The sequence below is a fragment of the Nocardia pseudobrasiliensis NBRC 108224 genome, from assembly GCF_001613105.1.
GTDB classification, from domain to species: Bacteria; Actinomycetota; Actinomycetes; order Mycobacteriales; family Mycobacteriaceae; genus Nocardia; species Nocardia pseudobrasiliensis.
On the sequence record NZ_BDBS01000037.1, the window covers coordinates 1 to 57671 of the forward strand.

Annotated in this window: 29 protein-coding genes and 1 pseudogene (1 of these 30 running past the window's edge); 5 read left to right on the plus strand and 25 right to left on the minus strand. The window is 67.9% G+C overall.

Annotated elements, in window-relative coordinates; genetic code table 11:
- The 5 genes from NP4_RS27025 to NP4_RS27045 all read right to left on the minus strand — a co-directional run.
- Positions 1-18863, minus strand: an 18863-nt coding sequence (locus NP4_RS27025) for a toxin glutamine deamidase domain-containing protein (RefSeq protein WP_156524946.1), incomplete at its 3' end; no start/stop codon positions are given.
- Between the two features lie 17 nt (positions 18864-18880).
- Positions 18881-19399, minus strand: a complete 519-nt coding sequence (locus tag NP4_RS27030; protein WP_068003611.1) for a YbaB/EbfC family nucleoid-associated protein — start codon at positions 19397-19399, stop codon at positions 18881-18883.
- A 6-nt stretch (positions 19400-19405) separates the two neighbouring features.
- On the minus strand, positions 19406-19750 hold the full coding sequence (locus NP4_RS27035; protein ID WP_068003613.1) for a hypothetical protein: 345 nt from the start codon (positions 19748-19750) through the stop codon (positions 19406-19408).
- 155 nt (positions 19751-19905) lie between these two features.
- Entirely contained in the window at positions 19906-21171 is a 1266-nt protein-coding gene (locus tag NP4_RS27040; protein WP_068003621.1) for a hypothetical protein, read from the minus strand.
- A gap of 497 nt (positions 21172-21668) precedes the next feature.
- On the minus strand, positions 21669-22451 hold the full coding sequence (locus NP4_RS27045) for a MerR family transcriptional regulator (protein ID WP_068003622.1): 783 nt from the start codon (positions 22449-22451) through the stop codon (positions 21669-21671).
- A 161-nt stretch (positions 22452-22612) separates the two neighbouring features.
- Here NP4_RS27045 and NP4_RS27050 point away from each other — a divergent pair, with 161 nt between their 5' ends.
- Positions 22613-24166 carry an amino acid permease gene (locus NP4_RS27050; protein WP_068003625.1) on the plus strand — a complete coding sequence of 518 codons (1554 nt, stop codon included), beginning with the start codon at positions 22613-22615 and terminating at the stop codon, positions 24164-24166.
- A gap of 126 nt (positions 24167-24292) precedes the next feature.
- Positions 24293-26602: a serine/threonine-protein kinase gene (locus NP4_RS27055; RefSeq protein WP_068003818.1), complete on the plus strand. Its 2310-nt coding sequence runs from the start codon at positions 24293-24295 to the stop codon at positions 26600-26602.
- 4 nt (positions 26603-26606) lie between these two features.
- On the opposite strand, the gene NP4_RS27060 is transcribed toward NP4_RS27055, so the two are convergent.
- The 4 genes from NP4_RS27060 to NP4_RS27075 form a co-directional block, all read right to left on the minus strand.
- Positions 26607-40562 carry a WXG100-like domain-containing protein gene (locus tag NP4_RS27060; RefSeq protein WP_068003629.1) on the minus strand — a complete coding sequence of 4652 codons (13956 nt, stop codon included), beginning with the start codon at positions 40560-40562 and terminating at the stop codon, positions 26607-26609.
- 15 nt (positions 40563-40577) lie between these two features.
- A complete protein-coding gene (locus NP4_RS27065) occupies positions 40578-41069 on the minus strand; it encodes a YbaB/EbfC family nucleoid-associated protein (RefSeq protein ID WP_068003633.1) in 492 nt (163 codons plus the stop codon).
- Between the two features lie 4 nt (positions 41070-41073).
- Positions 41074-41397, minus strand: coding sequence for a hypothetical protein (locus NP4_RS27070; RefSeq protein WP_147288017.1), 324 nt, complete (start codon positions 41395-41397; stop codon positions 41074-41076).
- Positions 41398-41534: 137 nt separating this feature from the next.
- Positions 41535-41984, minus strand: a complete 450-nt coding sequence (locus NP4_RS27075) for a hypothetical protein (protein WP_068003637.1) — start codon at positions 41982-41984, stop codon at positions 41535-41537.
- Between the two features lie 164 nt (positions 41985-42148).
- Between NP4_RS27075 and dtd the strand changes: the two genes are divergently transcribed.
- Complete coding sequence (dtd, locus tag NP4_RS27080; RefSeq protein ID WP_068003639.1) at positions 42149-42592, plus strand: D-aminoacyl-tRNA deacylase; 444 nt, start codon at positions 42149-42151, stop codon at positions 42590-42592.
- A 368-nt stretch (positions 42593-42960) separates the two neighbouring features.
- On the opposite strand, the gene NP4_RS43115 is transcribed toward dtd, so the two are convergent.
- The 12 genes from NP4_RS43115 to rpsH form a co-directional block, all read right to left on the minus strand.
- Positions 42961-46557: a WXG100-like domain-containing protein gene (locus NP4_RS43115; RefSeq protein WP_147288018.1), complete on the minus strand. Its 3597-nt coding sequence runs from the start codon at positions 46555-46557 to the stop codon at positions 42961-42963.
- Positions 46558-46570: 13 nt separating this feature from the next.
- On the minus strand, positions 46571-46876 hold the full coding sequence (locus tag NP4_RS27105; protein ID WP_147288019.1) for a WXG100 family type VII secretion target: 306 nt from the start codon (positions 46874-46876) through the stop codon (positions 46571-46573).
- 155 nt (positions 46877-47031) lie between these two features.
- Positions 47032-47796, minus strand: coding sequence for a DUF6585 family protein (locus NP4_RS27110; RefSeq protein WP_068003656.1), 765 nt, complete (start codon positions 47794-47796; stop codon positions 47032-47034).
- Positions 47797-47896: 100 nt separating this feature from the next.
- Positions 47897-48697, minus strand: a complete 801-nt coding sequence (gene map, locus NP4_RS27115) for a type I methionyl aminopeptidase (RefSeq protein WP_068003658.1) — start codon at positions 48695-48697, stop codon at positions 47897-47899.
- Between the two features lie 5 nt (positions 48698-48702).
- On the minus strand, positions 48703-49248 hold the full coding sequence (locus NP4_RS27120; RefSeq protein ID WP_062506937.1) for an adenylate kinase: 546 nt from the start codon (positions 49246-49248) through the stop codon (positions 48703-48705).
- On the minus strand, positions 49245-50567 hold the full coding sequence (secY, locus tag NP4_RS27125) for a preprotein translocase subunit SecY (protein WP_062506938.1): 1323 nt from the start codon (positions 50565-50567) through the stop codon (positions 49245-49247). Before secY ends, NP4_RS27120 begins: the two co-directional genes overlap by 4 nt.
- Before the next feature lie 109 nt (positions 50568-50676).
- Positions 50677-51120: a 50S ribosomal protein L15 gene (rplO, locus tag NP4_RS27130; RefSeq protein ID WP_068003661.1), complete on the minus strand. Its 444-nt coding sequence runs from the start codon at positions 51118-51120 to the stop codon at positions 50677-50679.
- Positions 51117-51302, minus strand: coding sequence for a 50S ribosomal protein L30 (gene rpmD, locus NP4_RS27135; protein WP_068003663.1), 186 nt, complete (start codon positions 51300-51302; stop codon positions 51117-51119). Before rpmD ends, rplO begins: the two co-directional genes overlap by 4 nt.
- 1 nt (position 51303) lies before the next feature.
- Entirely contained in the window at positions 51304-51939 is a 636-nt protein-coding gene (gene rpsE, locus NP4_RS27140; RefSeq protein ID WP_062506943.1) for a 30S ribosomal protein S5, read from the minus strand.
- 34 nt (positions 51940-51973) lie between these two features.
- Positions 51974-52381: a 50S ribosomal protein L18 gene (gene rplR / locus NP4_RS27145; protein WP_068003664.1), complete on the minus strand. Its 408-nt coding sequence runs from the start codon at positions 52379-52381 to the stop codon at positions 51974-51976.
- A 3-nt stretch (positions 52382-52384) separates the two neighbouring features.
- Complete coding sequence (rplF, locus tag NP4_RS27150; protein WP_068003667.1) at positions 52385-52924, minus strand: 50S ribosomal protein L6; 540 nt, start codon at positions 52922-52924, stop codon at positions 52385-52387.
- 14 nt (positions 52925-52938) lie between these two features.
- Positions 52939-53337, minus strand: coding sequence for a 30S ribosomal protein S8 (gene rpsH / locus NP4_RS27155; RefSeq protein WP_062506949.1), 399 nt, complete (start codon positions 53335-53337; stop codon positions 52939-52941).
- A gap of 287 nt (positions 53338-53624) precedes the next feature.
- Here rpsH and NP4_RS27160 point away from each other — a divergent pair, with 287 nt between their 5' ends.
- Both NP4_RS27160 and NP4_RS27165 read left to right on the plus strand, forming a co-directional pair.
- Positions 53625-54026, plus strand: a complete 402-nt coding sequence (locus NP4_RS27160) for a hypothetical protein (protein ID WP_068003669.1) — start codon at positions 53625-53627, stop codon at positions 54024-54026.
- Between the two features lie 20 nt (positions 54027-54046).
- Positions 54047-54700, plus strand: a complete 654-nt coding sequence (locus tag NP4_RS27165) for a Uma2 family endonuclease (RefSeq protein ID WP_068003671.1) — start codon at positions 54047-54049, stop codon at positions 54698-54700.
- 421 nt (positions 54701-55121) lie between these two features.
- Here the strand turns inward: NP4_RS27165 and NP4_RS41210 are convergent.
- The 4 genes and pseudogenes from NP4_RS41210 to NP4_RS27185 form a co-directional block, all read right to left on the minus strand.
- Positions 55122-55531 (minus strand): annotated as a pseudogene (locus NP4_RS41210) (transposase); the annotation flags it as partial.
- Positions 55532-55700: 169 nt separating this feature from the next.
- Positions 55701-55997, minus strand: coding sequence for a hypothetical protein (locus NP4_RS27175; RefSeq protein WP_068003673.1), 297 nt, complete (start codon positions 55995-55997; stop codon positions 55701-55703).
- 8 nt (positions 55998-56005) lie between these two features.
- On the minus strand, positions 56006-57382 hold the full coding sequence (locus NP4_RS27180; protein WP_068003676.1) for a hypothetical protein: 1377 nt from the start codon (positions 57380-57382) through the stop codon (positions 56006-56008).
- A protein-coding gene (locus tag NP4_RS27185) for a WXG100 family type VII secretion target (protein WP_068003678.1) crosses the window boundary here: on the minus strand, positions 57379-57671 show its 3' portion. The gene runs 13 nt beyond the window's last position; only the last 293 of its 306 coding nucleotides appear in the window; its start codon lies off the right edge, out of view — the gene reads right to left on this strand; it ends in the stop codon at positions 57379-57381. Before NP4_RS27185 ends, NP4_RS27180 begins: the two co-directional genes overlap by 4 nt.

A 57671-nucleotide genomic window follows, 5' to 3' on the forward strand; every position in this document is an offset into this window, starting at 1 on the left:
CGCGCCAACTGCTCTCGGGCGGCCTGACGTGCGGCCGTATCGGAAGGGTCGCCGGTGCGCGGCTGCGGCGCGGGTTCGGCGGCGGGTCGCGGCTGCTCCCCCGGGACGCCGACGCGATCGCGCAGCCAGGCGGCCATCTCGTCACGCTGACGCGCCACCCACTCCTCGTGTTCGGCCAGTTGCCGGGTGAACCAGTCGTCGACCTCGGATTCGGCCCGGCGGCGCAACTGCTCGGCGCGTTCGCGCGCCTCGCCCGCCTCGCGAACCACCCGATCGAATTGCCTTCGGATGTATTCGGATTCATCACCGGGGCGGGTGTGATCGCGCAGCCATTCCAGCAGTTCGACACGCTCGCGGACGGTCTGCTCGGCCTGTTCGGCCCGCCACCGCTTCAGCGAGTCGTCCGGATCGGCATCCGCCTCGTCGCGCAGCTGTTCGGCGCGCTCGCGAGCCTCGCGCACCGCACGCTCGAGATCCTCCTCGCGGCTCTGACCGACCGTGTCCTCGCCCTTGCGCGCCAACACCTCTCGCGCCTGGTCGGCAAGCCGCTGCCGGGTCGCCTCGTCCACCGGTTCGTGCGGGCGGCCGTTCGGCTCGAACAGGACGGCCTCGGTACTGCGCACATCGTGCGGCAGGCGGGACGGATCGTCGTGCACCACACCGGTCGAGGCGTCGCGGATCACGAACCGGCCGTCACCCTCGTGCACGATCACATACGCGTGCCCGCCCACGCCGTGGCGATCGGCGGGACCGTGGTACATGTCGACCACCAGGGCCGCGGCCCCCGGACCCAGCTGTTCCAGCCGAGCCAGCAATGCCGCGCGGTCGGCGAATTCGGTGAGCCGCCCGCCCGCCCCGGCGACCAGTTCGCCGCGGGTCATGCCGTCGAGCCCGATCACGCGCTCGGGCAATCGAATTCCGGATTCGTCCCCGAACAGCCGCAGCAGTTCCCGCAGCGACAGTTCGCCGCAGCGACCCCGGTTCAGCTCCTCGAGCAGCGCGCGGGCCTCGGGTGAGATCAGTCGCTCGAGCAGTTGCTCGCCTTCGCCGCGCCCGGACCATTCCGGATCGGCCGCGCGGAACTTCGGCCCGTGCCCGGGCTCGAGGTCGCGGCCGGACCCGAGTGACGACTCGTCCTGCCGCGCATGCGCCTCGTCCCACGCCCGCCGGTAGAACTCCTCGTTCGAAATCCCGTGCAGCTCATGCTCGCGCACAATCGGTCGCAGCGCCGCCGCAGCGGCCTCACTCGCGACGCGATCCAGCTCCGCGGCATCCCCCGGCCCGGCCGCGCGGCGCGCCGCCTCGAGGGCCTCGGTGTAGGCCCGGGTCCCGGCAGGCTCGGGCACATCATGGCCAGCGGCTCGAAGCTGCTGCACAGCAAGGATTTCCATGGCGTGCGCCCGGGTCTCCTCGTCGAGCATCCGCTCGACGTAGGGTTCGCGATCCAGGCGCAACAGTTCTTCGGCGCTGCCACGGGACGAGCGCGTCCGCGCGATTTCCGCGTGCACCGCGTGGTGTACCAGCGCCGCCATCTGCTCGGCGTCGGACAGACCGATATCGATCACCAGCCGGTCCCGCAGCGGCTGATAACCGTGCTCGGCGGGATCGCTGGTGTGCACGATCTCGGTGCCGCGCAGGATGCCGGTGGCCCATTCGCCGATCTCGGTGCGCGCCAGGGCCTCGGTGATCTCCCGTAGCTTCGCCGCGGAGGCGGTACGGGCGAGTTCCATGGGGAACATGCTCTCCGCGCGCACCAGTGGTTCGCCCGGCTCGTCGACGGTCTCCAGATGGATGCGGCCGATCCCGTCCACGTCGACATTGACGAATTCGACGCGCTCGAGCCCGAGATATGCCACCTCGTCGGCGATTTCGGGCCGCCGCAGCAGAGCGTGATGGTCGCCGCGCAGCGCCGGGATCACGAGTCGTTCCTGCGGACCCGGGCCTTCGATCAGCACCGCGCGCCCGCCTATCAGCTCGGTATGCGGGAAGTCGCGCTGCAGGGATGCGAGGACATCGCGAACGGCGATACTGTGCACCGCGTCCACGAGGGCGTAGAGCCGGGACCGACGCTGATCGAAATCGACACGCTGGTCGATCAATTCACGCAATTCGTGCTGTTCGCGACGGATCTCGGCGGCTCGCTCCGGCGGCGTGGCCGGATCACGCAGTTCGGTGTCGAGTTCCCCGATCCGCTCCATGACATCGCGGCGCATCGACAGGTGATCCTGTCCGGCCTCGATATCGTGATCCGCTGCACGGGTGTCGATTTCGGTGACCAGCTGTTGCAGACGCAGGTGCTCGGCGTGCCGGTACACCGCCTCCATCCGCAGCCGCTCGGCGACGCTGGGATCCTCCGGCCGGTAGCCGCTGTCCGAACCCTCGCTGCGGACCTGTTGCCACATCTCCCGCGCGATATCGACGTAGGTCTTGCCCGCGGCGTCTCGGTACCGCTCGATCACCGCACGGGCGGCCTTCGCCGCGATCGCGTCGGCCTGGGCGTGCGCCTGTTCCGGGGTGAGGAACGGATCGTCGCGGTAGTACTCGAGCATCTGGTCGTAGCGCTCGGCGTAGGCGTGTTCGACCTCCGGCGGCGAGGTCTGCATCTCGAAGCCCAGGGCACGCAGTTCCCGCGCGAGCTGCAATCCACGGACGAAGCAGTCGGTCTCCTCGTCCAGCACCGCGCGCACGAACTCCTCGCGGCCCAGTTCGAAGATCCGGTCCTCGAGATACGCCGTCTTGCCCTGGACGAAGTACTCCGCGTGCACCGCCTCGTGTGCGAGCGCGAGTGCCTGTTCAGGATGTGTCAGGCCCTCGGTGTACACCGTGGCGGTCAGGTCGGCGGCCTCGAACTGGCCGTACAGCTCCGCATTCCCCGTGGTTTCCAGCCGCTCCCGGATCAGACCGCTGTCGAGCACCTTCAAGATCTCGACACCGGTTTCGGTGCGCCCCAACAGATCCCGCAGCTGCGCGGGCACCGGATCCAGCGATCGGCCGATCCGCGGACCCTCGCCCGGATCGTAGGAATCCTCGGCGCGGGCATGCGCGGCGATCTCGTCGAAGCGCCGCATCATCAGGTCGTGCCAGTCCTCGCGGCCACGGGCGGCGAATTCGGGCCGCAGACCGGCGAGTTCGTTGCGGAACAGCGACAGCGTCGCCGGATCCAGTTCGTGTTCGCGGAATTCGACGCTGCCGTCCTCGCCGACGCGCAAAAAGTGTTCGGCGTACGCACTGACCGTATCGCGGGTCCAGGCGGCGGAATCGAAAGCGCGCGTGCTCAACTGGCCGATGATGCGGCCGTCCAGCGGATCGAAGATCCACCGATCCGCTTCGCGTGCGGTGACACCGGCGAGCGCGTCGTGCATGCCGATACTGCGCGCGCTCCACTCGTCCTCGTGCAGTTCCACGACGGTGGCCGGAGGCAGCCGATCGAGATACACCACATTGCCGTGGGCGTAGGCCTCGGAGATATCGCGCCCGAACACCTGCCCGACCATCGCGGCCAGCACCACGGCATCGGCGGTGGCCGCATCGCGCGTGGTGACCTCGATCAGGCTGGTCTGGTTGGTGTAGTCGACCAGTTCGATCTTCGCGATACCGGGCGGCAGGTCACGTCCCTCGGACAGGTCGACGGCGTCGCGCACCCGGGTCATCCGCGCGACATCGACCTTGTCGCTGAAATTCTGGACCGCATGCGCCCGATCCCAGGCCGCGCCGTAGCTCTCTGCATAGGTCTCACCGTGCGGGGCATACCGTTCGATCTCGGGCCGCAGCGCCGCGACACCGGCCTCGACCCCGATGCGGGGCCATTCGGCCTCGGCGACACCGCGATCGCGCGCCTCGGCGACCGCGTTCGCGTACGCGTCCCGGAATGCCCTTTCCCCCACCAGGTCCGGAATGTCGAGTCCGGTCCCGCGCAGCTGCGACACCGAGATGATCTCCATGGCATGCGCCCGGGTCTCCTCGGCGAGCATGAGCTCCACATAGTCCCAGCGCCGCATCGTCGACCGCTCGAGGCCCGCGCCCGGCGTCTCCCGCGCGCCCGCGACCTCGATGTGAATGGCGTGGTGGACCAGTGCGGCCGCCTGTTCGGCGTCGGTGGCGCCCGCGTCGAGCACCACCCGCCGCTGCGACGGCTGGTAGCCCGCAGCGCTCGGATCCGCGGTATGCGTGATCTCGACGCCGTGCTCCGACAGCACGCGCGCGACCCAGTCCCCGACCGGCGTGGCGGCGAACTGTTCCATGATGCGGGCCGCGCGTTCCCGGCTCGCGGTGTCCGCCAGATGCCGTTGGGCGACATCCTCGGCCGGATGTTGTTGCAGCGGTGCGGACTCCGACTCGGTGGCGCGGCGCACCGAGACATTGCCCTCGGCGTCGACGGTGACGGTCAGGTATTCGACGTTATCCCCGCCCACCCGGGCGATCTGCTCGGCGATCTCCGGGCGCGACAGGAGGGCGTCGTGTCCGTACGGTTCGGCCGCGACGATCAGTTTCGGCGGCGATCCGGGCAGCAGCACCGCGCGGTCACCCACCGGCGTCGCATCCGGATGGTCGCGCAGGGTCGCGGCCAGCACATCGTCGATCCCCAGCGCGTGCATCGCCGCCAGGTGCTGGTCGAGTCGATAGTCGTAATGTTCGCGACGATCCAGCACATCCGACAGCTCGCGCAGGGCGTGCTGCTCACGACGCAGACCCACGGCGGCGTCCGGATCGAGGGACGGATCCGCCAATCGCGTTCCGAGATCGGCGAGCCGATCGGCGATCTGTTCGCGTGCCCGTGGTGAGTACGCCTCGAGACCCACCTGCTCGGCAAGCCGGGCGAATTCGGAGTAGGAGCTCAGCGAACGGCGCACGTCCAGGCCCCAGTGCAGGCCACCGACCCGCAGTCGCTCCGCGACCTCGGCGCTGGTGGGCCGATGATCCGAATCCGAATGCCACTGTGTACCAGAGGGATTCGCCTCGTTCCAGCCCTTGCCGTAGTAGTCGTGGTAGGTGGTGCCGTCGGCCCAGCGACCGAATTCCACCTCTTTTCGCCCGGCAAGCCGCGCCTGCTCGTCGGCGAGCTCACGCACCCGTTCGGGCGACAGCTGGGGATCCAGGCTCAGCCGCTGGATCTCGGCCAGATAGCGCTCGTTGTAGGCGTGCTCGTAGCGGGTCTCGGGTACCTCGTACCCGTCGTCCAGTGCACGCAGCTCCCGCGAGAAGATCATCTCGGTGTGGAAGCAGGAGACCTCTTCGTCGACCCGGTCCCGGATGTAGTCCTCGCGGCTCATGGTGCGCGCGTCACCGGCCCGACCGTCCACGAAATGCGATGCGTGCACGAGTTCGTGCACCATCGTCATCGCTTGCGACACATGGGAATTACCGGCGGTGAAGACGAAGGTGGTCTGCTCGACGCCGCTGAATTTGCCCGCGACGAGATGTTCGCGGTCGACCGGTTCGAACGATTCCTCGATGGGCAGCCGCTCCCGCAGTTCGAGCATCGCACGCCCGGTCGGCGTGCGCCGCACCAACTCCCGCACCTGATCGGGATAGCTGTCCAGCGACCGGCCGACGCCCACCCAGTCCCCGCTGCCCAGTCGCTGCGCCGCCTCCCGCGCCAGGCGATCGCGGGTGAGGTCGTCGATGCGATCGACGGCCACGCCCCTGTCGTCGAAAACGATCGCCTCGACCTCGCGCACATCACGCGAGAGCCGGGACAGATCCGCATGTTCCACCCGAGTCCCCGGATCGCGCACCACGATTCGGCCGTGCTCGTTGACCAGCAGATAGGCGTGGCCGCCCACGCCGTGCGCGTCGGCCGGGCCGCGATAGTGGTCGACCACCAGCGCCGAGGCATTGTGGCCCAGTCGCCGCAGCCGATCCGCGACGGCGGCGTGGTCGCCGAACGACTCGAGACGCCCACCGGTGGCGGCCATCAGCTCCTCGCGGGCCATACCCTCGAGGCCGATAAGTCGCTCCGGCAGCCGAATTCCGCTGTCCGGGCCGTACATTCGCAGCAGTTCGTGCAGGGTCAGCTCACCGCAGCGACCGCGCGTGTCGACGACCGCGTCCCGTCGCGGCGATTCCGCGGCCCGATCCACCTGCGGCACATCGGTTTCCACCGGCCGCAGCTGCGACTGCCGGGACCCGTCGACGGTCTGGTCGTGCCCCACCCGCCCGATGCCGTCGGACTGCCCGCGCGCCACGTCCCAGTCCCGGCTGCGCTGCAACCGCATCGGCTCGTCCGCACGGGGTCCGCCCTCGTGCTGCTGCCCCGACCCGTCGCCCTGCGGAATATGCCCGTCGCGCCGGGTGCGCAGCGTCGGCGGATCCTCCGGCTCCTCGGTGAAATCCGCACGCCGGGTAGGCGCTTCGCTCCCCGGTTGATCGGTGCGCCGCCGCGTCGGCCGCGTCGGCGGATCCTCCGGCACGTCACTGCTCTGCTCGTCCGTGCGTCGCCGGGTGGGCGCGGTCGAGGGATCGTCGGGTTCGTCCGTGCGTCGCCTGGTCGGCGTCGTCGAGGGATCGTCGGGTTCGTCCGTGCGTCGCCTGGTCGGCGTCGTCGAGGGATCGTCCGGCTCGGTCGTACGCCGCCGGGTCGGCCCGGTCGGAGTGTCCTCGAGCCCGTCGTCGGCACGACGACGCAGATCGAGCACATCGTCGCGCATGGCGTCCGGGCGGGCGTGGGCCACGAGGTCGTCCAGCCGGGCCATTGCCTCGTCGTGCCAGCGCCCGCGGCCCATCGCCTCGAAATCCGGTCGCGTCGAACGCACCCGATCACGGAGACGCTCCAGCGCCGAGCGGTCGATATCGTGAGCGACGACGTCGACCCGGCCGTCGGGTCGCACCCGGAGGAAGCGTTCCGCGAAGTGCGTGATGTGGGCGCGGTCCAGAATCGACGATTCGAAGGCCCGATGGTGCAGCACCCACGCATGCTGTCCGCTCGCATCGTGCACCACCCGGACCTCACCGGGCGGCAGTCCGGTCAGCACATCGTGCAGCGCGGTGGCCGCGTCGCGACCGTTCGGCCCGAACAGCGCGGAAATCCTTTCCGCGGGGACCTTTTCGACGTATGCGTCGTTTCCGATGGCCTTCATCGGCGGCACCGCCATGCCCGCGGCCCGCGCCAGCAACGACGAGGCCTCCTGGGCCTGCGCGGCCCGCGGGTCCGGCAGCGTCATGCGGTAGTACTCGCGCCCGTTGTTGAACGTGACCAGTTCGACCTTGTAGCCGACCCGGCCGAGATCGAACGTGGTGGCCGAATGCTCGCCCAGATCGACCGCATTGCGCAGGCCGCTGGCACGCGCGGCCAGCACCTGCTCGCCGAAGCTCTGCACCCCGTGCGCGGCATCCCAGGCCCGGCCGTAGAAATCGCGATAGGAGACGTGGTCGTGCAGATGCGCTTCGACCTCGGGCCGCAGGGCGACGAGCCCCGCCTCGCTGGCCAGCCGATCCAGCGTCGACGTCAACTCGTGCGGCTCCGGCCGCCCGGCCACGCCCATACTCTCGGCCAGCCGTGCCCGAGCCTGTTCGTAGGTGTCGACATAGGCGCGGGTGCCGACCGGGTCGGGCACATCGATCCCGGCCGCCCGAAGTTCCAGCGCCCCGAGGATTTCCATCGCGTGTGCGCGGGTCTCCTCGCCGATCATCTGATTGATGTAGGCCTCGCGGGGCAGCGCGAGTTGCTGACGCAGGACCTCGACCGGATCGCGGGCGGCGGCCAGCTCGGCGTGGATGGCCTGATGCACCAGCTCGCCCAGATGCTGTTCGTCGGTCAGCCCGACATCGATCACCAGACGACGCAGTGACGGCTTGAAGCCGTGTTCGGAGGGATCGGCGGTGTGCACGATCTCCACATCGCGCAGCACGCCGTCGGCCCACTCCCCGATCTCGGTGCCGCGCAACTGCTCCAGAATCGGTTCCAGGCGCCGCCGGGTCGCTTCCTCGGCCAACCGCTGCGGGGTCGGCACGGCGTGCGTCTCGGGTTCGATCAGCCGCGGCGGCGACCAGACGTGCAGCTCACCGGTGTCCTGCTGTTTGACCGCCCGGAATTCGACCTCCGCGCCGGCGCGAACGGCGACCACCCGCGGATCGGCCAGCACGGCGTGATGTTCGCCCGGCGCGGCCGCGACCACCATACGCCGCGGCGGTCCGGGCAGCAGCGCGACGTGGTCGGAGATCCGTTGTGCCCCAGGGTTGTCCCACACCACGCGGTCGATGACATCGGCGGCGATGACATCGTGCAGCTGCGCGGTCCGATCCCAGATCATCGCGTGTTCGAGCGCGTCGCGCCGATCGGCCAGATCCGACAGTTCGCGCAGCCGATGCTGCTCTCGCAGCAGATCCGGACGCCGCTCGGCGGAAGCGGTATTCAGTTCGGCGTCGAGCGCGGCGAGCTTGCGGTTGATCTGATCGCGCATCAGCCCGGTGTCGGCATTGGTGACACCGGACGTCCGAGCCCCCTTCGTCAGCTCGTGGTCCATCTCCCGCAACTGGACTGCGTCGTGATTGCGATGCAGATTCACCTCGCGCACCCGCCGGATGCCCTCGGGGGTCAGGCTGTACGCGCGCGGATGCGGCGGCGGGACGGGACCGGCGTGCTGTTGCGGGACCGGACCGGAGTTCGTCGTGGCATTGGCCCGATCCCAGATCTCGGCGGCGTGTTTGCCGTAACTGCTGCCGTCCGCCCACCGGAAGTCGCGGGTCGTGACGTAGGCGGCCTCCCGGGCCACCTGATGGGCGAGCTCACCGGCCCAGTCCGAGGGCAAGCCCGGCCGCTCCGCGGCCAGTCGCGTGAGTTCCGCCTGATATGCCGACTTGTAGGTGCTTTCGGTGATCGACTCGCGCACCGAGAAGCCTTGTGCGCGTAGTTCTTCCGACAGCTGACCCTGTCGCAGGAAGGCTTCGGTCTCCTCGTCGACGCGCAGCCGGATGAACTCCTCGCGCGGTATCGCGGCCGGATTGTTCGGGATCTGCCGACCCCGCAGGAAGTACTCGGCGTGCACCATCTCGTGCAGCAGAGTGATGGCCTGATCCACATGCGGGCTGCCGGAAGTGTAGATGTTCGCACTGTGCGCGTGATCGTGCCACTCGCCGGAGGCGGTTCCCGATCGAGGCAGCGGCGTGAACACCTCGTGCGCCGCCACGGTGTCCAGCCATTCGAGCATCCGCCGCCCGGTCTCGGTGTTGCGCAACAACTCCCGCACCTGATCCGGCGCGGCGTCGAGCGAACGGCCGATACCGACCCATTCCGGTTCGCCCAGCCGTTCCAGCGCTTCGCGCGTGAGCAGCTCCCGAGTGAGATCGTCGATCCGATCGACCGGATGCTTACTGCCGCCCTCGAATACGATCGCCTCGACGCTGCGCACATCGCGGCCCAGCCGGGACAGATCGGTATGCTCCGCGCCGAGCGCCGGATCGCGCACCACGATGCGCCCGTTCTCGTTCACCAGCAGATACGCGTGCCCGCCGACGCCATTGGCATCCCGCGGGCCGTGATACATGTCCACCACCAGCGCACGGGATCCATCACCCAACTGCCGCAACCGATCCGCGAGCGCCGCATGGTCGGCGAATTCGTGCAGGCGTCCACCCGCGGCGGCCATCAGCTCCGCCCGTGACATCCCCTCGGGCCCGATCAGGCGCTCCGGCAATCGGATTCCGGATTCGGGTCCCAGTTCGCGCAACAGCTCCCACAGCGTCAGCTCACCGCAGCGGCCCTCGCTAGCCGCGCGCGGGACGGCGTGCTCGGCCAGGGCGGGTTTCGGCACGCCCGGCTCCGCGGCGGCGTCGATATCGTTCGGATGGGCGAACTCGCCCTCGCCGTGTGCCCGGTCCCAGGCGGCGCCGTAGAGATCGGCATAGGTTTCACCATGTGGCGCATAGTGTTCGAGCTCCGGCCGGAACGCCTCGAGCCCGGCCTCGAATCCGATGCCCTGCAGTTGCTCCTCGTCGGTGATCCCGCGCAGTCGCGCCTCCTCGACGGCCGCGTGATAGGCGGTCGCGAAGCTCTCCTCGCCGAGCAGCGGGGGTATGTCGAAGCCACCGGCCTCGCGCAGCGTGCCCGCGGCGACGATCTCCCACGCGTGCGCCCACGCCTCCTCGCCGCGCATGAGTTCGATGTAATCGGCGCGCGGCAGCGTCATCCGATCCCGGAAACCGCCGGGCAGATCGCGGAAGTTGGCCATCTCCACGTGAATCGCGTGATGCACCAGCGCGGCCGCGATCTCACCGTCGGACGCCCGCGGATCGAGCACCACGCGCTGGGAGGCGGGTTCGTAACCGTGCTCACCGTCGGCACGGAATTCGACGGTGACATCGGCCAGCATGCGATTGGCCCACGCGCCGACATCGGTATCGTCCATGCGCTCCCGAACCGGTTGCAGCCGTTCCTCTTTCGCGATATCCGCGAAGTGGTTCGGTTCGATCTCCGCGTGGCGCGGCATCGGTTCGTCGGGCTCGTGCACCGTGCTCACGTCGACCAGCGCATCGCGATCGACCTCGACATTGCGGTATTCGATCCGCTCGCGGCCGATGCGCTCGACCAGTTCGGCCAGCTCGCCGCCGTTCAGCAGCCGCTCGTGCTCGCCCGGCATGGCCGCGACGATGAGTTCGGGCGGCTCGCCCTCGATCAGGACCGCGTAGTCGTCGATGATCCGCGAACCCGGATGATCGCGCTGAATGGCGTCGACCACATCGCGCAGCGCCAGCATATGAGCGCCGACCTTGTGATGGTCGATCCGGGCCATCGTGTTCTGCAACGCATCGGACAGATCGCCGATCTCGTGCAGCCGCTGCCGCATGGCGCGCAGTTCGGCGAGACGCTCGGAACCGATTGCCGGATCGGCCATTTCGGCGTCGACGGCGGCCAGCTCCCGGCGCACCTGCGCGATGATCTCGGGGTGCTCGGCCTCGAAGTCGAGGTGACCGACGCCCGGTAGGTCGTTGTGCGCCTGGATGCGCTCATCGACGCCGCCGCCGAATTCCTGGGCGTGGCGAACCTCGAGGTGCCAGCGCAGCGCCTCCTCGCGAATTCGACGGGCCAGCGCCGGATCCTGCACCCGGTGCCCCTCCGAGGGGGTCAGCTCCCCGCTGGGATTCACCGCTTCCCAGGCCCGACGGTAGATATCGCGATAACTACCGTCCTCCCACCGGTAGGTCTCGGTGAACTCCCGTGCCTCCCGCAGCGCGATCCGCTCCGCCTCGGCGTGCGCCTGCTCCGGTGAGTGACCCTCCGCGCTCAGCCGCGCGATCTCACGGTCGTACACCCCGGTGTACTTCGTTTCGATCGCATTCGGGGGTATGGCGTATTCGCCTTCCAGCGAACGGATTTCGCGCGCGAGACTCATCTCCCGCAGGATGCAGTCGAACTCCTCGTCCACACCGGCTCGGATGTAGTCCTCGAGGGTCGTGGTCCGCGCGTCCGGGGCGCGACCCTCGACGAAACGCACCGCGTGCAGCAGCTCGTGCACCAGCGTCAGGGCCTGGCCGACATGGTCGAAGCCGGAGGTGAACACGACCGCGGCGTGCTCGAGCGAGCGGAACTCGCCCTGGTTGTACACGTCACGGCTCATCGGCTCGAATACCTGCCGAATCCCCAGCCGCTCCGCCAGCTCGAGCATGTCCCGCCCGGTCGGCGTCTGCCGCAACAGCTCCCGCACCTGTTCGGGCGCGGCGTCCAGCGATCGGCCGACGCCCTCCCATTCGGGCCTGCCGAATCGTTCGGCGGCCTCGGTGTTCAGGCGTTCGCGGGTCGCGTCGTCGAGCCGATCGATCGGCTTGCCCTCGCGGTCGAACAGGATCGCCTCGGTCTCGCGCACACCCCGGCCCAGCCGAGCCAGATCCTCGTGCGGCATCCGAATCGCCGGATCGCGCACCACGATCCGGCCGCCCTCGTTCACCAGCAGATAGGCGTGACCACCGACGCCGTGTTCGTCACGAACCCCGCGATAGGTGTCGACCACCAGAGCCGCCGCGCCATCGCCCAACGCGCGCAACCGATCCGCGACCGCGGCATGGTCCTCGAACGAATGCAGCCGACCGCCCGCGGCGGCCATGAGCTCCTCGCGCGCCATACCCTCGACGCCGATCAGGCGCTCCGGCAGGCGAATTCCGGATCCCGCGCCGAATATCCGCCGCAACTCCCACAGCGACAGTTCGCCACAGCGACCCTGCTCCGCGACCTCGCGCAGCACCGAATCCACGGCACGACGCAGTTCGAGGGGCGCCGAATCCGGTTCCGCGGCAGCCGGTTCCGGACGTGCTGTGTGCGGCTCGGTCGCGCCGTCGTGTACCGGACCCTCGGCGTGGCGGCCCCGCGGCTCGGGAGTTCCGTCCCAGCCCTCGCGGGCAGGCGTGGACTCCCTGAAGCCGCCGAAGGTCTTCTCCTGCGCGGCGGGAGCGTCGAGCGCCGGGTGCGTGCCGGCGCGGTCTTCCCAAGGCGGACGCGGCAATTCGGCGACCGCGCCCTCGAGCCGAGGCGCGCGCGCCGGGCCGGACTCCGGCGGTCGCGATCCGTCGCCATAGGCCGGGCGGCCGCTGCGCGGTTGTTCGGGGGCCGTGGTGTCCGCGTGCCGCGGGGCCGCCGTATTCGGCGAGGTCCCGTCGGGCCGAGCGTGCGCCGCGAGCTCATCCACCCGCCGCAGCATCTGATCGTGCCAGCTCGCTCGGCCCGCTTCCTCGAATTCGGGCCGCAGCGCCTCGACCGTGCGCCGCACCCAGCCGACCTCGGACCGGGTGAGGTCGTGATCGATGAACTCGACCGTTCCGTCCTTGCCCACCCGCACGTAGCGCTCGGTGTGCCGGTTGACGGCTTCCGGTGTGAGCGTGGCGGTTTCGTAGGAGCGGTGGTAGTTGGCCCAGCGCAGCTTCCCGTCGGGCCCGGTGATCACCCGATCGTCGCCGCCCGCGCGGTGATTGGTCAGCAGTTCGTGCAGTGCGACGCCGCCGATGATCCGCTCGCCCGGCGGCGGGTTCGCCTGACTTTCGAAGCGATCGGTAACCCGTTCCGTATAAACGACATTGCCGTCGGCGAAGCTGCGCGGCATCCAGACGCCGAAGGCATGCGCCACCGCCCCCGACAGCATCTCGGCATCCGCGAGGCGCGCGTTCATCAGCGTCTTGCGAATGTATTGATCACCATTGCCGTAGGTGACCAGTTCCACCCGGCGCAGGCCCTGGATGCCACCCTGATCCAGGCGTTCCACCGACACCTCGCCGGAGGCCCGGGCGACGTTCACGATATCGGTGAAGGGCAGGACATGGGCCTCGTCCCAGGCGGCCCCGTAGATCTCCTCGTAGGTCCGCCCGTGCGGCGCGTAGGCCTCCACCTCCGGCCGCAGCACCGCGAGCGCGGCGTCGTTGGCGATCCGGTCGAGAACCGCGTGCAATGGCTCCGGCGTCGGCAGTCCTTCGCGGGTCTGGCTCGCGACCTCGCGCGCCCGGATGAACTCGTCGATATAGGCGCGCGCCCCGACGGGTTCCGGCACCGGATGTCCGGCCGCCCGCAACTGCAGTGCCGCAACGATTTCCAGCGCGTGCGCCCTGGTCTCCTCGTCCAGCATGCGGCGGATGTAGGGTTCGCGCTCGAGCGCGATCCGCTCCTGCGGCGTGACCCGGTCGTGCCGACCCAGCGGCGTCTCGTGTCCGCGCGCCGCCGCGACGTGGATGGCGTGATGGACCAGCGCGGCCATATGTTCGGCATCGGTGAGACCGGCGTCGAGGACCAGCCGATCACGATACGGCTGGTAGCCCTGCCCGTCGGGATCGGCGGTGTGGGTGATCTCGACATCGCGCAGCACCTCGTCGACCCACCGGCCCACCTCGGTGCGGGCCATCTCGGCGCGAATCCCACCCACCCGATCGTTGGTCGCGACCGTCGCCGCATCCATCGGGGTGACCGGTTGGTATCGCTCCACGGGCGCGCTCAGTTCGGCGAGCCCGGCACGGGTGACCTCGACCCGACCGTCGCGATCGACATCGATGCGGCTGTAGTCGACCCGGTCCAGGCCGAGGCGGCCGATCTCCTGGCCCACGCGGGGATCGGCCAGCACATGATCCTGACCGCCGCGCGGGGCGACGATCAGCAGTCGTTCGGGCGGACCGGGTATCAGCACCGCGTGATCGGAAATCCGTTGTGCCCCAGGATTCGCGCGCACGATCGCATCGATCTGATCGGAGGCGGCCAGATCGTGGATCTGCCGATGCTGCTCGATCAGCCCCGCCCGGCCGTTGTGCCAGCGGTCGGCCAGATCCGACAGTTCGCGCAGTCGATGCTGTTCGCGGCGCAGATCGCGGATCTGCTCCGGGGTGGTCGCCGGATCGGCCAGGGCACGATCCAGTTCGGCGAGCCGATCACCGACGCGGTCGCGGATCTCGGACCGGTCGGCAACGGTCAGACCGCGCTCGCCGACGAGGGTGTCCAGGCGCGTCTCCAGCTCCCGAACCCGCAGCGCGTCATTGCTCCAATGCATCGCGTCGACGCGCAGCCGCTCGGCGATCTCGGGCGACATCCGCTGATAGTGCGGGGCGGGCGCCGGATGCTGTGCCGCGTGCGCGGCCGCGCTGTCCCAAGCCTCGTTGTAGTACTCGCGATAACTCTTGCCGTCCCCGCCACTGTGCGCGGCGACCACGTCGCGGGCCGCCGCGAATCCGGCCTCGTGCGCCTGTTCGTGGATCTGGGTCTCGGACAACTGCGGGGATTCGCGGCCCAATCGCTCGGCGGTCTGGGCGTAGGCGCGCTCGTATTCCTTGACGCCCGGCGAATCCGGCGCCCGATAGCCGAGGTCGCGCAGTTCCTTTGCGAGTTTGCCCTCCTCTAGGAAACATTCGGTCTCCTCGTCGATCATGGCGCGCACGTATTCGTCGCGCGGCAGCTCCCGTTCGCGGCCGATGGCCGTGGACCCCTCGAGCGAGCGGCGACCGTGCACCACCTCGTGCACGAAGGTCTGCGCCTGATCCACATGTCCGCGCCCGGAGGTGAGGACCACCAGATCGTGTCCGTGGCTGTCGAAGTATCCGGCCCGGGTCTGGGTTCCCTCCGAATCGTCGAACCGCTCCCGCGCGGGCAGGCCCTCCATGGCGGCCATGGCCCGGCGGCCGGTTTCGGTCTGCCGCAGGATCTCCCGGACCTGGTCGGGCGCGGCGTCCAGGGCGCGGCCGATGCGTCCGGCCGACTCGGGGTCGAAGGTCTTCTGCGCCGATTCGGTGCGCTTGGATTCGGTGAGCCGATCGGTGGGATGGCCCTCGCCGTCGAAGACGATCGCGCGCGGGCGGCCCTGCAGATCGTGTGGAACCCGCGGCGGGAAGCCGTGCTGCTCACCGGTGGACGGATCGCGCACGACAATGCTGTCGCCCTCGTTGACCAGCAGGTAGGCGTGTGAGCCGACGCCGTGTTCGTCGGTGTGACCCTTGTAGGCGTCGACCACCAGGGCCGAGGCGCCGTCGCCCAGGCGCAGCAGTTCGTCGGCCATGGCCTGGTGATCGGGGAAGGCGCGCAGTTTACCGCCGGCGGCGGCGGTCAGTTCGTGTTCACTGATGCCGTTCTCGTCGACCACCCGGTTCGGCAGGCCGATCTCGGAGTCGGGGCCGTACATGCGCCGCAATTCGGCCAGCGACAGGGCGGCGCAGCGGCCGGTGGGCTCGTCGACCGGGCCGAAACCGCCACGATCGCCGAGGATTTCGAGGATGGCGCGGCCGGAGTCGGTCTGCGACAGCAGTTCTCGAATCTGGTGCAGCGCGGCCGGATCGCCGTCGGGGCCCAGGGCGTGCAGTACCTCGCGGCCCAGTGCGGTCTGGCCGAGGATATTGCGAATCTGCTCGGTGCGCAGATCGAGCTTCTGGCCGAGTTCGCGTGCCTGCGTGGCGGATTCGGCGCCCTCGCGCATGAGCCATTTGCGCGCGCCGTTGCCGACGCGGTCGAGCGGGCGGCCGTTGTGGTCGAGCACGATCGCCTGGGTGCGGCCCAGCTCATGAGGTACGCGGGGTGGGAAGCCGTGCGGTTCGCCCCGAGTGAGATCGTGGACCACGATCTTGTCGCCCTCGCGGACCAGCAGATAGGCGTGCGCGCCGACACCGTGATTGTCCCGGGGCGTGCGATAGCTGTCGACCACCAGCGCCGAGACGCCGTCCTTCATCTTCAGCAGCAGGGCCGCGATTTCGGCGTGCCCACCGGTGAATTCGCGCAACCGGCCGCCGGTCGCGGCGACCAGCTCCCCGGTGCTCATCCCCTCCGCGCCGACCTCGCGCTCCGGTAGCCGGAACGACCGCTTGGGGAATCGGTTGATCAGCTCCCGCACCGCGAGCACGCCGCAGCGGCCGCGATTGTCGTCACCCTTCGGCCCCGACCGCCGGGTGTCCCCGGCGTCCGGATCGCGCGGCGGTATGGAGCCGTCGCCCGCCTCGGCTCGCGGCGGGCGCGTATGCGTACCGCCCTCGTGCGCCGCCGCGGCAGGGACGACGCCGACCAGCGCCGGATCCTGTTGCGGCCCATCGCGATCGGCGGGTATGTCGTCATCGCCGGGCCGTGTATGCGTGACGTCCTCGTCACGGACCGGTTGGTCGGAGTCCTCGCCGGGCCGCCGCATGCCCTCCTCGTAGGGCCGCAGCGGCTTGTCCTCGTCGCCTCGTCCCCGCTGGGTTCCGGCCTCCTCGGAATCACCGGCGCGGACCGACTGCGAGCCGTCCGCCTCGGGGATACCGGCCCGATCCCGCTGTCCGATCGGCTGTTTCGCGCCTTCGTCGCGCACCGGACGACCGTCTCGATCGGTCTGCGGACGAGATTCCTCCGGCACGCCCGCACGATCACGCTGACCGACGGGCCGGCTGGTGTTCTCACCGTCGCGGGACGTGCGCGCCCCATCCCGATCGCCTTGTGGGCGGGCCTCATTCGTCGAGGCCGCGCGATCGCGGTCACCGATCGGCCGAGCCGTTTCCCGATCTCCATGTACGCGAGGCTCATTCGTCGAGCCCGCGCGGTCGGCGAGATTGGAGGCGCGTTCCGGGCGTGCGGTCGCCTCACCGACGTTGGACCGCGCCTGCATACGCTCGCCGACTTCGCTCGCGGGGCGAACGCCCGCGCGCGGGGCCTCGTTACCGGTCGAATCGGCACGCACTCGCGGCGACGAATCCGATTGCGGGCGAGGGCTGTTGGAGTCGGAGACACCGGCGCGGGTATTCGCCGCGGGCCGATCCGCACCGGGCCGCGCCTCGGAGGAACCGGCCTGGGGGCGCGACTGCTCTCCCGCGCTATTCGGACGCGAGGAGGTCTCGCTCGCGTTCCGACCGGTATCCGAACTCGAGGGCGCGTCCGTCCGTGTGGGCGAGGCGCTCGCATCCGAACGCACCGGCGCGCCAGCCGCGTCCGAACGCACCGGCGCGCCAGCCGCGTCCGAGCGTGCCTGTGCAGCAGCGGAATTCGACGCGCTGGAGCGATCCGCACCCTGAGTATTGGAGCCAGTCCGCGAATCGGTCGTCGACTGATCGGAGGAAAGCCCGGCCTGGGGCCGGGTAGTCGTGTTTTCCCCTGTGCCCGAGGTATTTTCGAGACGCGAGTTACCGGTCTCGAGCGTGGAACCGTCACCGGCCTTCGGCCGCGAGGAAACCTCACTCGACCGGGCTCCCGTCGTATCCGACCCACCCGTCCGCGAATTCGTGTCGGTACGCGACTCCGCGATACCGGCCCGCGATCCGCCACCCTCCGAGCCACCGCGCACACCGGCCGTGGAACCGCCTGTGCCGGAGGGATTTTCGTTGACGATTCGGCCGCCCTCGTGACCGCCGGGGCCATCGGTCACGCCGAGATCGCGACCCGCGTTGATATTCGTATCGATCGAACCGGTCAGACCCACCCGCGCCGCACGCGGATCGATACCGGCCCCCACGCCCCGGCCCCAGTGCTCCGACATCTCGTAATGCCGGGTGATCGACCCCTTGAACATGCCGGTGATCGAGCCGCTGAGCATGCCGCCGGTCAACATGCGCGGATCGAATTCCTTGATGCCGCGCTCGAGGTTCTGGACCGCCTTGTCCCAGTCGCCGCCGGAATGATAGAGATCCAAACCGAATTGCGTCGCCAGCCCGGCCGCCCAGCCGACGCCGCCGCCGACGAGACCGCCGGCCTTGGCCATGATGATGTCCTTCATCAGCGGCCGCAGCGCGATATCGTCCAGCTTCCCGTGCACGAATTCGCCGAACTTGCCGCCCGCCGCGCCGCCGAGGGCCGACGAGACGGTGGTGACAATGAATCTGTCCCAGTCGAATCCGCCCTTGCGATGCCCCTGCGAAATCTGGATCAGCTGAATGGCGGCGTCCTGGCCCGCGCCGATGAGGGTGTTGATGAAGACGTGTTTGAGCACGAAGTCGAGCACGATCTTGGCGATCCGATTGCGCACCCAGGACAGGATTCGCTCGCGCACGCCCATCATGAACGCGCGAATGGCGAAGCGGGTGGCCACGATCGCACCGGCCTCGACCGCCGGCGCGGTCGGCGGGAAGGCCCAGGCCGCCGCGATCTCGATCGCCAGCAGTCCGAGCGAGGATTCGACCATCCACTGCCCGGATTCGATCTCGTCGGCGGTGCTGTCGGCGCCGGTGGCAATGCTCTCGAAATCGTGGGCCAGTCGCGCTACCGAACCGTTCTTCGGATCGTCGAGCGCCATTCCCGGAGCGTCGCGAATCGAATCGAAGGCGGCGGCGATCTTGTCGCGCGCCTCACCGGCCGGATACGCGTCCAGCGCCGCTTTCTTGGCGGCGTCGACATCCCGCTCGATCTCGCGGAGTTCGGCCGCCGCCTCGCGCCACAGCCCGGCGAGCGTGCGCATCTGGCCCGGATCGCCGTTGGGCCATTCCGCCCCGGCCACCCAGCCGAGTGCGTCCATCAACTCCATATGACGTCAATCCCCGATTACCAACCGGAATCGGTGACACCCGGCTCTCGCGCGTCGCGCTGGTCGACGACCTCGACATTGTCGTAGGTCATCTCCGATTTCGCCCCGGCCTCGTCTCCGAAGATTTCCTGTATCGCGGGTTTGGTCACCGGAGCGCGTTCGGGCGTGGGCAGTTGCGAGCGCAGATCGGGCATGCCGGGCACCAGATCCGACAGCTTGGGCAACCGGGAGCGCTGTTCCTCCAGCGGCGCCATCAACTCCCGGGATTTACGTCCGACATCGGCGGTCGCCTCCTGCACCGCCTCGAGCACCGCCCGCGCCAGATCGGCGTATTCCAGATCCTCGATATCGCGTCCGAATTTCAGGTCGACCAGCACGCCGTCGGCATTGACCACCGCGGTGATCCGGCCGCGACGCACCGAGGCCTTGCCCACCAATTGGATCCGCTCGCGCTGCAATCGCGAAATGGTGGCCAGCGTGGACTGGATGTCTTCCATGAGATCCGGATGACTCTCCGGACCGAATGCTCCCGCCATGGCCGCCTACTTCCGCGTTTCGAAGCTGCGACGGTTCCGAGCCTCCAGCTCGCTGCGCACCTTTTCACCGGTCTCGCGCTGACCGTCGGCCAGATTCTCGACGCTCTTGGTCATGCCTTCCGGACCGGTGAGGCCCTTGCCGACATTCTCCTTGGTTTTGATGTAGCCGTTGTCGCCGTCCCCGGTCGCGAACTGCTTACCGGTCTTGTCCGTACCCCACGGACTGCCCAGTGCCGAGGTGCCCGAGTCCAGCTTCTGCCAGACCTGACTGATCCGATCGGCGACGTGCTGTGTCTTACCCGCGGCCTTGATGAACGACTCCGGGTCGATCTCCCACTTCTGGGTCCCCATCACGCACCCCTCTCCTGCACTGCCGACCCGGGAACGCGCGCACCCCGGGCCGTGGATTCGCTTGTGTCCGCTCCGGTTCCGCATCCGGCCGACACGCCCGAACTGATCCGATTACCGTAACACCGGCACGATCCGGCAACTATCCGAACCATTGACTACCCACCGTCCCCCCGGCGGCGGTGAAAATGCAAGCCGCTGGAACTCGGGGCCACCCTCCAGCACCGTCGACGGGCGTCCGGAATCCGCCGGTCGCGATCGTCGTCGGCGGTGTGGTGGGGTCCGGGCAAACTCTGCGCACCGCGTGCGAGCAATCCGGCCGCCGCCAGTTGCGCCAGCGCCGCGTCGATCTCACGATCGCGACCGAAGGCCGCCTCCACCGGCGGTCGGGTGACCTCGCCCGCGTGCGCGGCACGCAACAACCCCGCCACCGCCATCCGTCGCCCCATCTCCTGCCGGGCCGACAGCAGCCGCACGACCGTCCCGATCGTGGACTCATCGGCCCAGATCTCGGGCAGCGCCGAACCGCACTGCGCCACCGAGGGCGACTCCCCGCGATACCAACGAGCGCCGTCCCACCAGAAGCAGAACGACAGCAGCCCCACCGAGGCGCGCTCGTCCACCACCTCGGCGGTCAGCCAGTCCGGCGCTCCCGCATACAGATTCGGCAGGTCGATACCACCGTTGTAGGCGGCGTTGAGCGCGGGCGCGTCCCACACCCCGCCCGAGAGCACGGCGGTTCCGTCCGGCCGGACGAACAGGCTCGCGCCGCTGCCATCGTGTTCGAACCAGGCCCGTCCGCGCGCGACCCGCGGGCCCCGCGCCGATCCCGTCGCCGCATACGCCGCCGACAGCACCGCCCAGCGCGCCCACAGTTGCGACAGCGACGGCAGTTCGGCCTCGACGGTGCGAGCCTGAACGCCCGCGCGCCGATCCGCCAGGGCCGCGGCGGTGGCTGTCGGGGCCGACCGCTCCTGACGCCCGTCGTGAAACATGTACGCCGCCAGCCATACCGGCAGCCGGGGTCGCGGATGCGCCGCGACATCGGCGCGATAGGCCTCGGGTCCGAACAGCGGGCCGTCGGGAAATGGTTCGTCCCCGTAGTCGTAATCGACCTCGACGCCGCCACCCGCCTCGGCGCGCACCAGCAGCCGCCACCACGGGCCGCCGGGCGAGGCCGTGGCCTTCGCGCGCAGTTGACGAACCCGCGCCAGCACCGACACCGGTACGTCGACGGGTACCGAGCGGTCGCCGGTGGTGAATACCGCGTGCGCCGACTCGGTGAGCACCGTCAGCGCGAAACTCGCGTCCAGCCGCCGCCAGTCCGGCGGGGCGAGGGCGAGCAGATCGGCCAGGGCGAGCAGATCGGCCGGTTCGGGTTCGAACCGCTGTGCGGATCGCCGGGAACCGTCGCGGTCGCTCATTGCCTGCTCGCCGTCCTGTCGTCGAATATCGTTGCCGTCCAACGGGTTCCCGGTACGGGGCGGAATCCAGAGCGAACGACGACGGAGGAATGTGGGGCCAGTGCGACCGCCGTCGAGCGACCTGGATTCCGCCCGATACCGGGACGACCGGAAACCCGGCTACCGCCGATTCTGGCATTCGAACACCGGACCACGAATTGGTTATCGGCAGTGAAAGCCAAAGGGATTGTTAAGTATCCGATCCGAGCCCTGCGATGTGCCGAACCACCGTCACGTGAATGCCTCCCTGCTGCGGGCATCCGGCGGTTCGGCACATCCCCGGCCCCCCGGGTCTACCACGGCGGGTGTCGAGCTCGTCCTTCGAGCCGAATCCTGCACGGCGAGAGGCCGATCCGTCCCGATTACGAGGGGTCAATGCCCTAAGGGACTGTTAAGAGTGGCCGACCACGAGGCGGCGGCCGTATACGCCGCTGAACAACGGGACGATGCCGCCGGACTCACCGATCGGGCAGGATCTCCGACAGTTCCGCGGTATCGCGCTCGAGATAGCGCCCCACATACCGATCGACCAGTTCGGCGGCCACCCGACCGGGCGCGACGCGCGCTTCGGTCAGCCGCGACGCCAGTTCGGCCACATCCGCGCTGCCACGCTCGGACTGCTGGAACGACTGCCATGCGGTGCGCTCGAACAGGTCGACGAACCGGCGCGCGATGCGATCGCAGTCGGCGACCAGACGCTCCAACTCGTCGAGCACCTGAGCCTGTGGCAAACCCGCGGCAGCCAGCTGTTCGGCCACCCGGACGATCTGCCGATCGACCACTCGATAGGTGGCGGCGTCGACCGGTTCGTACATCCCCGCGGCGATCACCCGGGCCAGACCGTTGGGCACATCGCGATACAGCTGCGCGAGTTCGGTTGCGGCAATGGTGATTTCGCCAGCGTCGCGATAAACCTCGGCCGGGAAGGCGATATCGGGCCGATCGGTGAGGTCCGCCTGCACGACGTCCTCGTGCTCACCCACGCCGAGGATGTCGCCCAGGTCGTCGCCACGATCCCAGGCCTCCAGCAACTCTCGGATGCCGTTCAGCTTGATGCCGCGATCGAGCAGTCGGCTGATGGTCCGTACCCGGTTCAGATGTTCCGGGCCGTAGAACCCGGTGCGCCCCTTGACCTGTGGCGGCGGCAGCACCCCGCGCTCGTGGTAGACCCGCACGCTGCGCACGGTGGTTCCGGCCTCGCGTGCCAGCTCGTCGATCGTGAACTCCGCACCCGCTGACATATCTCAAGGAAACCACACCGCAACATGGGCGGGGCCCGACCTCGGCGGTCGCTGCGATCCGAAAAACATGAGATGACAACCATGCACAGCTGTTGAACGTACCGTTAAGTAGCGGTACGTTAATCGTCGATATGATCGCCATCACATGAAAGGCCATCGTCATGACGACAGTTCGACCGCCGGAGGCAGCGGAGCAAGCGGCGGCACGCGCTTTGCATGCCGAGGATGCGGGCTATCACAAGGCGCTTCGACCCCGTCAGCTACAGATGATCGCGATCGGCGGCGCGATCGGTACCGGCCTGTTCCTGGGAGCGGGCGGTCGACTCAAGGACGCCGGAGCCGGTCTGTTCATCGCCTACGCCGTGTGCGGCGTATTCGTGTTCTTCATCCTGCGGGCACTGGGCGAGCTGGTGCTGCACCGCCCGTCGTCGGGCTCGTTCGTGTCCTACGCCCGTGAGTTCTTCGGGGAGAAGCTGGCCTTCGTCGTCGGCTGGATGTACTTCTTCCACTGGTGTATGACCGGCATCGTCGACATCACGGCGATCGCCACCTATGTGCACTTCTGGGGTTCGCTACAGGTCATCCCGCAGTGGTTGATCGCGTTGATCGCACTCGTGCTCGTGGTGGCCATCAATATGGTGTCGGTCAAGTGGTTCGGCGAGATGGAGTTCTGGGCGGCGCTGATCAAGGTCGTCGCACTGGTCAGCTTCCTGATCATCGGCACCATCTTCCTGGCCGGACGGTTCACCGTGGGCGGCCAGAGCACCGGTTTCAGCGTCATCAGCCAGCACGGCGGGCTGTTGCCCAACGGCATGATTCCGCTGGTGTTGTGCACCACGGGCGTCATCTTCGCCTACGCCGCGGTCGAGCTGATCGGCACCGCCGCCGGTGAGGCCGAGAACCCGGAGAAGATCATGCCCCGGGCCATCAACTCGGTCATCGCCCGCATCGCGCTGTTCTACGTCGGCTCGCTGGTGCTGCTGTCGCTGCTGCTGCCCTACAACGCCTTCAAATCCGGTGAGAGCCCGTTCGTCACGTTCTTCGCCAAGCTGGGTATCGAGGGCGCGGGCACGGTCATGAACCTGGTCGTACTCACCGCGGCGTTCTCGAGCCTCAACGCGGGCCTGTACTCCACCGGCCGCATCCTGCGCTCGATGTCGATGAACGGCAGCGCACCGTCCCTGGCCGCGCGGATGTCGCGGCGCGGCGTGCCCTACGTGGGCATCCTCGCCACCGGCACCATCGCGCTGGTCGGCGTCGGCCTCAATGCCGTGGTCCCGCAGAAGGCGTTCGAGATCGTGCTGAACATGTCGGCGCTGGGCACCATCACCGCCTGGGCGGGCATCATCCTGTGCCAGCTCAAGCTGTGGCAGTGGGCTCGTGAGGGCCGCATGGAACGTCCCAAGTTCCGGCTGATCGGCGCGCCCTACACCGGCATCGCGACGCTGATCTTCCTGGCCGCGGTGGTGCTGCTCATGCTGTTCAGCAAGAGCGAGGTGCAGCGCGGCGCGGTCATCGCGATGGTGGTGATCATGGTTCCGGCCCTGGTCGGCGGGTGGTTCCTGGCCCGTCGCCGGGTTCTGCAGATGGCCACTTTGCGCGAGGGGTACACCGGTCAGTTCCCGGTCGTGGCCGAGCGCCCGATGGAACACCGCGACCAGCCGCAGGTGGATCCGGCCGCGTCCGGTCGCGACGATGGGGCACAATCGCGATAACGGCCCGTCCGGCCCGGTACCCCCGGGCCGGATATCCCCGCTCCGCGGCACGGACACCCACCCGTGCCGCGGAGCGGTGCGACTATCGGGGCCACGTGGCCGGATTGTGGGTCTGAGAGGGTGAGGATGCCGGACAACTCCAGCGCATCCGATCTCCCACGCCCGCAAACCTGGGCCACCAGGCGGATGCGGGAGCCCGAACCCAATGGCAACGCGCCGGCCTGGGCCACTCGACGCGCGATCTCCGATACCCGGCCGTGGACACCGGACCCGAGCGCGCCGACCGCACCGGACGGCGACCCGGGATCAGGCGGCACGGTCCGCTCCAGGCCCAGTGTGCGCCGGCTCGGCGCGGGTCTGGTCAACCTGCCGCGGGTGGCGCCGGTCGATCCGGCCGAGGCGGTCCTGCCCGATCCGCTGGTCCCCGAATCCAAACGGTTCTGCTGGAAATGTCTGAAACCCGTCGGCCGTTCCGCCGAGGGCAAGCCCGGCCCCATCTCGGGTCGCTGCGCGAATTGCAACTCCCCCTTCAATTTCCGTCCGCTGCTCGCCAACGGCGAACTGGTCGCCGGACAGTACGAGGTGCGGGGCTGCCTGGCCTACGGCGGAATGGGCTGGATCTATCTGGCCCGCGACCGCAATGTCAGCGACCGCTGGGTGGTGCTGAAGGGTCTGCAGAATCCGATGGATTTCGAGGCCCACGTCGTCGCGCTGGCCGAACGCCAATTCCTCTCGGAGATGGCCCATCCCGGGATCGTGAAGATCTTCAACTTCGTCAAGCACCGTATCGCCGACGGCACCCAGACCGGTTTCATCGTCATGGAGTACGTGGGCGGTCGATCACTGAAGACCATGTTGGATCTGTGCGCGCCCGAACGACTTTCGGTGTCCGAGGCGATCACCTACATCATGGAGGTGCTGCCCGCGCTGGACTATCTGCACTCGTTCGGTCTGGCCTACAACGATCTCAAGCCCGACAACATCATGATCGGCGAGGACGAGGTGAAACTCATCGACCTCGGTGCGGTGGCGGCCCGCGAATCCGGCGGCAATCTCTACGGCACGCCCGGATATCAGGCGCCGGAGTTCACCAAGACCGGGCCGACCGTGGCCTCCGACATCCACACCGTCGGGCGCACCCTCGCGGCCCTCACCCTCGCGCTGCCCACCGACCGCGACGGTCACAAGCGGGCGGGCCTGCCCGAGGACGATCCGGTGCTGCGGCGCTATCCGGCATTCCGGCGATTGCTGCTGCGCGCCACCGATTCCGATCCGGCACAGCGGTTTCCCTCGGCCTATTCGATGTATCGGCAGCTGGCGGGTGTGTTGCGCGGGGTGCTGGCCGAGGAGACCGGGCGCGAATATCCCCAGGTGTCTTCGGCCTTCGGCGCACCGCGCGGGGAATTCGGCATCGATACGCTGATCCGCCAGACCGACGGCCTGATCGACGGCAGACACCGCCAGCTCACCCTGGATGCGACGAGTGTGGTTGCGGCCCTTCCAGTTCCGTCGATCGACGGTGAGGATCCCAGCGCGGAACTGCTGTCGCCGCTGCTGCACGGCGATCCCCGGCTGGCGCTGGACACGCTGCGCCAGAGCCGCGCGGGTATGCGCGCGGGCACCATCGAGGAACCGGAGACCTTCGCCCTCGAGGGTTCGCTGACCGCGGTCCGGGCCCATCTGGACCTGCGCGAAACAGCCACCGCCCGTGAGAAATTGGCCGCCATCGCCGAGAAGTACCGTAACGACTGGCGAATCGAGTGGTACTCCGGAATCGCCGATCTGGTGACCGGGCAGTTCGAAAAGGCCTATGAGCGTTTCGATCTCGTCCACTCCCGCATCCCCGGTGAGATCGCGCCCCAGTTGGCGCTCGCGGCCACCTCCGAGCTGCTCCTCCAAATCGCCAACGAGCCAGCGGAACTCGACCGCTGGCGCCTCTCCGCCACGCAGTACTACCGCGCCGTCTGGCGCACCAACCGCGGCGTCACCAGCGCCGCGTTCGGACTGGCCCGCCGCCAGGCCGCCGACGGCGATACCGCCGCCGCGGTCGACACCCTCCGCCAGGTCCCCGAAACCTCCCGCCACCACAACGCGGCCGTCCTCACCGGCTGTCTGCTGCGAGTTTCGCGCCCCGCCCCCGAAACGACCCAGGCCGACCTCGACGAAGCGGCCGCCCGCCTGCAAACCCTCCCCGACGAACCGCGCCTACTCCAATTCCAGGCCATCGTCCTGGGCGCGGCCCTGGCCTGGCTACGCGGCGGCGGCCACCCCACCCACCCCACCGCAACCATCCTCGGCTCCCCCTACACCGACGCGGGCCTACGCGAGGGCCTCGAATCGGTCCTACGCACCATAGCCCGCACCAGCCCCCGCCGAATCCACCGCTACGCCCTGGTAGACCTGGCCAATTCCCTACGCCCCCGCTCCTGGTGGTAACCCGTCACCGCCCGAATACCCGATGCCGCCGATCCGGATCCGCGAGCACATCCCGCACCAACATCCCCAGATCAGCATCCATCCCCCGCGCCCCATACCGCAGATCACACACCGCCACACCCCCCACCGCTACCACGAACCGCGCCACCCGAGCATCGCCCTGCCACCGCACCTCCACCCCCGGCGCATCCAACGCGATCACCCGACCGCCCACCCGCAGACACAATCCACCCCCACCCCGATAAAACACCACCTGCTCCCCACCCAACTCACCATAAACGCCACCCAACCCCTCACCGCCGACCGAAACCGCCTGCAACACCCCACTTTCCGGATCAAATCGCGCATACTCCCCCCACCCCGTCTGCGACCGCACCAAAATGGTCCCCACCCCAGCCGAACTCTCCCCAACCCGCGGAAACCGTTGCCTACCCCGCCGCACAGCGCCCGCACTCCCCGATGTCCCACCCATCGGCATCCCACTCATGGGCGCACCACCGGGGCCATTCACCTGGTTCGACGCATCGGCTTCGATCGGTCTCGCATGGTCAGGCGTCTGCGACACAGGATGCGGCACAACACCATTCACACCACCGCCGCTCGCACCTTCCGAACTCTGCCCCGTCGACCCCTGCTCGACGGCATCGCCCGACTGTTGCCAGCCGACAGTCGGAGACGACCCGCCGGATGTTCCCGGCTGTGACCACGGCCGTGAATCATTCAACGGCACAGGGATATCCGGTGCTCCCGACGGAAATGTCGATATTCCAGGCGGGCCCGGTGGCCGCGAATCAACCGGGGGCATAGGAACATCCGGAGGGCTCGGCAACGGCGGGACGGATGGCGGCCAATTTCCACCCGGAGGAACCGCAATGTCCGGCGGATTCGAAGTTGACGGAATACCCGGCGGCCAGTTCCCGTCCGGAGGCGTCGGAATGTCCGGCAGGTTCGGAAGTGACGGAACTCCCGGCGGCCACGACGGCGGCCAATCTTCGCCTGGAGGTATCGGGATATCCGGCGGATTCGAAAGTGGTGGGACCCCCGGCGGCCAGTTCCCGCCCGGAGGCAGCGGAGTATCCGGCGGATTCCGAAGCGGCGGAACCCCCGGCGGCCAATTTCCGCCCGGAGGCATCGGGATATCCGGCGGATTCGAAAGTGGTGGGACCCCCGGCGGCCAGTTCCCACTCGGAGGCGGCGGAGTATCCGGCGGATTCCGAAGCGGCGGAACCCCCGGCGGCCAGTTCCCGCCCGGAGGCAGCGGAGTATCCGGCGGATTCGGTAGCGGTGGAATCGGGTTGGGCTGGGTCGGCGGGACCGGGCCGGGTGTCGGTGGTTGCGGTTCCGTGGGTGGGGTCGGGGGCACCGGCGGGCGGGGCGGTGTCGGTGGGCGCGGTGGCGCGACCGGGCCGCGCGGCGGTTGAGGTGTGGCCGGGCGGTGTGGTGGTTGTGGCGGCGTCGGGCGGTGTGGTGGCGGTTCGGGGGGCTGCGGCATGGTCCACGGTCCCGGAGCGAACGGCCCCTGCGGCCGATAGTCAGGCAGTTCGACCTCGAATTCATGCTGAATATGCGGAATCCGAGACCCCGGGAACGGATTCCGCCCCGACCATCCATCCCCCCTGACCGAAGACCCATCCCCCGAATCCCGCGAATCGGCATCATCTTCATGCCGCACGCCGGACTTCTGATCATGCGAGGGCGCATCCTCCCGCGCCCCCGAGCGCAGATCACCGGGATCCCGCGAGTGGATATCAACCTCCCCATTCCGCGCGCCCGACTCCCGAACATCGGAACCATCACGCGGCAGCCCCATGCCGTCCTGCGAGAGCTCATCGGGACCACTCTGCGGCAGCTGCCGACCATGCTTCGCACCAGACTGCTGTGGGTCGCCCGGATCTGCTTGCGGCAGAACATCATCGTGTCGCGTACCTCTCACCGAGGGATCCGCGTCATCGAGCGCGTCTTCCCGCACCGAGGGATCGCTGTTGTGATACCCGGCCTCGTCGACCGGACGCTCGCCCTGCCCGGCTGAATTCCGCCACGTCGCATGGTCAGTCGGGCGACCACCCGCCAGATCCCACAGCCAGTCAGCATGTTCAGCGACCATCCGGGCATTCCATTCGGCCTGTTTGACTTCCATCCAGGCCGCCCACGCATTACCGATCCGACTGTCCCCGTGGTCCTCCTCAGCCAACCGACGCAGCCATGCGGCGCGCTCGGCTTCCATTCGCGCGTCCCAGTCAGCCGATTCAGCACGGAACCGGGCATTCCACTGCTCCGGCGTCTCCAACGGACGCCCAGAAGTCCGCGATTTTCCCTCATCCACAGTCGAATTGGCCACCGGCCGCCCTGAAGTCTCCCGGTTATCCATCTCCTCTGGCACGATCGGCCGCTCGGAAATGACGGTCCCCTCCTCCGATGACTCCTTCGAAATCCGCTCCGGCGCTGGGCTCTCGGAATGCTCATTCACGCCATCCACCGGCGGCACGCGCCGACCACCGGATGACCCCGACTCCCCTTCTCCCGCAGACACTTCCCGCCCACGAAGCGCCTCCGGCCCACCCGGCAGCGTCCGATCCGACGGCACCGACTCGGGCAGCCGAACCGTTTCGGTCGGCTGCTCCTGCGGAGCTACATCGGGCTGGCCGGATTCATCGACCCCCGATACCTGCTCCGACTTCCCCTGCCCTCCAGCAGGATCCACCGGAGAACGTCCCGGCGGCAAAGGCCGCGGCCCAGCTCCCGGCGGAAGCGCGTCCACATCGCCGCCGAGACGAGGCGGAAGGATATCCGTGACCTGTGGCCGCGCGGGCCGATACGGGATATCAGCCCGCCATTCGGTTCGCTTGGGCCGCTTGGCATCCCAGTCGTAGCCCTCCATGATCGCGTGCGCGTTCGCATCACGCCAGGTAGCAGTCGGGTTGGCGCGCAGATAGTTCGATTCGGCCAGTGCGTCCTGCAGTAGCAGCACATCCTCGGGCAGCGGCTCGCCCGCGATCAGACGATTCCACGCCTCGGCCACATCGGCGACCGCGTCGAGCGGGCGGCGCAGCAGTACACCGTCCTCGGGATCGCGCACCAGGTGTCGGTCTCGCATCAGATGGTTCTTGATCTGTTCGATCTGCTCGCGCGTGAACACCGGATCCCCGGCCGCGAGCCGATCGGCCACCCGGCCCGCCAGCTCCCCGGCATCCGTCCGGTCGGCCAAAACGTCGCGCACCTCGTCGACCAAAGCACGTGCGGAGCTGTCGTTTTCGTCGCGTAAATGCGGTGCGAGCTCCTGTGCGATCCGGTTCGCCTCGGCATCCGGCCGGGACACCAGACGCTCCTGGATCCGCTCCACCAGCCGATCCGCCCGAACCACATGTTCGGTCGAAGGCTCCGCACCGTGCGCCAGCACCCCGGCCACGCGCCGCACGAGCTCGCCGTGGTCGCCGTCGGAATCGCGCTCCAGCTCCTGCCGGATCTCATCGACGAATTCCCTTGCCGAACCGCGCCTTTCGCTCGGCAGCTCCGACGCGGTATCCCGCGCGAGGCGGTCGGCAGCACTGTCCGGCGCCGCCACCAAACGTTCGCGAACCCGATCGACCAGCTTCTCCGCCCGGCCGGTACGCTCGGCCGCCGATTCCTCCGGCGGCGCGGACCGCTGTGCCGCCCGCCGCTCGGCCAGATGGTCGTGAACGGCATCGATATCGGAATCGTCGGCCCGAAACCGCGTGTATTCCTCATCGGCCCAGCGCTGTACGCGCGCCCAGTCCCGCTCCTTCTGCAACTCCCGCTCGTCGAAATGGCCCGACAGCTGCTCCCGATTCCCCACGTGATCGCGCGGATCCCATTCCCTGGCCATGGGCTGCACATCCGGCCGCTGCGCCCGGAACCATGGATGCTTCTTGAATCCCGGATGCACCTGCCCGGGATGTTCGGAGTCGGCGTACCAGGTGAAACCCGACAGCTTCGCCGACTCGAGAATCAACCGCATCGTGTTGTAGAAGACGCCCGCGAACGGCGGCTCATACGTCGGCACACCGGGATCCACCGGATCCATGCCCGGAATGCGCGGCAGCAACTCCTCATCGATCGCACCGGGCGGCCCGTGCACGAAGGGATCGGTCACCGCCGACTGGAACGGATCGACCGCCCACCCGCTGACCCCCTCGGGCAGTACACGCGGCTCGAAACCCTTGGGCACCGTCTGCTTGTACCGACCCGTAGTCCATTCCGGCCGACTGGGATTCACATCGTGCCAGCGCCCTTCGGCATCGCGCCACCGCACCAGCTCCAGGCCGCGACGGCCGTTGTTCCACCCCGCCCGCAGATACTCCCGCTGCGGCCCGCGCGCCTGCTCACCACGCCAACTGCCATCGCGATCGGCGATGATCCGGTGATACTCGATCACCGTCTCCGGCCGCATCATCGCCTGCGCCACACCGGAATCGCGGAGAATCGCATCGACGAGCGCATCGTCATGATCGCCTCGCGGACGTCCGAGCTCGTCACGCGGACCGACCACGATGATGCGCGGATGCTCCCCGTCGATCAACCCGACCCGCTCGGTGATCCGCCGCGCCCCGGCCGATTCGATGATTTCCTTACCGGCCCCGGCCAATTCGGCCATCCGGTCCTGAATTCGCCCGATCCGATTACGCGCCTGGTCGACCGCGCGCGCGACCTCGTCGAGCAATCGGATCCGCCGGGCATGCTCGGCCATTTCCTCGGCCCGCACCGTACGCCCGGCGACCTCCCGCAACGCCTCATCGAGATGCTCCGCCCCGAGCCTGCTCTCATCGATCCGCAACCGCCGCGCCAGATCCGCGAGCATGGCCTCCCTGGGTTTGATCCGCAGCACCTCGGCCGCCCGCTCACCACCCAACCGATCCAGCTCCGCGCGCACCATCTGCGAGATCAGCGGATGATCCTGCACCACAACAGCTTCCAAAGAAGCGATCCGGCGGTCGAGCTCCGCGATCCACCGCTTTCCGGTGAGCTCATCACGCAACAACAGTTTCGGCTTGTCCTTCAACGCCTCGACGGCCGCCTCACGCTCGGCGCGCAAACGCTCGAATTCGGCGCGAACCTCCTCCGGAATACGTCGCTGCGCCCCAGCGGTTTCCAGCGCGACAATGTGCCGATCCAGCTCCCCCAGCTCGGTATGCAGCTCATTGACCTTCTCCGCCGCATCCTGCAGTTTGAAGATATTCCGTTCGCGCCGTTGATGTTCGACGCTACTGACCGCTTCATGCCCACGCGCTGGCACATCCTCACCGATGGCTCCGATATCCCGCTGCCCGACGATCCGCTCACGCAAGGCCATGATGGTCGCCTCGAGACGATCATGCCCCAGCGCCCGATCCAGCTCCGCCTCATCCCGCAGCGGCCGCCCCTCGGTATCGGCCAACTCCAGCCGCTCGGCCCGATCATTACGCTTGGCCCGCCAGAACTGATGCTCCGCAGCCTTTTCCGCCCGCTGCCGCAACAACGCATCATGCCGCGCCTGCGACGAATCCCGGGGTTCCGGCGCACCGTGGCCGCCTGCACCGTCCGAATCCTCGCCCTCTGCGACTACTCGCTTCGACTGCCCGCCAGGATCCTCCGGATCGTCACCGGCCGCGCGCTTCCGCCCACCCGACTCAACAGGATCGCCCGACCCGTCAGCCGCGCGCTTCCTCCCGTCCTCAGCCGGCTGCCCGCGGCCACCCTCCGACCGACTCCGCGCGCCCTCGTCACCCGTCGAATGATCGCCAGGCCGCCCCTCCGGCGGCTCGGCCGCACCCGGCGAACCGGTCGGCGGCTTCGTCGGCGGGCCCTGCGGCGGTGCCGCACCGGCCGGGCCGCCGCCCTCGTCCGGATCCTCCCCATCGCGCGGACGCGGAATCTGTTCCGCGGCATCGGCCCCCCGCGCGGTCTCACCCTCCGCCTCGAGCAGATCGGCATGCCAACGCTCGGCCATCTCGACCGCCGAATCCAACCGGCGCACCGCGGCATCGGCCGCGTGGAACCGTCGCGCCGCCTCCTCCAGCGCGTCGATCCGGTCCTGCCAGCCCTGCTGCTCGTCGAGCCGCGTCGTCCGCGCCCGTAGATCCTCGATGACCCGATCCAACGATCGGTCCGAATGTCGCGGATCCTCCCGCAGCCCCAACTCCGCATCGCTCACGCCGATGCCCCGCCGCGCATCCTCGAGATCCGCCCGCGCCCGCTCGCGGTCCCCGCGAACCCGATCACGCTCCGCCCGCAACCGCTCGACCTCGGCCTCCCGCCCCGCGATCAGCTCGTCGCGCGCCCGCCGCGCGGCCGCGTCCTCATGCCGCCGATCCAGATGCTCCCGCACCGCGGCCTCGATCGCGTCGTCGCTTCGCCCGGCCCGCACGTCCGCGTCCTGAAACGCCCGAGCCGCCTGCTCCAGCGCGTCGACCCGGTCCTGCCAGCCCTGCTGCGCGTCGACCCGCATCGTCCTGGCGCGCAGATCCTCGATGACCTCCGAAAGCGGTCGAATACGTTCCGGCGGCGGATTATCGGGATGCGGTGGGAGACCCAATTCCGCCGGATGCACCGCGATCCCCGCCCGGGCCGCATCCAGCTCGTCACGCGCCTGCCCCCGCGCCCGGAACGCCTCGTCGCGCTCATCGCGCAGCCGCGCGATCTCCGCATCTCGTGCATTGTCGAACTCTCGATGCCGCACAACGGCTTTGGTCACAGAGTCCTGCAGCCGCACAGCGTCCGCATGCGCCCGGTTGTATCGACGAGCGGCCTGTTCCAGCGCATCGATCCGTTCCTGACGCAGCGGCAATTCGTCCACCCGACCGGTCCGGTTACGCAAATGCTCGATCGTCTCGTCCAGCGTCGGAACATAATCCGGAGCCCGGAAATCGCTCGGCTCCCCGGCCGCGCGACGAGGACGCAGCTCGGATTCGTCGACACGCAACCCGGTCCGGCGCAGCCCCGCCAGCGCGTCCTGAAGCTTTCGCGCGGCCTCGGCGCGAGCACGGAACGCCCTGTCCCGCTTGGCCTCCAGCCCCGCGATTTCCACCCGCCGTGCGGTCGCGGCGGGATCGCCGACCGGCTCACGCGGCGCGACCGGATCCACCGGCTCCGCATCCCACCGCACGGCCCGCTCCACCGCAGCCCCCAGTCGCGCGGCCTCTGCCTCCGCCGCGTGGAATTCCCTTGCCGCCCGGTCCAACTCGGTGACGGCCGCATGCCAGCCGTCCTGCTCGTCCAGTCGTCGCGTGCGTGTGAAGAGGTGGTCGATCGTCTCCTCCAGCGTCCGAACATAATCCGGATGCCGGGGATCGGTCGGTTCATCCGGGCCGCGGAAGGGCCGCAGTTCCGCATCGGACACACCCTCGCGATGACGATTCAGACCGTCGCGCGCGAGATCCAACGCATCCCGGGCGGATTCGACCTCCCGCCGTGCCTCGGCATGATCACGCGACAACACATCGACCATCGCGCGCCGCCCCTGCGGCGTCCGCGGCCGCAGCTCGGGATCGTCGCGGACAGCCCGCGTCAGTTGCTCGTCCAGCCGCCCCGCCCGCGTATCGGCCTCATGGAATGCCCGAGCCGCATCCTCGAGCTCGTTCACCTTCCGATGCCAGCCCTCCTGCAGCTCCACGGATTTGGTGCGCGAACGCAGATACTCGAGCGTCTCGTCCAGCGTCCGGGCTTGCGGTGCGTCGGAATCCCGCCGCAGACGCAACTCCTCCTCCCCGACGCCGACCCGCCCATTACGCCCGGCCCCATCGCGGCCGATACCCTCCCGGGCGATCTCATCCAGCGCTCGATCCAATTCCCGCCGAGCCCGAGCCCGATCATCCAGCGCCGCATCGCGGTCCTCGGCGAGTCGTTCCAGCCGCTCCCGAATCGCCTGCGCCGCCTCGTGTTCGACCGCGCGCTGATGCTCGTCCGCCACGGCCGCCAGCGCATCCAGATCCTCCGCGCGACGCAGCACCTCCTCGCGCAGCTCCGCGTGCACCCGCGACAACTCCTCGGGCGTCAACCGCTCATGCTTATCGATCTTGCCGTCGCGATAGACCTCGTACACCTTCGCGGCGCGCTCGACACTCGCATCGGTGATGTCGACCCCGAGTACACGGGCCCAATCGCTGTTGGCGACCGGTTTGTCCTTGCCCTCCGGCGTATTTCGTGGTTCCTCGACCGTCGCAATCTCCCGCCCCGAACGCGGTTCGGCGAACAGCCGCGGATCGCCGACGACACGCCGCAGATGATCCAACGCGCCCGAATCATGCATCGGCACTTCACCATCGGCGACGCGCGGATCGCTGCGCGCATCCCGCCGCAGCCCTTCGGTGAACGGATCGATCTCCCCCAGCGCCCGCGAGTACTCGGCGAGTGCGTCGACCGCGGCCGCGGGGTCGCGCTTCATCAGCTTCGTCAAGGCCCGATGCAGCTTGTCCGGATCCAGCTTCTTCAGATCCGGTTCCATGCGCAGGGTCGGCTGGCCGGTCCGGGGATTGCGCCGCGATTTGCCCGGAGACAGATCCTCCCGATCGGTGCCCAATCGCTCGGCCAGCCGGTTCGCCGCGGCATCGGCCGCCGCCGAATCGACGCCACGCAGCTGTTTGGCGTAGTCGACGAGGTGTTCCAACTGCTGACGCCGCAGGGCATTTCGATTCGACCGGTCGGCGATCTCCTCGGCCAGTGCGCGCGGGGTCAATTCGTGCGGCTCGATACCCAGAACATGGGCCAGCCCGTCGCGCGCACCGCCGAGATCGTGGAACAGATCGATGGCATCGGTGCTGCGCGCGTAATCGACCAGGGCCTCGATCTGTATTGCCCGCAGACCATTTTCGCGACGCAGGTCGGCGATCGTATCGGCGATGCGCTCCGGATCCAGCCGCCGCGAATCCTCGATACCCAGTCGACGCGCGAGTTCGTCACGAGCGGAGACGATTTCATGCGACGGCCGGGCGGATCCAGCGCGATCGAACGCTATCGGCGACTCGGCCACCGGATCGCGCACCAGGTGCCAGTTCCCCTCGCCGTCGCGCACCACCGTGGCCCGCAACTCCCGCCCGCCGACCTCACGACCGACGTGACCGACCTCCGGCTCACCCAGCTCCACGATATGCACGCGACCCTGGCGATCGACCAGCGCGCCGCGGTAATCGACCCGCACCTCACCGCGATTCACCCGCTCGGCCAGATCCCGATCGGCGGCCAACTCCCGCGCCAGCAGCCCGTCGTGATTGCCCTGGCCGTCGATCACGATCAGCCGCGGCGGTTCCCCGTCCACATAGCGAATTCGCTCACCCGGATCGGCGCGCACGAAATCGTCGACCCGCGAGGCGAAGTCGGATATCGCTTCACCACGTCCGCGCACCCCGTCCTGCAGTCGGACCAACAGATCGTCCAGCGGTCGGCCGGCCAACTCGTCGAGAGCCGCCTCGACCATATGCGCCCAGGTGGAGCGCTCATCGCGCACCTGATCGCGCAGTAGCGCGTGTTCGAACAGCTTGCGCCGCTCCGGATCCAGGACAGGCCCGTCCTCGCCGTCGTCCACATCGCGCAGCCGGGGATCGATCTCGTGCAGATCCGGCCAGTTCCGGCCGCCCTCGGAGCCATTGTTCACTCCGCGCCAATCCTGGAGTCCCACACGCCCGTTCGGATTGTCGGGATCGGCGCGGATCAGCTCCTTCAGGAATCGGCCGAGCGGATCCTTGTCCGAGAAGCTGACCTGCTTGCTGAACGGAATCGCCGCATCCTCGGCGTTGTACCGGCGCGCCACATCGGCCAGCGCCTCGATGACCCCGCCCCTGCGCAGATTCAGATAGTCGAGGGTATCGACCGCGCGCCGCAGCGATTCGTGGCTCAGATCCGGCAGATCGATGCCCAGATCGCGAGCGAGCCCGCGCAGTCGTTCGGCCTCGGCGGCCCGCTCGCGCAGCGGGTCCGCCAGATCATGTGCCCAATCGGGCAGCGCCTCATGGGAATTCACACCCGGCTGATCTTCGTGGGCGGGCGGTAGTTCGTGGGTGGTCGGGGTGTGCTCGAACGGATCGGGCAGCCCCAGCGCCCGGGCGATCGGCTCGATCTCGCGCCACTGCTCACGGGTGATCTCGGTGTACCACGGCTCGTACTCGGTGCGGTCACGACGCAACATCGGCGCGTGCTCGCCCGCGACGGGCTCCACGCGGGCGGTCAGATGCTTCAACAGCGGCAGCAGCTCCCGGTTCTGATAGAGCAGAACCGTTTCCTTGACCGCCCGAATCGGATTGACCTTCAATTCCTTCGGCAGATGCGCGAGCTCCTGATGATGGGTCTCCGCGCCGACGAATTCGGTCATCTGCTTCTGATAGTCGCCGTCCTTACCGGACCCCGACGGGTACTTCGGATTGTGCCCCTCGTAACCGCCCGTGAGCCGACGCCACGTCTTCTGCAGCGCGGACTGTTTCTCCGGCAGCTGGGCCGTCTTCGGCTCCACCGCGCTCGATTCTCGCTGCGCCGCTACGGGTTCCGCCTCGCGGATATGCCAACCACCCTTGTCATCGGCGACGAGCTCGACGCGCAGCCGTTGCCCGTCCACCTCGATGATGTGCTGACGCACCTCACCGGGCCGAGCGGGTGGCTGCTCACCGACCCGGGAATCCAGCGACGGATGCGCGCCGGAATCCACCGAATCCACCGGCTTGCCCCGCGGATCGAACAGGATGCCGTGCGTTCCGGCCGATTCCCGGGGCACCGAGGGCGGATAGCCATGGTCCAGGCCCGCGCCGGGATCGCGGACCCGAAGCACGCCGTGATCATTGACCAGCACATAGGCATGCGCGCCGACCCCGTGGCGATCCGCCGCACCCGCGTACTCGTCGACGACCAGCGCCGAGGAGCCGTGCCCCATATCGAGCAGCTGCCGCGCGATATCGTCGTGACCGTCGAAGCCGCGCAGCTGTCCCTGCGCGGCCGCCTCCACCTCCCGGACGGTCATACCGTCCAGCCCGACCTCGCGTTCGATCGGGCGGATCCACTCGCTGCCGGTCAGCTGTTTGATCAGGCGCAATGCCAAATCGGCGCATTTGCCGCGGTGGGCGGAATCGGGGATCGCGTCGTCGACCGGATGCGGCTCGCCGAGTTCGTAGATCCTGCCCTCGGTGTCGCGGATCGTGATGCCCAGTTCGGCGGCGCGCTCCAGCACCGCGCGCGGTGGCTCGTTGAGCTGCGGCGGCACCTCGAGGATCAGATCGCCACGCAGCGGATCGGCCAGATCGAGCTCGGGCAACTCCTGCCGATTGTGCGGGGTGTCCTTGATCGTCTCACCCGGGTGGTACTTACCCGCCAGCTCGGCGAGGTACCCGGCCGCGGTCTCCGGTTCGACCGCCAATAGCTGAGTGTTCTTGCGCGACACGATCTCCTGGTCCGGCACATAGGAGTCCAGTCGCTTGCCATTACCCAGATTGATCTCACTGCCACCGCCGCGCTCGCGGTAGTAATGCGCCCGCCGCTCGTCGAGCGCGACTCCCTCACAAAGCCTCTCCCACAACGACTCCGGCATATTCTCCGGCCGATTCGCCCGCATGGCGTCGGCCCGCGGCGTGGGCATCTCCTCTTCGATATCGATATGCTCCGGCGTTGATTCGTCTCGGCTGCCGATGCGAGCCGTCGGCCGCGCATCGTCCCCGGGGCGAATCTCGTGCCCCAGTAGGAACATCGGGACGTCACCGGCCGGTTCGGAGGGACCGTGATGGTCCCGTTCCGAAGTGCCAGAGAATTTTTCGCTGTCACCGACGAGCCTGCGGCCCGCCTCCTCCGGCCTGCCGTCGACCAGATGCTCCCGCTCGCGGGCACGGCCGCGATCGTTCGAAACGTCGCCGACTCGCCCACGGTTGGCGGCGTCCCCGGCCCGAACACGATCGCTCGGACCGTCGCCGACTCGTGCACGGTCCGCGGCGGAGTCCCCCGCGCGGGGGCGGTTGTTCGCGCCATCGGACTCTCCGGCCCGAACACGTTCGCCACCGGATTCGCCGGGTCTGCGCGCAGCCGGGGCCTCGCCCGGAACGCGGCTCTCCGGTTTCGCGCTCGGGGCGCGTAGCTGCTCCTCGGCGGCACGGGACATCGGGCTGCTGCCGTCGCGCACGCGGCTGTCGGGCGCGCTCGCTCGCGGTTCGGCGACTCGCGAGTCGGTGGTCGGGCGGGGCTCGCCGCGGGGAGCGTCGGACAGCGGAGAGGTTCTGGGCCGGATGTCACTGGGTCCCGGCCGGTTGGCGCTCGATTCGGTGGGGCGGGTGGTTGTTTCGTTGGTCGAGTGCGAGGTCGTGGGTTCGGTAGAGCCCGGATGAACCACGGGAGCGGACCCATCCGCATGCGGTTGCTCGGCGGCGCTCTTGCCGCCCGGAACAGTCTCGGACTCCGAACGCACCGGACCGGGGCCGTCCTGCCGCGGCTCGACACTGTCGACCGTCCCGCGTTCTGACGACGAAATATGCTGTTCGGCATCAATTTTCGCCTGCACCGACCCCACTGCGTCCACATCGGGCCGAACGGCATCCGAATGCGCCTGCGACGATTCGACCACCCCATGCTCGCCCTCCGAGCGCTGAGGCACCGCCTCACCGGTCGAACGCGCTTGCGGCCCAACCGAACCGCGATCCCCACCGTCACCCGCCCCCGCACGCGCATTTCCCTGCCCCGCAGGCTCGGGTGAACGATCGCCCCCGGACCGCCCGCCACCGGAATCCCGCCCGGCCTGCCTATTGTCCTGCGGACTCGAATTTACTTCTCCAGCACGATGATTCGTCCCGGCGTCTCCGGACCGACCGCCCGAAATCTCCCCACCCCGCCCATTCCCGCCACCGCCGACATCCCCCGCCCGCCCCACGGTCCCGACCTGCCCACCACCCTCCGGCCGCGACCCGACCCGAATATCCCCATCCGCGGTCCGCCCATTCGCCCCGACATCCGGACCACCACGATGAACCGACCCGTCCCCGGCGGGCCTGGTCACTCCGTCCGGGGCCGAACGCCGCTCCGGCACAACATTATCCGTGAAAATATCATTGAGCCGCGTGGGAAAACTCTCGCGATTGAAGTACTCCGAGGTCCGCCCGTTGTAGAACTTCTGCGCCGACTCCCGATTCTTACCCGAGATCACCGGCGTCGCGCCCGCCGCGGTGAACATCCGCCAATCGAAATGCTCGGGAATCCCGCCATTGGCCACGACCAGGCCGGTGAAGGCATTCACCTCCCCCGACACCACATGCGTGAGATTGCGCGCCCAGCCCCGCTCCTCGGCATTGAGCCACTTGCCCATGAAATGCCCGACCGGGGCCGCCGCCGCGCCACCGGCCGCCGCGGCCAGCGCGGTCCGCAGCACCTGGTCCATATCGACCTTGTCGCGATGGCCCCGGGTGACCTGATATTCCTGAATCCCCCAGTCCTGCACCGTCGCCAGCACCGTATTCAGCAGCACATGACGCAGCAGGAACTTCACGATCCGTGACGCCACCAGTTTGCCGACCTGCCGGATGATCGCCGCGACCACCCGCTCACCGATGATGCGCACCGCGATCCGGGTCGCCGCGATCGCCGCCGCCTCCACCGCGGGCGCGGTGGGCGGGAAGATCCACGCCGCGGCCAGCTCACCGGCCAGCATCGCCAGCGACGACCAGTACATGAGCTTCATGTACTCGATCTCGGTGCCGACGCCGTGCGCGGAGGAACCCACCTCCTCGAACAGGCTCGCCAGGTGCACGATCGTCTGATCGCCATCCTTACCCGAACCGGGCACGAGCATGCTGTCGAAGGCCTTCATCAGGTCCTCGGCGCCCTCACCGCTCGGATAGGCGTCGTGCGACGCGCCTTTCGCGGCCTCGATATCGGGAACCAGTTCACGCAGTGCGGCGGCGGCGGTTTGCCAATCCCCCGCCAGGGCCCACATCTCGTCCTCGTTGCCCTTCGGCCATTCCATACCGACCAGGGGCGCAAGGTATTCGAGCGGACCGGGCAGCTCGATCATGTCGACAGCCCGATATCACCAACCGGAGTCGGTGGCCCGGTGACCGCGGTCGTTCTCATGGTCGTAGGCCTCGACATCGGTGAAGCGCATACTGCCGTCGGAGACGGGCCGTTGCAGTGGCGGCGTGGTCGGCGCGCGGGGCGGCTCCGGAATCCGCAGATCCGGCATGCCCTCGACCAGTTCGGTCAGTTTGGGCAGTTGGTCACGCTGAGTCTGCAGGGGGGCGAACAGGTCTCGGGTCTTGCGGGCGATCTCGGCAGAGGCCTGCTGGGCCGCCTCGGTCACCGCCCGCGCGATCTCGGCGAAGGTCAGATCCTCGACATCCGGTCCGAAAGTGGTTTCCACGACGGTGTTGTCGGCGTTGACCGTGACGGTCACCCGCTTGCGCACCGTGGCGCTGGCGACCAGTTCGGCGCGTTCGAGCTGTAGGCGCGCGATGGTCCGCATCTGCTCCTGGACGCCGTCGATGATGGTGGCCAGATCGGCCTTGGCTCGTTCGTTCGTCATGTGATCAGCGGTAACCGTCACCGTTGCCGTGGTCCATGCGCTCGAGGTAGTCGGCGCTCTTGGTCTGCGCGTCATGGAAATTGCCCATGGTGCCGGCCACATTGCGTCCGCCGGTGATCATATTCGTGCGCGAGGCGAGATATCCGCCCTTACCGCCCTCACCATTGGCGAACTGATCGCCGATGGAGTCGTTGCCCCACGGGGTTCCACGCGAATCGATCGCCCGCTGCAGGGTGTCGAGAATTGTGGTCACCTTGTCGCGGACATCGCCGGTCTTGGTGGCGGCCGTGCGAAAACGCTGGGCGTCGACTTCCAACTTGTCGGCCATCGCGCTGGTTCCTCCAGTGTTCCCCGCGGGCTGCACCCCGCTCCCATCCGACGACGATGGCACCCGAGTTCGAATCTGTTCTTAAGCGGATGTGAACAGCCGCTGCCGTAACCGTTTCCGGCAAACTGTCGGTTAGTTCAGCGGTCGCGGCGGGCGATGGAGGCCCAGTCGCCGAAGACCGGGACGGGTTCCCAGTTGCCGTTCACGTCGACCTCGGCGAAATCGGTGGTGGTGCGCTCGTGGGTGCGCTGGTCACGCAGGTCGCGGTGGACAGTGCCGTCCTCGCGGTAGGACAGTTTGTCGACCACATCGGCATCGGACATGCTGCGGGCGCTGTCGGCGCCGTACTCCCAGCGGGTCACGGTGGTGAGGAACATGCGATCGTCGTCGATCTGCCGGAAGTCGAAGGTCAGCACCGGGCGGCCGTGATCGTCGGGAAAGGTGACGTCGATATGGCGATTACCGCGCACGACCTGCAGAATCGCCGCGGGCGCTGCTGGCTCGCCGTATACGACCGTGTACCACTCACCGGCCAGGTCCAGGCTGCGCGCCTGCGCCTGCGACAGCGGCTCCGTCGCCTGACCCATGCGGAAACTCCACCGTCGGCAGTAGGTGACTTGCACATCCACCTCCTCGGCTGCGATCGTCGCGATCCTACGCAACGCTCGACCATGGCGAGTGAGGGCAAACAGCCGGTTCATCGAACATGAACGGTAGATGATCTTCGACGGAGCTGAGAGGATGGACAACCGTGCGGGTACTGGTTCAGCGGGTGTCATCGGCGCGGGTGAGCGTCGGCAGGGAGGCCGTCGGCAGTATCGATCCGGCCGCGGCCGGGGTTCCGCACGGATTGCTCGCCCTGGTCGGGGTCACCCACGACGATACCGAGGCGACGGCGAAAGCCCTGGCCGACAAGCTTTTCCGATTGCGGATCCTCGACGGTGAACGCTCCGCCGCGGATCTGGGCGCGCCGATCCTGGTGGTCAGCCAGTTCACGCTCTACGCCGATACCGCCAAGGGTCGTCGGCCCTCCTGGTCGGCGGCCGCGCCCGGTCCGGTCGCCGAGCCGCTGGTCGATCGCTTCGCCGCGACCCTGCGCGAGCTCGGCGCGACCGTCGCCATGGGGCGCTTCGGCGCGCATATGCATATCGAGTTGGTCAACGACGGGCCGGTGACGCTGCTGCTGGAGGCGTGAGGCCCGCTCCGCTCTCAGCGAACAAGCCCTCATTGTGAAATCTCCAGCGAGCGCGCGTAAAGACCCGTAGCCTACTGCACACCTAATACCGTTCGGTATTACCCCATCTGCAGTACGGCTCGACCGGGGGAGGAGACACCCCATGACCAAGCGCCGCGGCCCAGCGGCTTTCGGAACCCGCGAGATACTCAATTTCTTCGGAAAGTGTCCCGAATGCGGTTATCCCGCAAGGGCTTCCACAAATCCGCACGACGCAGGCACGGCCCACGCCTCATGCGACCGCCCCTGCGGTTGGACCGGCCTGGTACCCCTGACCACCATGACCGAACGCGGCGGCCGCAGCGGCCGCCCTCGGCCCTGAGACCGGCTCAGCGAGGTTTCGCGAACAACCGAGCTCGCCTGAGGTCATTGCCCATCACCTCGTAGACGAACCGGCCGATGTCCCCATCGGCCGGGACAGCGTCGTACCTCCGCTCCCATATCGTGGCGCCGTTCATCAGAATCCGGAATCGGGCGACGCCGTCGTTGCCCATGTCCCAGTCCGTCTCGACTCCATCGAGTCCGATCACCACATCGTCGATTCGCAGCATCAACGCTCCGCGCTCGCGATAGAACACCACGGAGACATCTCCCAGCGGTGCGTACACTCCGCCGATATGCGCTCCGACATCGGTCGTTGCCGGGGCGAATTCTCCGCTGCTGCAATTGAATTCGGAGTACTCGCCGAATCCCGTCAAGGGTCGGACGAACACATGTTCCGGGTGCGGGTCGCCCCAGACGGAGTTGTCCGGTGGCTGGGGAGCGGTGTAATCGGAGATGGGTGATGGAGTGAAATACCTTGGGGTGTAAGGCACCTTCGAGGACATGTCGGGAATTTCGATCTCCCGTTCCTCCTCGGGGATGCGGGGCGGTGCGGGTTCGTCGCTCGCCGGGCGCGGCTGGGTCTGCGGTACGCGTTCCGGCACGAAATCCCGGGCGGACGGCGATTCCATCGACTGCGCATGCGCGCGGCCCGCCGAATCCACCGCTATCCGAACATATTCGACCGTCGCGCCGGGACGTGCCAGCGCCTCGGCCAACTCCGGCGACCGTCCCAGTGCGGCGGTGAGTGCGGCCTCGTGCGGCGAATCACCGGCCCGATCCGATCGCAGGCCCACGACGATCACCTTCGGCGGATCGCCCTCGGCCAGTCCGACTCGATCGGAGACCACCCGAGCCCCCTCCGAACGCAGATAATCCTCCCCCGCCACCTTCGTGATCTCCTCCGTGACGGCGAAAACCCGCTCGCGCTGGTCGTGAAATTCCCCCGCGACCCGGTCGAGTTCATCGATAGCGGCCTGTTTGCGCTGCATCTCCGAGCCGCGCCCTGCGGCCACCTCCTCCGGCGTCGGGTCCACACGCATGGTCTGCGCCCGCAACCGCTCGATCTCTGCGTCCCGCCCCCGCCCGACCAGCTCCGCCGCATCGGCCGCCAACCGCTCCCGCCCCGCCGCGTCCTCGATCCCCGCACGCAACCGCGGCAATTCCCGGCGCAATGCCTCCCGCTCCCGAGCCAATCCGCCGACCTGCTCCCGAGCCTCGTCCGCCATATCGAACCGCCGCCGCTCCCCCACAGCCCGCCGAGTCCCGTCCACCTCTCGCGCAGAGTCCCCCATACCACGCGAATCATGTTCGTACACCGACGATTCCGCCTCTTCACGCACCCCCGACGCACGCTCGAGCCCCGACCGCCCCTCATCCACACGCCCCACGGCCGAATCCTTCCGCCCGGCCCGCACCGCAGCCCCGCTCTCCTCGGCGCCGCCCCCAGCCCGACCATGCTCGGCCGCCAGCGACCGCGCCCCACCGGAACCCGCCTCGCCCGAACCCGTCGCCCCCGACCGAGCCTGCCCACCGGCGACCACCCCTCCGCGAGCCGAATGACCATCCCGCTCCACCGGCGAGGCCTTCACCTCACCACCACGCGCACTCTCCCCGCTATGCCGCTCCACCCCCACCCGCTGCGGCACAGAATGAGACCCATCCCCCACACCCCGCCCAGCCACACCAGCACCCGAACGCCCTTCCGGCACAACAGCATCACGCCCCACCCCTTGCCCAGACCGCCCCTGCGCCACGTCCCCCGAACCCTCGGGACGCGACAAAACCTCACCCCCCGAAAGCGAACCCCCAACCCCTTCCGACAAACCCGACCGCTCCTCAGACCGCCCCCGCGGTAGGTCCCGAGACCCCTCGGACGACAACTCTCCCCTCGAAGACAACACCCCTTCCCCCTCTGACAAACTCGCCCGCTCACCAGACCGCCCCTGCGCCACTTCCCCCTCGCCTTCAGGGCGCGACAACACCTCACCACCCGAGGACAACTCACCATCGGCCCGCGACAAACCCGGCCCCTCACCAGACCGCCCCTGCGACACAGCCCCCGAACCCTCAGAACGCGACAACACCTCACCACCCGAGGGCACCACCTCCTCAGCCCGAGACAAACCCGGCCGATCTCCAGATCGCCCCTGCCTCACTTCCCCCTCGCCTTCAGGGCGCGAGAACACCTCACCACCCGAAGACAACTCACCATCGGCCCGCGACAAACCCGGCCCCTCACCAGACCGCCCCTGCGACACAGCCCCCGAACCCTCAGAACGCGACAACACCTCATCGCTCGAAGGCAATGCCCTATGAGCCCGCGAGTTGCTCGGCCGAACTTCCGCCGTGTCCTCGGGGCGCGGGGACAAGTGGTCGCGCGGGGGGCCTTCCGCGCGGACCGGATGCGACGTACCACCGCTCGACTCGTCGCCGGGGGATGCCGCCCGTTGCCGTGTGGCGTCGCGGGAACCCGAATGGCCCTCATCGCCACTCGGCCGCGCGCCGGGCGCGCGATTGTCCGACGACCCCGTATCACCGGAGCCGTCGGGACGTTGTGCGGGATGCGACCCGTCGCCGTTCGTCGCACGCCCACCCTCATCGGGCGCCACCCTGGCACGCGGTCCCTCCGGGCCGCCCATCGGTCCGGCCTCCGGCGCCTCGTATCGGCTCGTCCCCGGCCGTGCGGATCCGGCACCGGCATGCCGGAATCCTTTGCCACCGCCGACGAGCGCGCCGAAACTCGCACTGCTGGTGAGCACCCGCGGATCCCAGGCCCCGCCATTGACCCAGGCCCCGATGCCCCACGATCCGACGGCACCGATCATCCCGGCCCCGGTGCCGATGACCGCGCCCTTGAACGCCTCGCCCCACCGTCCACCGGGCAGCGTCACCCTCGTGCCGAACTTGCTGAACTGTTCGCCCACGGGCCCGCCGATCGCGCCGCCCACAGCGGCCGTATAGGCGGTGGCGCCGATGCGATTCCAGTCGATCCCCTTGCGATGACCCTGCAGTACCTGGACCTCCTGCAGTACGAAGTCCTGCCCCACACTGATCGCGGTCCCGATAACCACATGCTGCGCAAGGAATTTCACCAGCGCGTGCTCGCCGAACCTGGCCGCGTAGCGCGCGATGAAACTCACCGCCCGCTCACCCAGCAGCCGGATCGCCATCCTCGTCGCGACCGTCGCCGCGGCCTCCACGGCGGGCGCGGTCGGTGGAAAGACCCATGCCGCAGCGATTTCCACCGCAAGCAGCCCGAGGGTGCTGATGATCAGCCACTTGGTGTACTGAATCTCGGTGCCCACGCCGTCGGCGGATTCGGCTACCTGGTCGAGGATTTCGGCGAGATGGTGAATCGACTGCGGGCCGCTGCCGAGTTTGTCCAGCGACGCCACCATGGCCTCGCGACCCTCACCCCATGGATAGGCGGCGATGGTCTGTCGCCGCGCCGCCGCCAAATCGGGGAGCAGATCGCGCAGTTCGGCGGCCGCCTTGCGCCAGTCGGCGGCGACGGCCCACATCCTGTCCTCATCGCCCTCCGGCCAGGCCGAACCGGCGACCCAGCCGAGCCAGCGCAGCTCGGCGGGCAGATCCAATGACAACGCCGTTACCGATTCAGAACCGGTCCTGCCGCTCCAACAAGGTGGCGGCGCGGTACTGACCGTCGGAGTAGGAGTCGAGCGTCGTGCGCACATTCCCCATGCCGGTGGTCAGATTCTCCCGCGCGGCAAGGTAACCAGGCTGCCCACCGGATCCGTCGGCGAAGGGCTGGCCGTAGCCGTCATCACCCCAGGGCGCGCCCTTGGTCGCGAGCGAGGACTCCAGATTCGACAGAATCGCACCCACCCGATCCCGCAACTCACCCATATGCGCCGCGGCGCCGCGCAACTGCGCGGGCGTCACCTCGACCTTCGTCGCCACCACCATCCCCTTCCGAGAGAACGGCTACGACGATCACACACCCCGGACCACCCGCAGAAGATCGCGGAATCCGATTTAACGACGTCCTGACATCCTCTGCGCCGCACCGAATCTCGCAGAACTCACATCACGGCCGGTCGCGGACCTACCACCGCTCACGCCTCGTTGACGGATTCCTGACGCACGGCCCGCATCCGATAGACGAGCTCACGGAAGATCGGATAGTTCGGAATCTGACTGACCGGCAACGATTCCAACGGCTGCGACCACCCCACCACCGGTACGCTCAACCATCCCCCAACCACTTCCAGCCCCGCCACCCGCGACCACGCCACCGCCTCGCGCCCGGCCCCGATCTCGTCCCGGCTCATCCAGAACCGATCGAAATCCAGCCGCGCCCCCGCATCCAGCGCCGCACCGGCCCCCGGCAACTGCGCCTCGGTCACGGCCCGCTCGATCATCGGCCCCCACTGCTCCGGCCGCCCGATGCCGTGCCGCAGCGCCACCGGCGCACCCGTCACATCGGTGACCGTGTAGCTATACGAAATCTGCTGCGGCCCAGGATTCTTCGCCAATTGCACGATCTTGCGCCGCACCCGCGTGCTGTCGTACCGAACCACGCGCGAACGCCCCCGACAGGTGATCACGAGCCCGCGCTCGAACAAATCCAGCCGGGTCCCCGCATTGCGCGCGGTGACGAATCCCAGCCACCCCAGACCGATCAGCAGCCGAGCCCCGCACACCAGCGCGACCGTGAGCCCGACAATCCCCAGAGCCGCGGCTCCCACCGCGAATCCGACCACCGCCGCCCCGACGCCGACCGCGGTCACAACCCCGATCACCACATGCCGCCGCAGATCCGGAACAACAGGCAGATACACCGCCACCTGCCGCCCGAGTTGTTCGCGCTCCGCCGTCATTCCCGAATCATGCCCACGCCGACGGGTCGCCCAAACCACCTTGACGCAATCAATGCGTCACGTTCAGACGAGACTTAACAGGCGAAAGCTAGGGGTTGCCCTACTCCGGCCGAAGCGTCAGAATGCGCGGCCCGTCCTCGGTCACCGCGACGGTGTGCTCCCAGTGCGCCGCCCGCGAACCGTCCTCGGTCACCACGGTCCAGTCGTCGTCGAGCACCCGGGTCTGTGTGGTGCCGAGCGTCAGCATCGGCTCGATGGCCAGCACCGAACCGACCACCAGCTTCGGCCCGCGACCCGGTTCGCCCTCATTGGCCAGGAACGGGTCCATATGCATCTGCCGCCCGATACCGTGCCCGCCGTAGCCGTCGACGATGCCGTAGGCCCGGCCGTGCGCCTTCTCCGCGGCCCGCGTGCCCAGTTCGATCGCGTGCGAGATGTCGGTGAGGCGGCTGCCGGGCAGCATGGCCGCGATTCCGGCCTCCATCGACAGCCGGGTGGCCTCGCTCAGCAGGCGGTCGGCCTCGATGACGGTGCCGACGCCGAAGGTCCACGCCGAATCTCCGTGCCAGCCGTCGAGGATCGCGCCGCAGTCGATCGACACCAGATCGCCCTCGGTCAGCACCTCGTCCTTCGACGGAATCCCGTGCACCACACGGTCGTTCACCGACGAGCAGATCGAACCGGGAAAGCCGTGGTAACCCTTGAACGAGGGCACCGCGCCCGCGTCACGAATGGTCTGCTCGGCGACCTCGTCCAGCTCGAGCGTCGACACACCGGGCTTGGCCGCGGCGCGAACCGCGACCAGGGCCTTGCCCACGATCGCGCCGGCGGCTGCCATGGCGTCGAGTTCCCCGGCGGTGCGGAACGGCACCACCTTCTTGTTCTTGCGGCCGAAGACCATTCCCGTCAGCGACCCAGCGCCCGCAGGATGCGCTCGTTGACCTCGTCCACCGAGCCGACGCCGTCGATCGACACGACCGACCCGTCGTAATGCTCGAGCAGCGGCTCGGTCTCCTCGCGGTAGACCCGCATGCGGTTGCGGATGATGTCCTCGTTGTCATCGGCGCGGCCACGGCCGAGCATCCGCTCGACCACGACATCCTCGGGCACCACGATGCTCACGACGCCGTCCAGCTCGCGACCGGACTCCTTGAGCATCTTCTCGAGCGCCTCGGCCTGATCGACCGTGCGCGGGTAACCGTCCAGGACGAAGCCGTTGGCGGCGTCGGGCTCGGCGATACGCGACTCCACCATCCGGTTGGTCACATCGCTGGGCACCAGATTGCCCGCGTCCAGATACTGCTGCGCCTCGCGGCCCAGCGGGGTCTGCTGTGAGATGTTCGCGCGGAAGAGGTTCCCGGTGGAGATGTGCGGGACACCCAGCTTGTCCGACAGCAGTTCTGCCTGCGTGCCCTTGCCGGCACCCGGCGGTCCGAGCAGTACGAGTCTCACTTGAGGAACCCTTCGTAATTTCTGTTCATCAATTGGCTCTCGATCTGTTTGACCGTATCGAGGCCCACACTCACCACGATCAGCACCGAGGTACCGCCGAACGGCAGGAAGTTCGACCCGCCGCCGGCCGCCCCGATGTGCAGGAGCAGGTTCGGCAGCACAGCCACCAGACCCAGATAGATCGAACCGGGCAGTGTGATTCGGCTCAGGACGTACTGGAGATAATCCGCGGTCGGCTTACCGGGACGATACCCCGGAATGAAACCGCCGAACTTCTTCATCTCGTCCGCGCGTTCCTCCGGATTGAAGGTGATAGCGACGTAGAAGTAGGTGAAGAACACGATCAGCGCGAAGTAGATCGCCATATACGCGGGGTTACCGGGATTGACCAGGTATTTCTGGATGATCTCCTGCCACCAGCTCCCCGAGCCGGAATTCGACTGGGTCAGCTGCGCGACCAGATTCGGCAGATACAGCAGCGAGGACGCGAAGATCACGGGGATGACGCCGGCCTGGTTGACCTTCAACGGCAGATAGGTCGAGGAGCCGCCGTACATCTTGCGACCGACCACGCGCTTGGCGTACTGCACCGGAATTCGGCGCTGACCCTGTTCGACGAAGATCACCGCGCCGATCACCAGCAGCGCCGCGAAACACACCAGGCCGAAGATCAATCCGCCCTTGGTGTCGAGAATCTGCTTGCCCTCACCGGGGATTCGCGCCGCGATACCGGCGAAGATCAGCAGCGACATACCGTTGCCGACGCCGCGCTCGGTGATCTGCTCGCCGAACCACATCACCAGTGCCGCACCGGCGGTCATCACCAGCACGATGATGATCATGCCGAAAACGCTTGTGTCGGCGAGGATGTCCTGCGGGCAGCCGCGCATCAGCTGTTTGCGAGCCGCGAGCGCCACGAGGCCGGTGGCCTGCAGAATGGCAAGGGCGACAGCAAGATAGCGCGTGTACTGCGTCATCTTGGTCTGGCCGGACTGGCCTTCCTTGCGCAGTTCCTCGAAGCGCGGGATGACCACCGTGAGCAACTGGATGATGATGCTCGCGGTGATGTAGGGCATGATGCCGATCGCGAACACCGACAGCTGCAGCAGCGCGCCGCCGGAGAACAGATTGATCAGCTGGTAGATACCCGCCGAATCACCGCCGGAGACGACGTCGATACAGTGCCGGACCGCCTTGTAATCCACACCGGGAGACGGCAGCGTCGCGCCGATCCGGTACAGCACGATCAGGCCCAGCGTGAAGAGAATCTTCCGCCGTAAGTCCGGGGTCCGGAAAGCCGATACGAAGGCGGAAAGCACAGATCCTCCTGGCTAACGACATGGGGCGGTGGCAGACAACAATTGAACTCTAACAGCGACGCCGGACGGGCTCTCACCCGTCCGGCGACCTCTGTCTTTACCCTTACTGTCAGCCCAGCTCGGTGGCGGTGCCACCGGCAGCGGCGATCTTCTCCTTGGCGGAGCCGGAGAACTTGTCGGCGGTAACCTGAACGGCCACACCGATTTCGCCTTCACCGAGCACCTTGACCAGCTCGTTCTTGCGCACCGCACCGGCCGCGACGAGCTCGTCCTTGCCGATCGCGCCGCCCTGCGGGAACAGCCGGGCGATGTCGCCCACATTGACGACCTGGTACTCGACGCGGAAGGGGTTGGTGAAACCCTTCAGCTTCGGCAGGCGCATGTGGATCGGCATCTGGCCACCCTCGAAGCGGGCGGGCACGTTCTTGCGAGCCTTCGTACCCTTGGTACCGCGGCCCGCGGTCTTGCCCTTGGAGCCCTCACCGCGACCCAGGCGGGTCTTCTCGGTCTTGGAGCCCGGGGCCGGACGCAGGTGATGCAACTTGATGGTCATGCGTTGACCTCCTCAACGACTACGAGGTGGCGCACGACGTTGATCAGCCCGCGGTTCTGCGCGTTGTCCTCGCGGATCACGGTCTGGCGGATACCGCGCAGGCCGAGGGTGCGCAGGGACTCCCGCTGATTCTTCTTGGCGCCGATCTTGGACTTGATCTGGGTCACCTTGAGCTGTGCCATATCAGGCTCCCTGTCCGGCACGCGCACGCAGCATGCCCGCCGGGGCAACATCCTCGATCGGCAGACCGCGGCGAGCGGCCACCTCCTCCGGACGCTGCAGCATCTTGAGGGCCGCCACCGTCGCGTGCACGACGTTGATGGCGTTGTCGCTACCGAGCGACTTGGCCAGGATGTCGTGGATACCGGCGCACTCCAGCACGGCGCGCGCGGCACCACCGGCGATCACACCGGTACCGGGCGAGGCCGGACGCAGCATGACCACACCGGCCGCCGCCTCACCCTGAACCGGGTGGGTGACGGTCGAGCCGATCATCGGGACGCGGAAGAAGTTCTTACGAGCCTCTTCGACGCCCTTCTGGATGGCCGCGGGAACTTCCTTGGCCTTGCCGTAGCCGACGCCGACCAGACCGTTGCCGTCGCCCACGATCACCAGGGCGGTGAAGCTGAAGCGCCGACCACCCTTGACGACCTTGGAGACGCGGTTGATCGCGACGACCCGCTCGAGCTGGTTCTTCTCGGCCTGAGTCTGCTCGCGACGATCGTCGCGACGACCCCGACGCTCGCCGCGACCGCCGTCGTTGCTTCCGTTCTGTCCGGCGGGTCCGTTTCCGCCGTCACGCCGCTGACGTCCCGGCATCAGACGTTCCTTCCGTTGCGCTTGCTGTTGGTCATCAGAACTTCAACCCGCCTTCCCGAGCGGCGTCCGCCAGGGCGGCGATGCGGCCGTGGTAGTCGTGGCCACCGCGGTCGAACACCACGGTCTCCACGCCGGCGGCCTTCGCGCGGGCGGCGATCAGCTCGCCGACCTTGGCGCCCTTGGCGCTCTTGTCGCCGTCGACGGCCCGCACATCGGCCTCGATCGAGGAGGCCGCGGCGAGGGTCTTGCCGACCGAGTCGTCGATGAGCTGGGCGTGCAGGTGCCGCGCGGAGCGGAACACGACCAGACGCGGGCGCTCGGAGGTACCGAGGACCTTCTTGCGCAGACGGAAGTGCCGGTGGCCCTTGGCAATACGACGACGAGTCGAGGCGTCCTTGCCGATCGGCTTACGCGCGGCCTTCTGAGTTTCGGTTTGTGCCATGGCTTACTTACCCGTCTTTCCGACCTTGCGGCGAACGACTTCGCCTTCGTACCGGATGCCCTTGCCCTTGTACGGGTCGGGCTTGCGCAGGCCGTGGATGACCGCGGCGATCTGGCCGACCTTCTGCTTGTCGATACCCGACACCGAGAACTTGGTGGGGGACTCGACCTTGAAGGTGATGCCCTCGGGGGCCTCGACCGGAACCGGGTGGCTGTAGCCCAGGGCGAACTCCAGGTTCGAACCCTTCGCCTGCACGCGGTAACCGACGCCGAAGATTTCCATCTTCTTCTCGTAGCCCTGGGTCACGCCTTGGATCATGTTGGCGATCAGGGTCCGGGTCAGGCCGTGCAGCGAGCGGTTCTCACGCTCGTCGTTCGGGCGAACGACCTCGATCTGGCCGTCCTCACCCTTGGCGACGGTGATCGGCTCGGCCACCACGTGCGACAGGGTGCCCTTGGAACCCTTGACCGACACGCTCTGGCCGTCGATGTTCACCTCGACGCCGGCGGGCACCGGAATCGGCTTCTTGCCGATACGCGACATTGCTCCTACCTCCCTTACCAGACGTAGGCGAGGACTTCCCCGCCTACACCTTGCTGCTTGGCCTGACGGTCGGTGAGCAGGCCCTGCGACGTGGAGATGATGGCCACGCCGAGGCCGCCCAGAACCTTGGGCAGGTTGGTGGATTTCGCGTACACCCGAAGACCGGGCTTGGACACCCGGCGCACACCGGCGAGCGAACGCTCGCGGCTCTGTCCGTACTTCAGGTCGACGATCAGGGTCTTGCCGACGGTGGCGTCCTCGACGCGGTAGTCGGCGATGTAGCCCTCACGCTTCAAGATCTCGGCGATATTCGCCTTGAGCTTGGAGTGCGGCGCTTTCACCTGATCGTGGTACGCCGAGTTGGCGTTGCGCAGACGGGTCAAGAAGTCTGCAATCGGATCAGTCATGGTCATGGGTAGACCACTCACCTTTCTCGCCGCGGTTCCCATGCAGCACCCGCATGTCTCGCGACACGCGAATCGTGGGCCTACAGCAATTCGGCTGGTCCAACCGGCTTTGGCCGATCGGTTGAGTGCACGTCACCGGGGCTCACGTGCGGACACAGAGCTCCCCAGGCAACCGCTCTAGTGTAGAGGCGCCGCCGAGCAGGGCAAAATCGGGACCGCCCCTGATCACGCAGGTGGGCCTAAGGTGTGATGCACGCGACGGCCGACCCCCGGCCGCGGAGAGGAGACCAGCGGTGCGTCCGGCGGTATTCGTATTCTCTGCACTCGCGGCCTGGGCGACGACCTCGGCCTGCGCAAGCGACAACCCTCCCGCACCCCACCCCGCGGCCGCCTCCCAGACCACCCCCGCAGCGGACGCGCCGGAAAAACTGACCGTCCAAGCCGGAACGGGCACCGAACGCTTCCCGGTCCCCGGAGTAGCCGTCCGCATCACCTCGTGCGCGAACGACACCGAACTGGCTACGATCACCACCGGCCGCGACGGCAACGCCACCCAACCGGTCGCGGCGGGCTGCTACCGCGCGACGGTGACGACGGTCCCCTCGGGGTGCCAGGCCGACGAGGTGGCAAGCGATACGGCGGATGTGAAGCCGGGCGAACCGGCCACGGTGCGTTTCCTGATCCATTGCGCCTAGGACGCGCCTACGATGACACCATGTCGAGTCCAGCCGCGGAGCGGCCCGACCTCCCGGAATATATGACCTGGGAGCAGCTCGAGCAGTTGCCCGAAGAGGTCGCCGGGCAGATCGAGCTGTGGAACGGTCGAGTGGTCTGGGTTCGCCGCGGACCGGCCGAACATCAGGAATTCACCAATTTGATGTGGAGCGGCCTGCGTCGCTGTGCTCGTGCGGAGATGGCGCGGACTCCGGAGCACTGCTGGCGGGTTCACACGGAAACGAATGTGTTTCTCGGCAGGTCGGGGAAGAACGATTTCGTGACGCCGGACTTCCTCGTCCACCGCTGCCTCCCCCAGCCGTACCAGGACGTCCGCGCCGACGACGTCCTCCTGGCCGGCGAAGTGCTGTCTCCGTCGAACACTCAAACCGACATCGACGAAAAGAAGGCGCGTTACGCCACGGCAGGCATCCCCTGGTACTGGGAGGTGACACTCGAACGTGGGCGAAGTGCGATAGCCATGGTCCGCGCCTACGCTCTGGAAACCGACCACGGCAAACTCCCCCCCGGCGTCCATCCCCTGTATCCCGCCAACTACCTGCTGACCGGCAAGTGGACACCGAAGAGTTCCGACGCGATCGTGGCCGCGCTACCCTTCCCGATCCACATCCCGTGGACCGATCTCGAGTTCTGACCTGCCCGGGCTGACACCGCTAGGCTCCCACCGACCGATGCACCACACAATCGGCCGAACCGTCGAAGACCACCAGCGCCTCGGTGAACGATCTGCCCTTTGTTCACCCGCACCGTCGACGGAGGCTTGGATCCACTACTGACCGTGGTACCGATCTGAGGTGACGCCACGAGCACCCGAATTCAACGAGTCACGCCGCCGATCCGACCGTCGTCGAGGAGCCGACAACTTCGGGCGTGCCGGACGCTCTCGCCTCAGCGAACATCAAGCGCCGCAATGACTTCCGACAGCAACGGTACTGGCACCGAAGTACGCCGAGGACAAGCGCCTGGCGACGCCGTGAAGCCGGGACTGCTGCAAGATCAAGTGAAAGTTTCGGTCACGCGGCCTGACTGGCCGGTGAGGTCGGGATGGATTCGTATTAGACCGGCGTCAAACGGCCGAGGGCGGGTTTGACGGCGGCGGCGATAGATCCCCTCGATCCAGGTGACGATCGAGATGCGCAATTCCTCACGGCTGCACCAGGATCGGCGGTCGAGGACGTTCTTCTGCTGCAGCGCGAAGAAACTCTCCATGGCCTCTTTGTCACCAGCCGTGCCGACACGGCCCATCGACCCGGCCACGCGGTGACGACCCCAGGAGCGTACGAACTTTCGGCTTTGAAATTGCGACCCCCGATCGGTGTGCAGAATGCAGTCGGCCACCTCGCCGCGGCGCACACGCATTGTTGAGAGCACGGTCAGCGAGCGCCGATTTCATCCGGGAATCGATGGAGTAGCCGACAATCCGGTTGGAATAGACGTCCTTGACCGCGCGGATGTAGAGCTTGCCGACAGTGCCGTCCGGAGGATGTCGGCGAGGTCGTAGGCGTATTTGCCCAGAGCCGACACCCCGTCGGGAACGACGACGAGCTCTGGGCTCCCCCTAGTCTCACCCCATGCCCGAAGGTGATATTCCCCTGCGAACGGGGATCGAGGTCGGGAGTTCGCCGATCGCCGGTTCAGTCGCCGCTGAACCAGAGGTAGCCCTGTATGCGAATGGCCTGCTCCGCGGCTGCTCGGAGGGCATCGAACATCTCCGACTCATCGTCGTTCTTCGGCGTCATACCCGCCAGCTCCTCCAGGAAGAATTTGAGCTGGTAGGAGTTGAACATCGTATCCGCGTATTTGTGGATGCCTCGCATCATCGATCCCAGAGGAGCATCCAGAACCGAATCGGAAAGCCACTGCGCGAGTGGGCCGGTGATGGTTTCGACCTCTTTGTGGTTGATGGCCTGAACTACGACTGCGATGCCCAAGGATCCTCCTAGATCGGATACATGTTGATGATGGTCCCCCAGCGGTCGGTGATCACCTTGTACCGCCGTGTCGGTTGTCCACCGTTGTCCGGTGATCGGTTGCCGATATCCCGACCAGCGTCGACCTCACGTTCGTAATTCCCGTAGTCGTTGGGCCCTCGGGCCTCGACTTCCCGGGCTGCCTCGGCCAGTGCTTCGAGATCCGTGCCCTTCGCGAATGTGCTCTTGTCCGACGTGGCTTCCGGCCCGCCCTCGACGTGCCTGCGTCTGATGTAGTCCTCGGACTCGTCGGTGAAGTCCTCCAGCGGAATACCGGGCGCCGGAGTCAAATCCTCATACTTGGTCGCCACCGTCATCACCCCGTCGGCAGCGACAATGACCTTCATCGCGATGATCGAGGCGAGATTGTTGATCGCCTTCTCGAGGTCGATCGAGGGCACCGCGTGGAAAGCGTCGACGATGCCGACCGCGCCGGCGGCCAGTGACGTGAGCCCGATGACCCGGACCATCTGGCTCGCACGATAGGACGCCTGGATCGCACTGATCGTGGCCAGAACGTCCGCGTCGATCGCCGCTGCGGCCGCCACGGCCGAGGTGCCCAGGCTGAACAATGCCAGCGCCCCGCCCAGTACCGCCGTGACCGCGATCGACAGCTCCAAAGTATTGATGGTGCTGGAGGTTTCGCTACCCAGCGCCACCGTCGCGTCGTGATACTCCTGCACCGGGGCGGCCATTTTCTGGCCCGCCGTCGCCACGGTGTCAGCGCCGGTTTTCAGGGTTGCGAAATGGTCCTGGAGCAGTTGCCTGTTGGTGGCGTCGTCCATGCCGTCGAACAGGGCGGAGATCGTCGCGATCCGTCCCGCCGCCCCGACAACCGATTCGTGGTTGGCGAAGGTGTTCCACGTGGTATGCGCCTTGTCCAGTTTGGACCGGTCGCCGTTGGGGAGTTTGCCGAAGGCGGCGAGGACCTTGGCGATGAGCTTGTCGAAGAATTCCTTGACGCCGCCGTGGTCGTGATCGAAGCCGATTCCGTTGTCGCCCACCGAACTCGGTATCGAGACCTTGTACTCGCCGACCTGGCTGGTATTCGGGCGCGGCGGGGGCGGATCGCTCTTGTTGGCGATGCCGTAGTTGTAACCCATCGCGTACAGCACGGCACCGTAATTGGTCAGGGCGTTGGCCAGACTCGAACAGACCTGCATCGTCTGCTGCGCGGATTTGTCGTACGCCTCGCCCCACTGCCGGCAGCCCGGCGCGTCCCCGGCCATGCCCACGCATTCGCCCTTGACCGCCTCGTGCACCGGCTTGTCCGCGCGCCGCAGTTCATCGGCGAGATCCTGGCACTTCTTGGCCGCGTCGTAGTACACCTGCCAGTCGACGATCACGGCTGGCCCGATTGCAGCATTCGTCGATTCACATCGATGGCCGAGGTGTAGCGCCCGTGCGCCTGCTGCGCCGCCTCGCTCATATCGGCGATCCCCTGGGCGAATTCGCGTGCGGCGGCGAGCCATTGGGCGTGAGCGTCGGCGTAGGCGGTGGCCGCCGCAGATTCCCAGCTGCCGCTGTGCAGGGCCTTGACCTTGTCGTCGAGGCCGTCCAAATGCTCGGAGACGAAGGCGGACAGGGCATTCAGCCGGGATACGACTCGATCCAACTCATCGAGATCGACCTTGA

Bases quoted from the DNA above. Each gene is read 5' to 3' on its own strand.
- NP4_RS27050 (WP_068003625.1), top strand. From the start codon at position 22,613: ATGACGACAGTTCGACCGCCGGAGGCAGCGGAGCAAGCGGCGGCACGC.
- NP4_RS27035 (WP_068003613.1), bottom strand. From the start codon at position 19,750: ATGGGGACCCAGAAGTGGGAGATCGACCCGGAGTCGTTCATCAAGGCC.
- rplO (WP_068003661.1), bottom strand. From the start codon at position 51,120: ATGACCATCAAGTTGCATCACCTGCGTCCGGCCCCGGGCTCCAAGACC.
- NP4_RS27070 (WP_147288017.1), bottom strand. From the start codon at position 41,397: ATGGCCGACAAGTTGGAAGTCGACGCCCAGCGTTTTCGCACGGCCGCC.
- rplR (WP_068003664.1), bottom strand. From the start codon at position 52,381: ATGGCACAAACCGAAACTCAGAAGGCCGCGCGTAAGCCGATCGGCAAG.
- rpsE (WP_062506943.1), bottom strand. From the start codon at position 51,939: ATGCCGGGACGTCAGCGGCGTGACGGCGGAAACGGACCCGCCGGACAG.
- map (WP_068003658.1), bottom strand. From the start codon at position 48,697: ATGGTCTTCGGCCGCAAGAACAAGAAGGTGGTGCCGTTCCGCACCGCC.
- NP4_RS27060 (WP_068003629.1), bottom strand. From the start codon at position 40,562: ATGATCGAGCTGCCCGGTCCGCTCGAATACCTTGCGCCCCTGGTCGGT.
- rplF (WP_068003667.1), bottom strand. From the start codon at position 52,924: ATGTCGCGTATCGGCAAGAAGCCGATTCCGGTGCCCGCCGGCGTCGAG.
- NP4_RS27065 (WP_068003633.1), bottom strand. From the start codon at position 41,069: ATGACGAACGAACGAGCCAAGGCCGATCTGGCCACCATCATCGACGGC.
- NP4_RS27165 (WP_068003671.1), top strand. From the start codon at position 54,047: ATGTCGAGTCCAGCCGCGGAGCGGCCCGACCTCCCGGAATATATGACC.
- NP4_RS27045 (WP_068003622.1), bottom strand. From the start codon at position 22,451: ATGTCAGCGGGTGCGGAGTTCACGATCGACGAGCTGGCACGCGAGGCC.
- NP4_RS27055 (WP_068003818.1), top strand. From the start codon at position 24,293: ATGCCGGACAACTCCAGCGCATCCGATCTCCCACGCCCGCAAACCTGG.
- NP4_RS27040 (WP_068003621.1), bottom strand. From the start codon at position 21,171: ATGAGCGACCGCGACGGTTCCCGGCGATCCGCACAGCGGTTCGAACCC.
- NP4_RS27075 (WP_068003637.1), bottom strand. From the start codon at position 41,984: ATGGGTCAGGCGACGGAGCCGCTGTCGCAGGCGCAGGCGCGCAGCCTG.
- rpsH (WP_062506949.1), bottom strand. From the start codon at position 53,337: ATGACCATGACTGATCCGATTGCAGACTTCTTGACCCGTCTGCGCAAC.
- rpmD (WP_068003663.1), bottom strand. From the start codon at position 51,302: ATGGCACAGCTCAAGGTGACCCAGATCAAGTCCAAGATCGGCGCCAAG.
- NP4_RS27110 (WP_068003656.1), bottom strand. From the start codon at position 47,796: ATGACGGCGGAGCGCGAACAACTCGGGCGGCAGGTGGCGGTGTATCTG.
- NP4_RS27030 (WP_068003611.1), bottom strand. From the start codon at position 19,399: ATGGCGGGAGCATTCGGTCCGGAGAGTCATCCGGATCTCATGGAAGAC.